Here is a 57,671-nt window from a genome sequence, read left to right on the forward strand (position 1 = left end):
GCGGCCACCAGCGCGTCAGCGAGTGCGCCGCGGCGCGCCGGCTCCAGCAAGCCAGCCGGCAGCCAGGTGGACGCGTACGCGTGCAGCACCTGGCCGGCCTGGCCTTCGTCCCCCGGCCAGAACACGTTGCCCTCCGGTGCACCGGGGCGGTCGTCCTGCTTCATGAAGCCGAGCGTGCGCTTCAGCAGCGTGGGCGACCAGAAGGTGCGCGCCGAGGTGGAGACGATCTTCAGGGGCGCGAAGTCGATCGAGAAGTCCTGCGGCGCGCGCGCGATGGCGTCCAGGAAAGGCTCCCACGTCGCGACGGCCTGGCTGCGCTCCATGCCCTGGAAGACCATGGCGACGGAGAGCACGTGGCCGGGGCGGAAGCGCATCTGCTCGCCCCAGTGCGGGTTCATCAGCGAGCCGGCGTAGAAGTCCAGCGCCAGGCCGACGAGGCGGCGGTACGCCGCGGGCGAAGTGCGTCGGCGGTCACGACCTCGGCTTCCAGCAGGTTGCCCGCCGCCGTGCCGAAACGCTTGGAGAAGCTGCCGAAGCCGCCGCTCTGCACCAGGCCCGCGACGCCCACCGTCATGCAGCCGCCGCCCTGCACGTAGCGGCCGCCGCGCGTGGCGACGGCGTCGTAGGCGTGCACCCAGAGCGCACCGGCGGCCATGCTCGCCGCCGCCGTGGGGGCGACCTTGCCGGCGCAGCCCTGGGGCACGAAGGCGTCGTGCAACTGGATGTCGCGCATGCGGCGGGTCCACACGAGCAGCGAATCGGGTGCGTTGGACGTGCCCTGGTAGCTGTGGCCGCCGCCCCGGACCGCGAGGCGCAGGCGGTGCTGGCGCGCGAAGTTCACCGCCGCCGCGACGTCGGCGGCATTGCGTGCTTCGACGACATACGCACTCGGCGACGAGGTCCAGGCGTCCACGTAGCCGAGCGTCTGCGTGAGCGCCGCGTCGTCACCGAGGAAGTACGGGTTCTTCGCCTGCCGGAAGAGGCGCGAGCATTCTTCGCTGGCGGGCGAGGCGATGCAGGCGGGCCAGGGATTCCGCACCGGGACCAGCGCGCCGCGGGTCTGGGCGGCGAGCTGCTTCCAGGCGTCTTCCGTCGGCCCGGCGGCGGCGTTGCCGGCGAGCGGCGACGCGAGGGCGGCCTGCAGGAGGGTTCTGCGCTTCATGGCGCGGATGATGCCCGTGCCGGATGCGGCGACGCCAGCGGCATGCGACGAAACGACGGTGGCGCGGAGCGAAACGGCGTCCGGTGGGGTTCGCTGACGCTCACCTGCCCGCGGCGCGCCGCGGCCACCCTACAACCATTGGTTGCGCCCCGTAGGCTGGGTTGCGCGCAGCGCACCCCAGCAACCCCCTCAGTGGTTTTCCTTCGCGTGGTTGATGGAGTACTTCGGGATCTCCACCACCACGTCCTTGTGGTCCAGGATGGCCTGGCAGGACAGGCGCGAGTTGGGCTCCAGGCCCCAGGCGCGGTCCAGCATGTCTTCCTCGTTCTCGTCCATCTCGTTGAGCGAGGCGAAGCCCTCGCGCACGACCACGTGGCAGGTCGTGCAGGCGCAGCTCATGTCGCAGGCATGCTCGATGGCGATGCCGTTGTCCAGCAGCGCTTCGCAGATGGACGTGCCCGCGGGCGCCTCCACCTGCGCGCCCTGCGGCGCGTACTCGGGATGGGGAAGGATCTTGATGACGGGCATGGGGTTAGATGGCTTCCAGGTTCTTGCCCGCGAGCGCCTTGCGGATGCCTTCGTTCATGCGGCGGGCGGCGAAGGCTTCCGTGCCCTTGGCGACGGCCTGCACCGCGGCTTCGACGACGGAAGCGTCCTCGCTGGATTTCATCGTCTCGCGCAGCGTGGCGACCAAGGCGTCGATCTCCTGGCGCTCGCCGGCTTCCAGCAGGTCGCCGTCGGCCTCCAGCGCGCTCTGCGTCGCGAGGATCATGCGCTCGGCGTCCACGCGCGCTTCCGTGAGCGCGCGGGCCTTCATGTCCGCCTCGGCGGTGGTGAAGCTCTCCTGCAGCATCTTCGCGATCTGCTCGTCGGAGAGGCCGTAGGACGGCTTCACGTCGACGTGCGCCTCGACACCGGAGCCCTGCTCCCGCGCCGACACGTGCAGCAGCCCGTCGGCATCGACGGTGAAGGTCACGCGGATGCGCGCCGCCCCGGCGGCCATCGGCGGGATGCCGCGCAGCTCGAAGCGCGCGAGGCTGCGGCAGTCCGCCACGAGGTCGCGCTCGCCTTGCACCACGTGGATCGCCATCGCCGTCTGGCCGTCCTTGAAGGTCGTGAAATCCTGGGCCTTGGCCGTGGGGATGGTCTCGTTGCGCGGCACGATGCGCTCGACGAGCCCGCCCATGGTCTCGATGCCCAGCGACAGAGGAATGACGTCCAGCAGCAGCAGGTCGCCGGCCGGGTTGTTGCCGGCGAGCTGGTTCGCCTGGATCGCGGCGCCCAGCGCCACGACTTCGTCGGGATTCAGGTTCGTGAGCGGCTCGTGCCCGAAGAAGTCGGCCACGGCACGGCGCACCTGCGGCATGCGGGTGGATCCGCCCACCAGCACGACACCCTTCACTTCGTCCTTGGTGAGCTTCGCGTCGCGCAGCGCCTTGCGCACGGCGCCCATGGTGCGCGCCGTCAGGTCGCCGGTTTCCAGGTCGAAGTCCTTGCGCGAGACGCGCACGTCGACCGCGCGGCCGCCGAGCGCCACGTTCACGGTCACCGTGTCCGCGTCGGACAGCTGTTCCTTCACCTGGCGCGCGAGCATCTTGATGTGCGCCTTCTCGGACGGGGTCTCCGCCTCCAGCTTCGCCTGGCGCGACAGCCAGTCGGCGAGCGCCCGGTCGTAGTCGTCGCCGCCCAGCGCCGAATCGCCGCCCGTGGACACGACCTCGAACACGCCTTGCGACAGGCGCAGGATGGAGATGTCGAAGGTGCCGCCGCCGAGGTCGTAGACCGCGTAGAGGCCTTCGCTGCCGTTGTCCAGGCCGTAGGCGATGGCGGCCGCCGTGGGCTCGTTGATCAGGCGCAGCACGTGGATGCCGGCCAGCTGCGCGGCGTCCTTGGTGGCCTGGCGCTGCGCCTCGTCGAAGTACGCCGGCACGGTGATCACGGCGCCGTAGAGGTCGTCGTTGAAGGTGTCCTCGGCGCGGAAGCGCAGCGTGGCCAGGATCTCGGCGCTGACCTCCACCGGCGACTTCTCGCCCTCGCGCGTGTGCAGCGTCACCATGCCGGGACGGTCGGCGAAGCGGTACGGCAGCTTCTCGCGGTTGACGATGTCCGCGATGCCGCGGCCCATGAAGCGCTTCGCGGACGCGATGGTGTTCTCGGGATCCTCGGACTGCGCAGCCTGCGCATCGAAGCCGATCTGGCGGCGGCCGTTGCCGAGGTAGCGCACGACCGAAGGCAGGATCACCCGGCCTTCGGCATCGGGCAGGCATTCGGCCACGCCGTTGCGCACGGCGGCCACGAGGGAATGGGTCGTGCCGAGGTCGATGCCGACGGCGATGCGGCGCTGGTGCGGGTCGGGCGAGGCGCCGGGTTCGGAGATCTGCAGGAGGGACATGGTGAGCCCGCTATTGTCCCAGTTGCGCGAGCCGCGAATCGACGTCGTGCGCAAAGCGCTCGATGAACATGAGGGCTCTCACCTGCCGTGCCGCGGCCGGCGCGTCGGCTTCGAGGTCCAGCAGCTGCTGGATGGAAGCCAGGACCTCGCGGCGGCGCGTGAGGACGCGCTCGGAAAGTCCTTCGAGCTCCTCTTCGCCCCCCGCTTCGTCGAGCGCCTCGCGCCACTCCATCTGTTCCATCAGGAACTCGGGCGGCATCGCGGTGTTGTTCTCGGCGTTGATCGGCGCGCCCAGCAGCTCGCACAGGTAGGCTGCGCGCTTGAGCGGATCCTTCAGGCGCTGGTAGGCCTCGTTGATGCGCACGGACCACTGCAGCGCGGCGCGCTGGGCGGTGTGGCCCTGCGCCGCGAAGCGGTCGGGATGCGCCTCGCGCTGGAGCTCCTTCCAGCGCGCATCGATCTCGGAGCGCTCCTGCGCGAACCGTTGCGGCAGGCCGAAGAGTTCGAAATCGGTGTAATGCAGGTTCACCGTCGTCAGACGCGGAAGGACTCTCCGCAGCCGCAGCGGTCGCGCTCGTTCGGGTTGTTGAAGCGGAAGCCCTCGTTCAGGCCCTCGCGCACGAAGTCCAGCTCCGTGCCGTCGATGTAGGCCAGCGACTTGGGGTCCACCAGGAGCTTCACGCCGTGGTTCTCGAACACGACGTCCTCCGGCGCCACCTCGTCGACGTACTCGAGCTTGTAGGCCAGGCCCGAGCAGCCCGTGGTCTTGACGCCGAGGCGCACGCCCACGCCCTTGCCGCGTTTGGCAAGGTAGCGCGTCACGTGCCGGGCCGCGGCTTCGGTCAGTGTCACGGACATCGCCTCAGTTCGCTCCCGTGTGCTTCTTCTTGTAGTCGGCGACGGCCGCCTTGATCGCGTCCTCGGCGAGGATCGAGCAGTGGATCTTCACCGGCGGCAGCGCCAGTTCCTCGGCGATCTGCGCGTTCTTGATGGACGCGGCCTCGTCCAGCGTCTTGCCCTTCACCCACTCGGTGACGAGCGAGCTCGACGCGATGGCCGAGCCGCAGCCGTAGGTCTTGAAGCGGGCGTCCTCGATCACGCCGGTGGACGGGTTCACCTTGATCTGCAGCTTCATCACGTCGCCGCAGGCGGGCGCGCCGACCATGCCGGTGCCGACGGACTCGTCACCCTTTTCGAAGGAGCCGACGTTGCGCGGGTTCTCGTAATGCTCGACGACTTTCTGCGAATAAGCCATTTCGTACTCCTGATTCCTGTTTTCTTAGTGAGCGGTCCACTGGATGGTGTTCAGGTCGATGCCGTCCTGGTACATCTCCCACAGCGGGCTCAGCTCGCGCAGCTTGGCGACGTTCTGCTTGATCGTCGAAACCGCGTAGTCGATCTCTTCCTCGGTCGTGAAGCGGCCGATGGTCATGCGCAGGCTGCTGTGCGCCAGTTCGTCGCTGCGGCCCAGGGCCCGCAGCACGTAGCTTGGCTCGAGCGACGCGGACGTGCAGGCGGAGCCCGAAGAAACCGCGAGGCCCTTGATGCCCATGATCAGCGACTCGCCCTCGACGAAGTTGAAGCTCATGTTCAGGTTCTGCGGCACGCGGTGTTCCATGTTGCCGTTGATGAACACCTGCTCCACGTCCTTGAGGCCGTCCAGCAGCCGCTTCTGCAGCCGGCGGGCGTGCTCCAGGTCCTTGTGCATCTCTTCCTTCGCGATGCGGAAGGCTTCGCCCATGCCCACGATCTGGTGCGTGGGCAGCGTGCCCGAGCGCATGCCGCGCTCGTGGCCGCCGCCGTGCATCTGCGCCTCGAGGCGGATGCGGGGCTTGCGGCGAACGTACAGCGCGCCGATGCCCTTGGGGCCGTAGGTCTTGTGCGAGGCCAGCGCCATCAGGTCGACGGGCAGCTTCTTCACGTCGATGTCGACCTTGCCCGTGGCCTGCGCGGCATCGACGTGGAAGATCACGCCCTTCTCGCGGCAGATCGCGCCGATGGCGGCGATGTCCTGGATGACGCCGATCTCGTTGTTCACGTACATGACGGAAGCGAGGATGGTGTCCGGGCGGATGGCCGCCCTGAACTTCTCCAGGTCCAGCATGCCGTCTTCCTGCACCTCGAGGTAGGTCACCTCGAAGCCGTCGCGCTCCAGCGCCCGCATCGTGTCCAGCACCGCCTTGTGCTCGGTCTTCACCGTGATCAGGTGCTTGCCCTTGGTCTTGTAGAACTGGGCGGCGCCCTTGATCGCCAGGTTGTCCGATTCGGTGGCGCCGGAGGTCCACACGATCTCGCGCGGGTCGGCGCCGATCAGGTCGGCGACGTTCTGGCGCGCCTTCTCGACGGCCTCTTCCGCTTCCCAGCCCCAGGCGTGGGAGCGCGAGGCCGGGTTGCCGAAGTGCTCGCGCAACCAGGGGATCATGGCGTCGACCACGCGCGGGTCGACCGGCGTCGTCGCGCCGTAGTCCATGTAGATCGGGAAATGCGGGGTCATGTCCATTGCTGGCGTTCTTCTGCTGGCAAAGAGGAAGAGGTTGTTACTGCTTGACGAGCTGGTTGCCCAGCGCGAACACCGAGTTCGGCGCGTTCACGCGGATGGGCTTCACCACGGGCGCGCTGGAGATCGCGCGCTTGGGGGTGGGCTTGTCCTCGATCTGCATGCCCTTGGCGAGCTGGTCGTCGACGAGCTTCTGCAGGGTGACGGAATCCAGGAACTCCACCATGCGCTGGTTGAGCGCGGACCACAGCTCGTGCGTCATGCACTGGCCGCCGTCGTTGCAGTTTTCCTTGCCGCCGCACTGGGTGGCGTCGATCGGCTCGTCCACCGACACGATGATGTCGGCCACGGTGATCTCGCTGGCCTTGCGGCCCAGCGTGTAGCCGCCACCCGGACCACGGGTGGATTCCACGAGCTCGTGACGGCGCAACTTGCCGAACAGCTGCTCGAGGTAGGACAGCGAGATGTGCTGGCGCTGGCTGATCGCCGCCAGGGTGACGGGACCATTGTTCTGGCGCAGTGCCAAATCGATCATCGCGGTGACCGCAAAGCGGCCTTTGGTCGTGAGACGCATCGCTAGCTCCTTGTTCGCTTGCTTGCTTTGCCTGCGCGGTACCCCCGCGCCAGGCCGTCTCCACCCATGCTCCGGCTTGGTGCCGGCCCTCGTGGCCGGGCTGCTGCTGCCGGCCGTGTTTGACTCTCTCTTGGGTTTCCTGACTGTTTCGGTCAAGTATACCAGAAAACCCGCCGCCGCTCTCGGGTAATCCGGTCTTTCTGCAGTGCAGCAGGACCGGTCAGGCGGCGAGTTCGCGCTGGATGTGCTGCACGAGGCCGTCGCAGGCGGCCTCGATCTCGTCGAGCACCCGTTCGAAGCCCTGCCGGCCGCCGTAGTACGGGTCCGCGACCTCCTGCGGGAAGCCATGCGGCGCGAACTCCATCAGGAGCCGCACCTTGTGCTGCTGGGGCGGCGGGCAGTCGTCCAGCAGCAGCTCGAGATGGCCCCGGTCCAGGGCCAGGATGAGGTCGAAGCGCGCGAAATCCAGCGCATGCACCTGGCGCGCCTGGTGGCTCGACAAGTCGTAGCCGCGGCGCCGCGCATGGTCCGTGCTGCGCTCGTCCGCCGGGCAGCCGAGGTGGTAGTCGCTCGTCCCGGCGGAGGCGATGCGCACCCGCTCCTCCAGACCGGCCTCGCGGACCTTGTGGCGCAGCACCACCTCGCCGGTGGGGCTGCGGCAGATGTTGCCGGTGCAGACGAAGAGGACGGCGTAGCCCATGGGCCTACTTCTTCTTCGCAGCGTCGATCGGCACCACGTTGTCGTGGGTCGCCGCGCCGAAGGCCTGCTCCTTCAGCACCGCGAGCTGGTCGCGCACCCGCGCCGCCTTCTCGAACTCGAGGTTGCGGGCGTGCTCGAGCATCTGCTTTTCCAGCTGCTTGATCCGCTTGGAGATGTCCTTCTCGGACATGTCCTCGACCATCGCGCGCTGCAGTTCCTGCTTCTCCTGCTCCTTGCTGGCCTTCTCGCTGTACACGCCGTCGATGAGGTCGCGCACCTGCTTCTGGATGCTGCGCGGGGTGATGCCGTGCGCCTCGTTGTGGGCGATCTGCTTGGCGCGGCGGCGCTCGGTCTCGTCGATCGCCTTCTTCATCGAGTCGGTCATCTTGTCCGCGTACAGGATGGCCTTGCCGTTCAGGTTGCGGGCGGCGCGGCCGATGGTCTGGATCAACGAACGCTCGGCACGCAGGAAGCCTTCCTTGTCCGCGTCCAGGATCGCGACCAGCGACACCTCCGGGATGTCCAGGCCTTCGCGCAGCAGGTTGATGCCCACCAGCACGTCGAACTGGCCCAGGCGCAGGTCGCGGATGATCTCCACGCGCTCCACCGTGTCCACGTCGCTGTGCAGGTAGCGCACCTTGACGCCGTTCTCGCTCAGGTAGTCGGTGAGCTGCTCCGCCATCCGCTTGGTCAGCGTGGTGACGAGCACGCGCTCGTTCTTCTCCACGCGGATGCGGATCTCCTGCAGCACGTCGTCGACCTGGTGCGTCGCGGGACGCACTTCCACGAGCGGATCGATCAGGCCCGTCGGACGCACCAGCTGCTCCACCACGTTGCCCGCGTTCTGCTTCTCGTAGTCGGCCGGCGTGGCGGACACGAAGATCACCTGGCGCATGCGCGCCTCGAACTCCGCGAACTTCAGCGGCCGGTTGTCCATCGCCGAGGGCAGGCGGAAGCCGTACGCCACCAGCGTCTCCTTGCGCGCCCGGTCGCCGGCGTACATGCCATTGAGCTGGCCGATCATCTGGTGGCTCTCGTCCAGGAACATCAGCGCGTCCTTCGGCAGGTAGTCCGTCAGCGTGGACGGCGGCGCACCGGGAGGCGCACCCGAGAGGTGGCGCGTGTAGTTCTCGATGCCCTTGCAGTGCCCCAGCTCCGCGAGCATCTCCAGGTCGAAGCGCGTGCGCTGCTCCAGGCGCTGGGCTTCCACCAGCTTGCCTTCCTTGACGAAGAAGTCCAGGCGCTCCTTGAGCTCCTGCTTGATCGATTCGACGGCGGAGACGACTTTCTCGCGCGGCGTCACGTAGTGGCTCGACGGATACACCGTGAAGCGCGGCACCTTCTGGCGGATGCGCCCAGTGAGCGGGTCGAACAGCTGCAGCGACTCGATCTCGTCGTCGAACAGCTCGATGCGGATCGCGAGTTCCGAGTGTTCCGCCGGGAAGATGTCGATGGTGTCGCCGCGCACGCGGAAGGTGCCGCGGGCGAAGTCCTGCTCGTTGCGGTTGTACTGCATCCGAATGAGCTGGCCGATGATGTCCCGCTGGCCGATCTTGTCGCCGATGCGCATGATGAAGCGCATCTGCGTGTAGTCCTCGGGGGCGCCGATGCCGTAGATGGCCGAAACCGTCGCGACGATGACCGTGTCCCGCCGCTCCAGCACGCTCTTGGTCGCCGACAGCCGCATCTGCTCGATGTGCTCGTTGATCGACGAGTCCTTCTCGATGAACAGGTCGCGCTGCGGGACGTACGCTTCCGGCTGGTAGTAGTCGTAGTAGCTCACGAAGTACTCCACCGCGTTCTTCGGGAAGAACTCGCGGAACTCGGAGTACAGCTGCGCGGCCAGCGTCTTGTTCGGCGCGAACACGATCGCGGGGCGCCCGAGGCGCGCGATCACGTTGGCCATGGTGTAGGTCTTGCCGGAGCCCGTGACGCCCAGGAGCGTCTGGAACACCTCGCCGTCCTGCACGCCTTCGACGAGTTTCTCGATCGCCTGCGGCTGGTCGCCTGCGGGCGGGTAAGGCTGGAACAGCTCGAAGGGCGAGTCCGGGAAGGTGACGAACTGGCCCTTTTTCTCGGTCGGCTGGGCCTCTGCGGCCTCGGGAATTGCGCTCATGCGGGTAACTACGGAGTCGACGGTCTAAAATTGCGGGCAGCCGGCCAGCGTACAACAGGCCGGGCGTTCTTGCCACCGCATCCAAGGAACCCCATGTCTCTCTTCACCGCCGTCGAAATGGCGCCCCGCGACCCGATCCTGGGCCTCACCGAGCAATACGTCGCCGACACCAACCCGAAGAAGGTGAACCTGGGCGTGGGGGTCTACTACGACGACAACGGCAAGCTGCCCCTGCTCGAATGCGTGCAGAAGGCGGAAGAGAAGATGATGGCGGCGCACGCGGCCCGCGGCTACCTGCCCATCGACGGTATCGCGGCCTATGACGCTGCGGTCAAGAGCCTCGTATTTGGGGCCGAATCCGAGCCGGTCAAGAGCGGCCGCGTGGCCACCGTGCAGGCCCTGGGCGGCACCGGCGGCCTGCGCGTCGGCGCGGACTTCCTGAAGAAGCTGAACCCGCAAGCCAAGGTCCTGATCAGCGACCCGAGCTGGGAGAACCACCGCGCCCTGTTCACGCAGGCCGGCTTCACCGTCGAGACCTACCCCTACTACGATGCGGCGAAGCGCGGCATCAACTTCGACGGCATGCTGACCGCGCTGAACACCGTGCCGGCCGGCACCGTGGTCGTCCTGCACGCCTGCTGCCACAACCCCACCGGCTACGACCTCACCGCCGCCCAGTGGGACCAGGTCGTCGTCGCCGTGAAGGGCCGCAAGCTGGTCGCCTTCCTGGACATGGCCTACCAGGGCTTCGGCCAGGGCATCACGGAAGACGGCGTGGCCGTGCAGAAATTCCTGGCCTCGGGCGAGAACTTCTTCGTCTCCACCTCCTTCTCCAAGAGCCTGAGCCTGTACGGCGAGCGCGTGGGCGCCCTGTCGGTGCTGTGCCAGGACAAGGAGGAAGCCGCGCGCGTGCTGTCGCAGCTGAAGATCGTGATCCGCACGAACTACAGCAACCCGCCGACGCACGGCGGCCAGATCGCCGCGACCATCCTGAACACGCCCGAACTCCGCGCCCTGTGGGAGCAGGAACTCGCCGGCATGCGCAGCCGCATCAAGGCGATGCGCTCGGCGCTCGTGGAGAAGCTCAAGTCCAAGGGCGTCAAGGGCGACTTCGGCTTCATCACCCAGCAGGTCGGCATGTTCAGCTACTCCGGCCTGAGCAAGGACCAGATGGTCCGCCTGCGCAACGAGTTCGGCGTCTACGGCATCGAGAGCGGCCGCATCTGCGTGGCGGCGCTGAACAGCAAGAACATCGACTATGTCGCCGAGTCCATTGCCGCGGTGGTGCAGTAAGCACCCCGTCATCCCCGCGCAGGCGGGGACCCGGAGAAAAGCGGCCGCCAGGCCGCTTTTTTTCGCTCGCTGTCGCACACCAGACACCTTTCCCCACCCTTGCAGAGGGGGTGTTGCTCATCCGTAGTTCTACCTCGTGCAGCCTCGGTTTCCCGCTGGTATATTGCACTGCAACAACGGAACCCAACATGCTCTACCAGATCTACGAAGCGCAGCGCTCCCTCATGGAGCCGTTTGCCGATTTCGCGCAGGCCGCTTCCAAGCTGTACAGCAATCCCCTCACGCCCTTCGGCCAGGGGCCGCTCGCGCAGCGGCTCTCCGCCGCGTACGACCTTTTCTACCGCCTCGGCAAGGACTACGAGAAGCCGGAGTTCGGCATCAAGACGGTCGACGTCGGCGGCGTGGAGGTCGCGATCCACGAGCGCGTGGAGATGGACAAGCCGTTCTGCGAGTTGCGCCGCTTCAAGCGCTTTTCCGACGAACCCGAGACGCTGAAGAACCTGAAGGCGCAACCCGCGGTGCTGATCGTCGCGCCTCTTTCGGGCCACTACGCCACGCTGCTGCGCGACACCGTGCGCACCATGCTGCGGGACCACAAGGTCTTCATCACGGACTGGAAGAACGCCCGCAACGTGCCGCTGGAGCAAGGCGCCTTCCACCTCGACGACTACGTCGGCTACGTGCAGGAGTTCATCCGCCACCTGCAGGCGGAGTACGGCAACTGCCACGTGATGAGCGTCTGCCAGCCGACGGTGCCCGTGCTCGCGGCCGTCTCGCTGATGGCCAGCCGCGGCGAGCCCACGCCGCTCACGATGACCATGATGGGCGGCCCCATCGACGCCCGCAAGTCGCCCACGGCGGTGAACAACCTGGCGATGAACAAGAGCTACCAATGGTTCGAGAACAACGTGATCTACCGCGTTCCGACCAGCTTCCCGGGCGCGGGCCGCCGCGTGTACCCCGGCTTCCTGCAGTACACGGGCTTCGTGGCGATGAACCCGGACCGCCACCTCTCGAGCCATTACGACTACTTCAAGCACCTGATCGCTGGCGACGACGCATCGGCCGAGGCGCACCGCCAGTTCTACGACGAGTACAACGCCGTCCTCGACATGGACGCCGACTACTACCTCGAGACCATCCGCGTCGTGTTCCAGGAATTCAACCTGGTCAACGGCAACTGGGACGTGCGCAATGCCGAGGGCGAGCTCGAGCGGGTGCGTCCGGAGGACATCCGGACCACGGCCCACCTGACGATCGAGGGCGAGCTCGACGACATCTCCGGCGCCGGCCAGACCGAAGCGGCGCACGAGCTCTGCTACCACGTGCCGAAGGCACGGCAGAAGCACATCGAGGTCAAGGGTGCCGGCCACTACGGCATCTTCAGCGGCCGCCGCTGGCGCGAGAACGTGTACCCGCAGGTGCGCGACTTCATCAAGCAGTTCGACCAGCCCGCGCCGGCCGAAGGCAAGCGGACCGCGCGCAAGGCCGTGGCCGCCGCCCGCCGCGCTCCCGAGGCGGCGCGCGCCTCCAGCCCGGCGCGCGCCCGGCGCAAGTGAACCCGCAGGCGGCGCGCCTGCACGCCGCCCTGCCCCAGACGCAGTGCACGCGCTGCGGCTACCCGGACTGCGCCGGCTACGCCGAGGCGGTCGCCGCCGGCGACGCCGACATCAACCGCTGCCCGCCGGGCGGTGCGCAAGGCATCGTGCGCCTCGCGGAGATCACCGGCCGCCCCCCGCTGCCGCTGGACCCCGACGTGGGCGTCGAGGGCCCGCGCACGGTCGCCGTGATCGACGAGGACTGGTGCATCGGCTGCACGCTGTGCCTGGACGCCTGCCCGACGGACGCCATCGTCGGCGGCAACAAGGCCATGCACACGGTGATCGAGCCGTACTGCACCGGTTGCGAGCTGTGCGTGCCCGTGTGCCCGGTCGACTGCATCTCGCTGGAGAACGTGACCGGCGAGCGCACCGGCTGGCGCGCCTGGTCCCAGCCCGAAGCGGACCTCGCCCTCGCCCGCTACGAGGCGCGCAAGGTGCGCAAGGCGCGCGAGGACGTGGAGCACGCCCAGCGTCTCGAGCAGAAGGCGCTGGCCAAGCTCGCGGACCTGCCCACGCTGACGAAAGGCGCCGAGGGCGATGAACTCGCCCGCAAGAAGTCGGTGATCGAGGCGGCGCTCGCCCGCGCGCGGGCGAAGCGCGAAACCTCCTAGCGTCCTCCCGCCGGCGGCAGGCCGAAGCCGCCCAGCGCGCGCGCCGACGCCGGCGACGCCGCCCACTGCTCGTACTGCTTGCCCGTCAGCGACTGCAGGAAGGCCGCGATGTCCTGGCGGTCCCCGGCCGGGATCTCGCGACCGAGCTGGAAGCGGCCCATCAACTGGATCGCCTCGTCCAGCGTCGGCACCGCGCCGTCGTGGAAGTAAGGCGCCGTCAGCGCCACGTTGCGCAGCGACGGCACGCGGAAGACGTGCAGGTCCTCGGGCTTCTTCGTGACCAGCAACCGGCCCTTGTCCAGCTCCACCGCCGCGCCGCGGCCCATCTTCTCGCGCTCGGCGAAGTAGTCGCCGGCGATGCCGAGCTTCATGAAGCCGTTGCCGCCCACGTTGATGCCGTTGTGGCAGCCCACGCAGCCATAGGCTTTGAACCGGTCGTAGCCCCGCTGCTCCTGCGCGGTGAGGGCGCGGTCGTCGCCCTTGAGCCAGTCGTCGAAGCGCGAGGGCGTGACCAGCGACTTCTCGAAGCTCACGATCGCGTGCATCGCGTTCTTCTGGCTGACCGCATCGTCGCCGCCGTAGGCTGCCTTGAACTCGGCCACCACCTGCGGATCCGCGGCGAGGATCTGCATCACCTTGCCCCAGTCGTGCGCCATGGTGTCGGCATTGCCGATCGAGCCCGCGATCTGCGCGTCGAGGTCCCTGGTGCGGCCGGTCCAGTTGAGGCCCGAGGTGTTGTAGCGCACGTTGAGGATGGTCGGCGAGTTCAGCTCGCGCACCTTGCCGAAGGCGCTCACCGAATGCCGACGCGGGTCCGCGCCGCCGTGCTCCGGCAGGTGGCAGGACTGGCAGGACACGGTGTTGTCCGCGGAGAAGCGCTTGTCGGCGAACAGGCGCGCGCCCAGCTTCACCTTCGCGGCGTCCACGTCCGTGGCCTGGTCCGGCAGCGGCTGGATGGGTTCGTTGCGGTGGGTGCCCTGCGCGACGACCAGCACCGCGGCGGTCGCGAGAACGATGGAAAGCGCGCCACGCGCGCGGCGAATGGTCTTCATCGACTCCTCCCCTTCAACAACTCAGCCCAGCGCGTCGTTCACCTGCTCGTTGAATTCCGCCTGGCTCAATGCGGCGCCGATCTCCAGCGGCAGCGCATCACGGATGGAAAACACGCCCAGGACCTTGCGGTCGGCGCCCACGATGGGCAGGTGGCGGAAGCCGCGCTCCAGCATGATCACCACCGCGTCGGAGACGGCCGTCTCGGGTGGCACGCACTGCGGGTGCGGCGTCATGATGTGCGCCAGCGTGGTGTTCTTCGGCTCCAGTGCCCGGGCGAGCACGCGCGTCATCAGGTCGCGTTCGGTGACGATGCCCAGCAGCCGGTCGGGCGGCTCCATCACCAGGATGCTGCCGCAGTTGGCGCGGGTCATGGCGCACGCTGCTTCCCACACGTTGGCATGCGGGCCCAGGCTGAGCACGTGCCGCTGGGTGATGGACTGGAAGACGGTGCGTTCGGCCATGGCAAGCTCCTTCGAAGCTCTACTGCAGGCCGGCCTCCCTTTTTGCCGGTGCGCGGTGCGCTACCTCAATGATGCGTTGATCCTGGCAAGGACGCCAGTACCGGGGCACAGCTCGGGGGCATCCAGCGTGTTGAGCGGCCGCGCCGTGGTGTTCAGCGCGGTGTGCAGGTCGGTCGCCAGCGGATCGACATAGAGGAGCCCCGTCAGCACCTCGCCGCGTGCCTGGTGCTCCTGCATGAAGGCCATGGCGGCGTAGCGGTCGGTGGGATCGTATTCCGGGTGCAGGCTGCGCAGGCGCAGCAGCGTGCCGTCGTGCTGGCGCACGTCCACCGCCTGCCCCGGCGCCGCATCGGCGGTGATCTCCTCGCGCGGCGTGATGAAGTCGATGCGGCTCACCGCCTCGTTGTGCTCCCGCACGTAGTCGTAGCTCTTGGTGCTGCCCGGGTGGTTGTTGAACGCCACGCAGGGGCTGATCACGTCGATGAAGGCGGCGCCGCCATGCGTCATGGCCCCCTTGATCAGCGGCACCAGTTGCGCCTTGTTGCCGGAGAAACCGCGCGCCACGTACGTCGCGCCCAGCTGCAGGGCCATGCCCACCAGGTCCACGGGGCTGTCGCTGTTGACGACGCCTTTCTTGCTCTTGCTGCCGCTGTCCGCGGTGGCGGAGAACTGCCCCTTGGTGAGGCCGTAGACGCCGTTGTTTTCCACGATGTAGGCCATGCGCACGCCGCGCCGCATGGCGTGCGCGAACTGCCCGAGGCCGATGGACGCGGAGTCGCCGTCGCCCGAGACGCCCAGGTACAGCAGGTCGCGGTTGGCGAGGTTGGCGCCGGTCAGCACCGAAGGCATGCGGCCGTGCACGGTGTTGAAGCCGTGGGACGCGCCCAGGAAGTAGTCCGGCGTCTTGGAGCTGCACCCGATGCCGCTCAGCTTGGCCACCCGGTGCGGCTCGATGTCCAGCTCCCAGCAGGCCTGGATGATCGCGGCGGAGATGGAGTCGTGGCCGCAGCCCGCGCACAGCGTGGAGATCTTGCCTTCGTAGTCGCGCCGTGTGTACCCGACCTTGTTCTTCTCCAGCGTCGGGTGGTGCAGCGGCGGCTTGGCGATATAGGTCATTCCACGTCCTCCGGGACGGCCTGCACTTGCGAGGTGATGGCGTTGGTGATGAAACGCGCGGTGATGGGCGTGCCGTCGTAGTGCAGCACCTTCACCAGCCGGGCGGGGTCGATCTCGAGTTCGTTGACCAGCAGCGTGCGCATCTGCGCATCGCGGTTCTGCTCCACGACGAACACGCGCTCGTGGCGCGCGATGAACTCCGCCACGCCGTCGCCGAAGGGGAAGGCGCGCAGCCGCAGCGCGTCGACGTGCACGCCCTGCGCGGCGAGCACGGCCAGCGCCTCCTGCATGGCCGGGCCGGTGGAGCCGAAGTAGATGACGCCGAGGCTCGTCTCCGCCCCGGCGCGGTGCAGCACCGGCTGCGGCACGAGGCCGGCCGCGGTGCGGAACTTCCGCAGCAGCCGCTCCATGTTGTACACGTAGTCGGGGCCGCGCTCCGAATAGCGCGCGTACGGGTCGCGCGTGGTGCCGCGCGTGAAGTAGGCGCCCTTGGTGGGATGCGTCCCGGGCAGCGTGCGCCAGGGGATGCCGTCGCCGTCCACGTCCTTGTAGCGGCCGAAGTCGCGGCCCGCCTCCAGCTCCTCCGCGCTCATCACCTTGCCGCGGTCGTAGGCACCGCCCTCTTCCCAGGCGAAGGGCTTGCACAGGCGCTGGTTCATGCCGATGTCGAGGTCGGTCATGACGAACACGGGCGTCTGCAGGCGGTCGGCGAGGTCCAGCGCCTTCGCCGCATGCTCGAAGCACTCGTGCGGGTCCTCCGGGAACAGCAGCACGTGCTTGGTGTCTCCGTGCGACGCATAGGCGCACGCGAGGATGTCCGCCTGCTGCGTGCGCGTCGGCATGCCGGTGGACGGGCCGCCGCGCTGCACGTCGATGATCGTGACGGGGATCTCGGCGAAGTGCGCGAGGCCGATGAACTCCGTCATCAGCGAGACGCCCGGGCCCGACGTGGCGGTGAAGGCCCGCGCGCCGTTCCAGCCCGCGCCCACCACCATGCCGATGGAGGCGATCTCGTCTTCCGCCTGCACGATCGCGTAGCGGTTCTGGCCCGTGTCGGCGTCGACGCGCAGCTTGCTGCAGTAGCGCTGGAACGCCTCGGCCACCGAGGACGACGGCGTGATCGGGTACCAGGCGGCGACCGTGGCCCCGCCGTACACGCAGCCCAGGGCCGCGGCGCTGTTGCCATCCACGAAGATGCGGTCGCCCACGCTGTCCGCCCGGCGCACCCGGATGCCCAGCGGCCACTTCAGGTGCTCCTGCGCGAACTCGCGCCCGAGTTGCAGCGCCTGCACGTTGGAGGCCAGCAGCTTCTCCTTGCCCTTGTACTGCTCGCCGAACAGCTTCTCGATCTCCGCGGGGTCGATTTCCAGCAGCACGGACAGCGCGCCCACGTACACGATGTTCTTGAACAGCTGCCGCTGCCGCGGGTCGCTGTAGACCGCGTTGCAGATCTCCGTGAGCGGCATGCCGATCACGTGCACGTCCTCGCGGAAGGCCGCGGGCGGCAGCGGCCGGGTGTTGTCGTAGAAGAGGTAGCCGCCGGGCGAGAGCTCCGCCACGTCGGCGTCCCAGGTCTGCGGGTTCATCGCGACCATCATGTCCACGCCGCCGCGCCGCCCGAGCCAGCCCTGCTCGTTGACGCGCACCTCGTACCAGGTGGGCAGGCCCTGGATGTTGCTCGGGAAGATGTTGCGCGGGCTGACCGGTACGCCCATGCGCAGGATGGATTTCGCGAACAACTCGTTGGCCGACGCCGAGCCGGACCCGTTCACGTTGGCGAACTTCACCACGAAGTCGTTGACCGCCTCGAGCGCCTTCATGCGTGCACCTCCGGGGCGTGCGGCTGCACCCGCATGCCGGCCACCGCGTTCTTGAACAGGAACTTCTGCATGTCCCAGGCCCCGGTGGGACAGCGTTCGGCGCAGAGGCCGCAGTGCAGGCAGACGTCCTCGTCCTTCACCATCACGCGGCCGGTCTTGAGCGCACCGGACACGTAGAGGTCCTGCGCCAGGTTCAGCGCCGGCGCCTTGAGCCGCTGCCGCAGTTCGGGCTCCTCGCCGTCGGGCGTGAAGGTGATGCAGTCCATGGGGCAGATGTCCATGCAGGCGTCGCACTCGATGCAGGCGGTCTGGTTGAACACCGTCTGCACGTCGCAGTTCAGGCAGCGCTGCGCCTCGCGGAACGCAGTCGGTGCGTCGAAGCCCAGTTCCACCTCCACGCGGATGCTGGCCAGCGCCTTCTCCGCCTGCGCCCACGGCACGCGGAAGCGCGCGTCGAGCGAAGTCTCGTTGTGGTAGCTCCACTCGTGGATGCCCATCTTCTGGGACATCAGGTTCACGGTGGGGGCCGGACGCGAGCGCGTGTCCTCGCCGTGCAGCAGGCGGTCGATGGAGATCGCCGCCTCGTGCCCGTGCGCGACCGCGGTGATGATGTTCTTCGGCCCGAGCGCCGCGTCGCCGCCGAAGAACACGTTGGGCACCGTCGACTGGAAGGTGCCCTGGAACAGTTCCGGCAGCCCCCAGCGGTCGAAGACGATGCCGCAATCGCGCTCGATCCAGGGGAAGGCGTTCTCCTGGCCCACGGCGATCAGCACCTCGTCGCAGGGGAAGAAGGGGTCGGGCTCGCCGGTGGGCACCAGCGAGCGGCGGCCCTGCGCGTCGTACTCGGCGCGGACGACTTCGAAGCGCATGCCCACGAGCCGCCCGCCCTCGTGCACGAAGGCCTTGGGCACGTGGTAGTTGAGGATGGGGATGCCTTCGTGCATGGCATCCTCCTTCTCCCAGGGCGAGGCCTTCATCTCCTCGAAGCCGCTGCGCACGATGACCTTCACGTCCTCGCCGCCCAGCCGCCGCGCCGAGCGGCAGCAGTCCATCGCGGTGTTGCCGCCGCCGAGGACGATCACGCGCTTGCCGACCTGCGTCACGTGCCCGAAGGACACGGACGCGAGCCAGTCGATGCCGATGTGGATCTGCGCCGCCGCCTCGCGCCGGCCCGGGATCTCCAGGTCGCGGCCGCGCGGTGCGCCGCAGCCCACGAAGATCGCGTCGTAGCCCTCGGCCATCAGCGCCTTCATCGAATCGATGCGACGGCCGGGGACGAACTCCACGCCGAGGTCCAGGATGTAGCCGCACTCCTCGTCGATCACTTCCTCCGGCAGGCGGAAGCGCGGGACCTGCGTGCGCATGAAGCCGCCCGGACGGACCTCGCCGTCGAAGACCGTCACTTCGTAGCCCAGCGGCGCGAGGTCGCGCGCCACCGTCAGCGAAGACGGCCCCGCGCCCACGCACGCCACGCGCAGGCCGTTGGACGGCGCCCGCTGCGGCATGCGCTGGCGCACGTCCTCCTTCAGGTCGGCGGCGACGCGCTTCAGCCGGCAGATCGCCACCGGTTCGGGATCGCCCGTGTTGCTGTGCTCCACGCGTCCCCGCCTGCAGGCCGGCTCGCACGGCCGGTCGCAGGTGCGCCCGAGGATGCCGGGAAAGACGTTGGACACCCAGTTCACCATGTAGGCGTCGCCGTAGCGGCGCTGGGCGATCAGGCGGATGTATTCGGGGACCGGCGTGTGGGCGGGGCACGCCCACTGGCAATCCACGACCTTGTGGAAATACGCCGGGTTCGCGATGTTCGTCGGCTGCAAACAGGCCTCCTCACGCGGATGGCCCGGGGGTCCCCGGGGCCGGCGGCCAGTCTACGCCGCCGCGCGCGCGGGCGCCTCTCCGTGGATTCCACTAGGATGGACGGCGGGCCGGGCGCCCGCCACGGCCCGTTACGCGCCTTCGCCGGGCAGCGGCACGCGCTGCGGCTTGCCGCTGCGCGTGAGCCACTTCGCCGCGAACGCGAGGCCGCCGGTGGGCTCGCCGAACAGCTTGCCCTGCCCCAGGTCCCAGCCGTTCTTGCGCAGGAAGGCGAGCTGCGCCGGCGTGTCCACGCCGCAGGCCACGCAGTCCAGCCGCAGGCGGCGCGCCATGTCGCCCATCCCGAGCAGCATCGCCTGCACGGCGCCGTCCTGCTCCAGGTCGCGGACGAAGGACGAATCGACCTTGATCTCGTCGCACATGAGCTTGCGCAGGTGCGCCACCGAGGCGACGCTGCCGAAGCGGTCCATCGCCAGGCGCACGCCCTTCTTGCGCAGGGCGGCGAAGGCCGCGGCTTCCTTGGCGGGCAGGCTGTCCAGCGCGCCGACCTGCTGCAGTTCCAGCGAAATGGTGCGCGGCTCCATGCCGCCGGCGACCGCCGCGTTCACCAGGTAGCTCACGTCCGTGGGCCGCATGTTCGCCAGCGAGACCTTGATGCCCGTGGGCACCGGCTGCAGGCCCGCGGCGCGCCAGTTCTTCATGTGGGCGCGCATCTGCTCGAAGGTCCACTCCGTCAGCGCGACGTCCATCTCGGAGCTGCCCGCCAGGTCCAGGAGTTCGTCGCCCTCGATCACGCGGCCGGAGCGGTGCTTCCAGCGCACGAGCGACTGCGCCGCCACCACGCGGCCGGTGGCGAGCTCCACGCGCGGCTCGTACATCAGCTCGATCTCGTCGCGGCTGATCGCATGGCGCAATTCCGCGCTCAGGTCGAGGCGGCTCTGCGCCATCTCGTTGAAGCGGGGCGAGAAGAACTCGTAGCGATGCGGGCCCGCCTGCTTGGCATGGCGCAGCGCGAGGCCCGCGTTGCGCATCAGCAGGTCCGGTTCGAGGCCGTCGCTGGGGAACACCGACACGCCGACGCTGCAGGTGACGAACACCTCCGGGCCGCCGGGACGCTGGAAGCTCACGGTGGCGTCTTCCAGCAGCTTGCTGATGAACGCCGCGGCGCTGTGCACGCCTTCCATGTAGGGGACGACGATGGCGAACTCGTCGCCGTCGAAGCGGTACAGCGTGGGGTTGTGGTGCTCCGAGCTGAGCTCGCCGCCCGCTTCGGTCTGCACGCAGCTAGCGAGGCGCTTGGCGATGCGCTGCAGCAGCTGGTCGCCGACCGGCCGCCCCAGGGCATCGTTGATCCGCCCCAGTTCGTCGACGCCCACGTGCAGCAGCGCGCCGCTGTTGCCTTCGGAGCGGGCGGCCGCCAGCACCGCGGCCACCTGCTTGCGGTAACCCTGCTTGTTCGGCAGCCCGGTGAGGCTGTCGTGCTGGCTCAGGTACTCGCGGTACGCGCTCGCCGCGAGCGTGTTGCGGATGCGCAGTCCCAGCTCGCTCGGATCCACCGGCTTGGACAGGAAGTCCATCGCCCCCATCGCCAGGGCCTTCAGCTTCACCTGCGGGTCGGTGCTGATGGTCAGCACGATCACCGGCACGTGGCGCAGCACCGGGTCGTCGCGCATGGCGGCGAGGATGTCGAGGCCGCTCACCTTGGGCATGCTCAGGTCGAGCAGCAGCACCCCCGGGAGCTCCTTGCGCATCATGGCCACCGCGTACTCGGGTTCGTCGGTGTAGACGAACTGGCGGTAGCCGGCGTCCTGCAGGAAGGCCTGCGTCATCTCGATGTTCAGCATCTCGTCGTCGACCATCATGATCAACGCGTCCGAGAGGCCGTTCACGGCGCGGTTGCGCCACACGCCATCCTGCGGGGACAAGGCCTTGAGCGCCTGCTCGGTCAGCCGCTCCTCGCCCGGGGCGAAGATCGTCGGCTGCGTGGCGGGCGCGTCCCGCTCGGAGTCCCCGCCGCTGTTGCGGTACCCCGCTCCCCCGTAATGCTTTTCCATCATGTCCATTGTGCCTCTTGCTCAGCCGACTTCGACTTCCGGGACTTCGAGTTGCCCCGCCATTCGCGCAAGGCGTTGCAGCAGCACCTCAACCGCCGCTGCATCGCGCGCCTTCGCCGCCGACTCCATCTCGCGCGCGGGGGCAGTGAAGGCGTCGTAGCCCACGGTGCCGGCAGCACCCGCGAGCCAGTGGGCGAGGCGCTCCACCTCCGCGAGGTCGCCCGCGTCGTGCGCTTCGCGCGTGTGCTCGAGCTGCTCGCGCAGGCGCGCGGCGAACTTGCGCACGATGGGGACCAGCCGCGCCTGCTTCGCGAAGCGCGAACGGATCGGCCCGTCGGCGGCCGCCTCCGGCAACGGGAGGTCGCCGAAGATGGACGCCGGCCGCGTGACCGGCGCATCCTCCGGCACGCCGCCCAGGAGCTGCGCGATCTGCTGCAGCAGGGCGTCGATGTCCACCGGCTTCGTGAGGTAGGCGGTGCAGCCGGCCTGCAGCACCTCCTCCTCGTAGCCCTTCATGGCGTGCGCGGTGAGCGCCACCACCGGCAGGTCCTGCCCGCGCTGCCGCAGCGCGCGCGTGGCGGCATAGCCGTCCAGTACCGGCATCTGCATGTCCATCAGCACGAGGTCGTAGCTGCCGGCCGCCAGCCGGTCCAGCGCCACCTGGCCGTTCTCCGCCTCGTCCACCCACAGGCCCTGCTCCGTGAGTACCAGCGAGATCAGCTCGCGGTTTTCGGCGCCGTCGTCGACGACCAGCACGCGCGCCGAGGGGATGCGCCAGCGGCGGCGCGGCGCCGGCCCGGCCGCCGCCGCCTCTGACAGCGCCGTGGCATCGAGCAGCGGCACGCCTTCCAGCGCGCCGGTCGCGAACGTGAACATCATCGTGGTGCCCACGCCCGGCTGGCTGGTCGCCACGAGGTCGCCGCCCAGCGCGCGCGCCAGCCGGCGGCTGATGGCGAGCCCCAGGCCCGTGCCGCCGAAGCGGCGGGCGATGGAGCTGTCCGCCTGCGTGAACGGGTCGAACATCGATTCGACCTTCGCCGGGTCCATGCCGATGCCGGTGTCGTTGACCTCCACGGTGTAGGTCGTGCCGTGGCAGGCGAGCACGACCTCCACGCCGCCCTGCTGCGTGAACTTCACGGCGTTGGACAGCAGGTTCAGCACCACCTGGCGGATGCGCGCGGGATCCGACTGCACCTGCTCGGGCACCGGCGTGAGCAGGCGCAGCGACAGGTCGACGCCCTTCTCCCTCGCCTTCAGGTCCAGCTCCGCGAGCGCACCCTGCACCACCTGGTGCGGCGCGCAGGCGATCTTCTCCACCGTGAGCTGGCCGGCCTCCACCTTGGACAGGTCCAGGATGTCGTTGATCAGGCCGAGGAGGTGCCTGCCGCTGTGGTGGATGGTGTCCAGGTAGCGCGAGGACTCGCGCTCGCTCTTGCCGAAGCCGCGCCGCAGCAGCTCCGTGAAGCCGAGGATGGCGTTCATCGGGGTGCGGATCTCGTGGCTCATGTTCGCGAGGAACTCGCTCTTGGCCCGGTTGGCGGCCTCGGCCTCGTCCTTCGCCTCCCGCAGTTCCTCGCGGCTGCGCTCCAGCAGCGTGATGTCTTCCAGGCTGATGAGGACGCCGGAGGCCTTGCCGCCGCTGGCCATCACCGGCGAGGCGTTGACGACGAAGCTGCGCAGCAGCCCTTGCGCGTCCCGCAGCTTCAGGTGCAGTTCGCGCTGCACGGTGCCCTGCGCGAGCGCCGCCGTCCACGGGTACGCGTCGGGGGCCAGCGGCGCGCCCGCCGCATCGAGCCACGGGATCGCCGCCACCGGGGTCCCCATGAACTGCTCGTGGCGGCGCCCCAGGAGGTTGCTGAAAGCCTCGTTCACCAGCACCACGTCCTGGCGCTGGTCGACGACCACCAGGCCTTCGGTGAGGGAATCCAGCGCGGAGCGGACCCGCCCCGGAATCGCCTTGGCCGGATCGAGGTGCCGCAGCACGCGCGACAGGTAGACCTGGAACCCGAGGAAGCAGAGCACGCCGCAGCACGCCAGCAAGGCCACGAGGGGCAGGTGCAGGAATCCTTCCAGCCCGTGCGCCGCCAGCGGCGCGAACCGCAGTTCGAGCTGGCCCCAGGGCTGGCCGCCGGACTGCAGGTTCACCTGGATCTGCGCATCGCGCGCGGCCTCGCTTTCCATGGGCAGCCACTGGCGCGCATGGTCGCCCACCGCGATCACCAGGCGCCCGTCGCGCGCGCGCAGGCCGGCCGAGCGCAGGTCGGCGTTGCGGCGCTGGACGAAGCGCAGGACTTCCTCCAGCGGCCGCGGATCGGCGCTGGCGAGGATGGCGGTGCTGGAAGCCGCCAGCGATTCCGCCAGTGCCAGGCGGCCTTCCCGCACGGCGGCCTGGCGGTCGGGCACGAGCCCCAGGAAGGACGCGGCGAGCAAGGCGGTGCTCACGATGGAGACGAGGCCGAGCGAGATGTAGGTACGGGTGCCGAGCAGCTTCATGCAGCGCCTCCGAAGCCGCGCAGGGTATCGCGGCCGTCGCCGCGCAGGTCCGTTATGCCGTCCTCCTCCTCCTCGGCCTCCTCGTCCACGCGCGAGAGGACCGGCAAGGGGTCCAGCAGGCGCCAGGCCGGGAGGGCGGAGAGGTAGCTTCCGAGGAGCACGCCCCCGCGGATCAGCCACAGGATGTAGAGGATGGACAGGCTCAGCGAGACGCCGGCCACGGAGATCGTGATCGACCGCTCCAGCTCCAGCGCCTCCTGCACGCCTTCGCGCAGGCGGTCGAGCTCGCCGCCGAACTGGGTGGATCGCAGCGAGCGCTGCAGCTCCTCGTCGCGGCCGCCTTCGCCGCGGGCGTCGAGGCCGAAGTGCGACAGCACCAGGTCGGCCTGCGCCTGGGTGGCGATCAGCTGCAGCGCTGTTCGCTCCGGCGCCGCGAGTTGCAGGAGGCGCGCACCTTCCGGCCCGCTGCCGGGCGATAGCAGCGAAACGGGGGCGAAGGTCAGCGACGCCCCGGTGCCGAGCGGCTGCGTGTCCGCGGTGGGGCCGAAGCCTGCCGCCTGGTCCATGGGGGTCGCGCTGCCGGCGGGGCGCTGCGTAGCGTCCGGCCGTGCCGGCGCGGGGGCGGCCGCGGCAGGCGCCTGTGCGGGCGCGGGCGGCTGCGCCGACGGCGTCGCAGCTGCGGGCACTGGCGCCGGCGCCGGCGATGGCGCGGGCATGCCGACCTCGTCCACGTCGCGGACCGACACCGCCAGCGTCCAGGTCGCCGCCAGCGCCCCATCGCTCACCTGCACCACCACCTGGTAGACGTTGTCGGCGTTGCGGTCGGCCGGCTGGTCGAAGTGGGGAGCGGCCATGAAGGACAGGACGCCCGTGCGCGGATCGATCGAAAAGTGCCCGGCGTCGTCGCCGCCCGCCAGCGACCAGGTGAGCCGCTGTGCCGGCCGGTCCGGATCCTCCGCCGTCATCGTCGCGACGGTGCGCGTGCTCTCGGCGACGCTCACGGCTGCAGGCCCGGCGATCACCGGCGCATCGTTCACCGGCGTGAACGTCACCGTGGCGGCGGCCGTGTTGCCCGTGGACGTGCCGTCGCTCACGCGCACGGTGAAGGCGGGAGCCAGCTCGCCGCCGTCGTGCACGAAGCGCACGGCGCCCGCCATCAGCTGGGCGGAAGTGAAGTGCGAAGCGGCGTTCCAGCGCGCCCCGTCGAAGGTCTGGAAAGAGCCCGCCGAGACGTCGCTCACTTCGAAATCGAAGGTGCTGCTGTCGGTATCCAGCACCGTGAAGTTGCCGGGTGCGAGCACCACGGCAGCGCCTTCGGTGACCGCCAGCGTGGCCTGCGTGAGGAAGGGGGCGTCATTCGCCGGAGTGAAGCGGATCGCGGCCGCCACCGTGTTGCTGCCGGCCAGCCCGTCGTGCAGCGAAAGCGAGAAGGCCGGCGCGAACTCGTCGCCGTCGTCCACGAAGCGCACGGCCCCGGCTGCGAGCTGCGCGGAGGTGAAGCTCGCAACTGCGTTCCACGCGGTGCCGTCGAACACCTGGAAGGAGCCGCCGGCCACGCCGGAGACGAAGAACGTGAAGGAGCCGCTGTCCGGATCCGCCGCGGAGAAGGAGAAGTTGCCGGGGCCGAGCACGACGGCCGCGCCCTCGCCCACCGCCAGCTGCACGGCATCGAGCACCGGCGCATCGTTGACGGGAACGAACCCGATGGTCGCGACCAGCGTGTTGCCGGTGGACAGGCCGTCGCTGGCGGCCACCGCGAAGGACGGCGCGACCTCGTCACCGTCGTCGAGGAAACGGACGGCGCCCGCGGCGAGCTGGGCCGACGTGAAGCTGGCCGCCACGTTCCAGGTGGTGCCGTCGAAGACCTGGAACACCCCGCCCCGTACGGCGGACACCGTCAAGGTGAATGCCGTGCTGTCCGGATCGGTGACGCCGAAGTTGGCCGGGCCCAGCACCACCGTGCCGCCTTCCGTCGCTACCATGGATGCGGTGTGCAGCACCGGCGCGTCGTTCGTCGCCATGAAGGTGATCGCCGCGGCGAGCGTGTTGCCGGTGGCGGCGCCGTCGCCGACGGTGACGTCGAAGGACGGCGGCACCTCGTCGCCGTCGTCCAAGAAGCGCACGGAGCCGGCCGCCAGCTGTGCCGAGGTGAAGCTCGTCGCCGCGTTCCAGCCGCTGCCGTCGAACACCTGGAACGTGCCGCCGCTGACGGCCGACACCGTGAAGGTGAACGCGGCGCTGTCCGTGTCCGCCACCACGAAACCGGCCGGCGACAACACCACGGTGGCGCCTTCGGCAACGCTCAGGGAAGCGGAGGTGAGCACCGGCGCATCGTTCACCGGCAGGAACGTGATGGCCGCGGCGACCGTGTTGCTGCCCAGTGCGCCGTCGCTGGCGGCCACGCTGAACGAAGGCGGGGTCTCGTCGCCGTCGTCGACGAAGCGAACCGCGCCTGCCGCGAGCTGCGCGGAGGTGAAGCTGGAGGCCATGTTCCACGCCGTGCCGTCGAACACCTGCAAGACCCCTCCCGCGACGGCCGAGACGGTCAAGGTGAAGCTGCTGCTGTCCGGGTCGACCAGGCTGAAGTTCGCTGCCGACAGCACCACGGTGCCGCCTTCCGGCACCGCGACCTGGGCGGAGATGAGCACCGGCGCGTCGTTGGCCGCCGTGAAGGTGATCGCCGCGGCCAGCGTGTTGCCCGTCGCCGTGCCGTCGCCGACGGTCACGGCGAAGGAAGGTTCAGTCTCGTCGCCATCGTCCACGAAGCGCACGGCTCCGGCCGCCAGCTCTGCCGAGGTGAAGCTCGTCGCCGCGTTCCAGCTGCTGCCGTCGAACACCTGGAAGACGCCGCCGCTGACCGCCGACACCGTGAAGGTGAACGCGGTGCTGTCCGGATCGGTGACGGAGAAGTTCGCCGTCGAGAGCACGACCGTTCCGCCCTCCGCGACGGCGAGCGAGGCGCCCGTGAGCACCGGCGCATCGTTCGCCGGCGTGAAGGTGATGCCTGCGGCCACGGTGTTGCTGCCCAGTGCGCCGTCGCTCGCGGCCACGCTGAAGGACGGCGGCACCTCGTCGCCGTCGTCCACGAAGCGCACGGCTCCGGCCGCCAGCTGTGCCGAGGTGAAGCTCGTCGCCGCGTTCCAGCTGCTGCCGTCGAACACCTGGAAGACGCCGCCGCTGACCGCCGACACCGTGAAGGTGAACGCGGTGCTGTCCGGATCGCCGACGGCGAAGTTGGCGGTCGACAGCACGACCGTGCCCCCTTCCGCGACGGCGAGCGAGGCGCCCGTGAGCACCGGCGCATCGTTCGCCGGCACGAAGGTGATCGCCGCCGCCACGGTGTTGCCCGTCGCGACCCCGTCGCCCACCGCGACGTCGAAGGACGGCGCGACCTCGTCGCCGTCGTCGAGGAAGCGCACGGCGCCCGATGCGAGCTGGGCCGAAGTGAAGCTCGTCGCCGCGTTCCAGGCCGCGCCGTCGAAGACCTGGAAGGCGCCACCGCTCACGGCCGATACCGTGAACGTGAAGGCGGCGCTGTCCGGATCGGTCACGCCGAAATTGGCGGGGGACAGCACCGTCGTGCCACCCTCCGTGACGGCCAGTGTCGCGGAACCCAGCACCGGCGCGTCGTTGGCCGCCGTGAAGGAAACGGCGGCGGCCAGTGTGTTGCCGGTCGCCGCCCCGTCGCTGACGGACACGTCGAACGCGGGAGGCAGCTCGTCGCCGTCGTCGACGAAACGCACGGCGCCTGCGGCGAGCTGCGCGGAGCTGAAGGCCGTCGCCGTGTTCCAGGCGGTGCCGTCGAACACCTGGAACGTGCCGCCGCCGACTGCCGATACCGTGAAGGTGAACGCGCTGCCGTCCGGGTCCGCCACGCCGAAGTTCGCCGGCGACAGCATCGTGGCCCCGCCTTCGGTCACGCTCAACGATGCCGCCGTCAGGACCGGCGCGTCGTTCACCGGCACGAAGGTGATGGCCGCTGCCACCGTGTTGCTGCCCAGGGCGCCGTCGCTCGCGCCCACGCTGAAGGACGGCGGCACCTCGTCGCCGTCGTCCACGAAGCGCACCGCACCGGCTGCGAGCTGCGCGGTCGTGAAGCTCGCGGCGACGTTCCACGCGCTGCCGGCCAAGACCTGGAAAGTGCCGCCCACCACCGCGGAGACGCTGAAGGTGAAGCTGCTGTCGTCCGGATCGTCCACGTCGAAGTTCGCCGGCGACAGCACCACGGTGCCGCCTTCGCTGATGGCCAGCCGGGCGGAGGTCACGACCGGGGCGTCGTTGACCCGCGTGAAGCTGACCGCCGCCGCCACGGTGTTGCCGGTGTACGTGCCATCGCTCACGGCCAGGTCGAACGAAGGCGCCGTCTCGTCGCCATCATCCACGAAGCGCACCGCGCCGGCGGCGACCTGTGCCGACGTGAAGCCGGCGGCCACGTTCCAGCCGCTGCCGTCGAACACCTCGAAGCGGCCGCCGCCGAGCGCCGAGACCGTGTACGTGAACGCGCCACTGTCCGGATCGGAGACGGAGAAGTCACCGGGGGCGAGCACCGTGGTGCTGCCTTCCGTGATGCCCAAGGTGACTGCCGCGAGCACCGGCGCATCGTTCACGGGCAGGAAGGTGATGGAGGCCGCGAGCGTGTTGCCGTCCAGCGCGCCGTCGCTCGCGGTCACACTGAAGGACGGGGGAACCTCGTCGCCGTCGTCCACGAAGCGCACGGCGGCCGAAGCGAGCTGCGCCGAACTGAAGCTGGTGGCGGTGTTCCAGCCGGTCCCGTCGAACACCTGGAAGCTGCCTCCCGTGACCGCGGACACGACAAACGTGAACGCACTGCTGTCGGAGTCGGACAGGCCGAAGTTGCCCGGCGCCAGCACCACCGCGCCACCCTCCGTCACCCTGAGCGATGCCGACGCGAGCACCGGTGCATCGTTTGCCGGAACGAAGGTGATCGCCGCCGCCACGGTGTTGCCAGTCGAGATGCCGTCGCCCACCGTCACGTCGAAGGACGGAGCGGCTTCGTCGCCGTCGTCGACGAAGCGCACGGCGCCCGCTGCCAGCTGCGCCGAGGTGAAGCCGCTGGCCGCGCTCCACGCCGTGCCGTCGAACACCTGGAACGTGCCGCCGGTGACTGCCGAGACGGCGTAGGTGAAGTTGGTGCTGTCCGGATCGGTGACGCCGAAGTTGGTTGCCGACAGCACCACCGTGCCGCCTTCGGTGATCGTCAGGCTCGCCGTATCCAGCACCGGCGCGTCGTTGGCCGCCGTGAAGGTGATCGCCGCGGCCAGCGTGTTGCTCGTGGCCGCGCCGTCGCCGACGGTCACGGCGAAGGAAGGTGCCGTCTCGTCCCCGTCGTCGACGAAGCGCACGGACCCGGCCGCCAGCTGGGCCGAGGTGAAGCTCGTCGCTGCGTTCCAGCTGCTGCCGTCGAACACCTGGAACACGCCGCCGCTGACCGCCGACACCGTGAAGGTGAAGTCGCCGCTGTCCGGATCGGTGACGGCGAAGTTGGCGGTCGAGACCACGACCGTGCCGCCTTCCACGACGGCGAGGGAGGCCCCCGTGAGTACCGGCGCATCGTTGCCCGGCGTGAAGGTGATGCCCGCGGCCACGGTGTTGCTGCCCAGCGCGCCCTCGCTCGCGCTTACGCTGAAGGACGGCGGCACTTCGTCGCCGTCGTCCACGAATCGCACGGCGCCGGCCGAGAGCTGCGCGGTCGTGAAGCTCGTGGCCGCGTTCCAGGCAGCACCGTCGAAGACTTCGAAGCTGCCGCCCGTGACGGCGGAAACGGTGAAGGTGAAGGCGGTGCTGTCCGGATCGGCCACGCCGAAGCTCGCCGTCGAAAGCACGACGGTGGCCCCTTCGCCCACCGCCAGCTGCGCCGACGTCATCGTCGGCGCGTCGTTGACCGGCGTGAACGCGATGTCCACGGCCCGCGTGTTGCCCGTCGCCGTCCCGTCGCCCACCGACAGCGACAGGGTCGGCCCCGTCTCGTCGCCATCGTCGACGAAGCGCACCGCGCCGGCCGCCACTTGCGCCAATGTGAAACTCGTGGCTGCATTCCAGCTGCTGCCATCGAACACCTCGACGCCGCCACCCGACAGCGCGGCGACGGTGAAGACGAAGGCGCTGCTATCCGGATCGGCGACACCCAAGTCTGCCGCGGACAGCACCACGGTGCCGCCTTCCGCCACGGCGAAGGAAGCTGCCGTGAGCGCCGGCGCGTCGTTCACCGGCACGAAGGTGATGGACGCCGCCACCGTGCCGCTGGCCAGCGCGCCGTCGCTGGCGGTCACGCTGAAGCTCGGCGGCACCTCGTCGCCGTCGTCCACGAAGCGCACCGCGCCAGCCGCGAGCTGCGCGGACGTGAAGCTCGTGGCCGTGTTCCAGCTCGCCCCGACCAGGACCTGGAACGTGCCGCCGGTGACCCCCGAGACGGTGAAGGTGAAGGCGCTGCTGTCCGGATCGCCGACGCTGAAGTTCGCCGCCGACAGCACGACGCTGCCGCCCTCCGCGACCGTGAGCGAAGCCGACGAGAGCACCGGCGCATCGTTCGCCGCAACAAAGGTGATCGCCGCCGCCACGATGTTGCCGGTCGCGAGCCCGTCGTCCACCGTCACGTCGAAGGACGGGGCGGTCTCGTCGCCGTCGTCGACGAAACGCACGGCGCCCGCTGCGAGCTGCGCGGAAGTGAAGTTCGCCGCGAGGGTCCAGCTCGTGCCGTCGAAGACCTGGAAGGTGCCGCCGCTGACGGCGGAAACGGTGAACGTGAACGCCGTGCTGTCCGGATCGGCCACCGCGAAGTCGGCGGTCGACAGCACCGTCGTGCCGCCTTCCGTGACCACCAGGTTCGCCGAATCCAGCACCGGCGCGTCGTTGGTTCCCGTGAAGGTGATCGCCGCGGCCAGCGTGTTGCCCGTCGCCGTGCCATCGCCGACGGTCACGGCGAAGGAAGGTGCGGTCTCGTCGCCGTCGTCGGCGAAGCGCACGGCTCCGGCCGCCAGCTGTGCCGAGGTGAAGCTCGTCGCCGCGTTCCAGCTGCTGCCGTCGAACACCTGGAACACGCCGCCGCTGACCGCCGATACCGTGAAGGTGAACGCGGTGCTGTCCGGATCGGTGACGGCGAAGCTGGCGGTCGAGAGCACGACCGTGCCCCCTTCGGCGACGGCGAGCGAGGCGCCCGTGAGCACCGGCGCATCGTTCGCCGGCGTGAAGGTGATGCCTGCATCGACCGTGTTGCTGCCCAGCGCGCCGTCGCTCGCGCTCACGCTGAAGGACGGCGGCACCTCGTCGCCGTCGTCCACGAAGCGCACCGCGCCGGCGGCGAGCTGCGCGGACGTGAAGCTCGTGGCCGTGTTCCAGGCAGCACCGTCGAAGACCTCGAAGCTGCCGCCCATGATGGCGGAAACGTTGAAGGTGAAGGAGCTGCTGTCCGGATCGGCCACGCCGAAGTTCGCCGTCGACAGCACGACGGTAGCGCCTTCGCCCACCGCGAGCTGGGCCGACGTCATCGCCGGCGCATCGTTCGCCGGCACGAAGGTGATCGCCGCCGCCACCGTGTTGCCCGTCGCGACCCCGTCGCCCACTGTGACGTCGAAGGACGGCGCGGCTTCGTCGCCGTCGTCGAGGAAACGCACGGCGCCCGCTGCGAGCTGCGCGGACGTGAAGCTCGTCGCCGCGTTCCAGGCCGCGCCATCGAACACCTGGAAGGCGCCACCGCTCACGGCCGATACCGTGAACGTGAAGGCGGTGCTGTCCGGATCGGTCACGCCGAAATTGGCAGGCGACAGCACCGTCGTGCCACCCTCCGTGACGGCCAGTGTCGCGGAACCCAGCACCGGCGCGTCGTTGGCCGCCGTGAAGGAAACGGCGGCGGCCAGCGTGTTGCCGGTCGCCGCCCCGTCGCTGACGGACACGTCGAACGCGGGAGGCAGCTCGTCGCCGTCGTCGACGAAACGCACCGAAGCGGTCGCCAGTTGCGCCGACGTGAAGCTCGTCGCCACGGTCCATGCCGTTCCGTCGAAGACCTCGAAGCTGCCGCCGCTGACGGCCGACACGGTGAACGTGAACGTCGTGCTGTCCGGATCGGACGCCGCGAAGTCGGCGGTCGACAGCACCACCGTGCCGCCTTCGGCGACGGTGAGGCTCGCCGCATCCAGAACCGGCGCGTCGTTGGCCGCCGTGAAGGTGATCGCCGCGGCCAGCGTGTTGCCCGTGGCAGCGCCATCGCCGACGGTCGCGGCGAAGGAAGGTGCCGTCTCGTCGCCATCGTCCACGAAGCGCACGGCTCCGGCCGCCAGCTGGGCCGAGGTGAAGCTCGTCGCCGCGTTCCAGCTGCTGCCGTCGAACACCTGGAACACGCCGCCGCTGACCGCCGACACCGTGAAGGTGAAGTCGCCGCTGTCCGGATCGGTGACGGCGAAGTTGGCGGTCGAGAGCACGACCGCGCCGCCTTCCACGACTGCGAGGGAAGCTCCCGTGAGCACCGGCGCATCGTTCGCCGGCGTGAAGGTGATGCCCGCGGCCACGGTGTTGCTGCCCAGCGCGCCGTCGCTCGCGGTCACGCTGAAGGACGGCGGCACTTCGTCGCCGTCGTCCACGAATCGCACGGCGCCGGCCGAGAGCTGCGCGGTCGTGAAGCTCGTGGCCGCGTTCCAGGCAGCACCGTCGAAGACTTCGAAGCTGCCGCCCGTGACGGCGGAAACGGTGAAGGTGAAGGAGCTGCTGTCCGGATCGGCCACGCCGAAGTTCGCCGTCGACAACAGGACGGTGGCGCCTTCGCCCACCGCGAGCTGGGCCGACGTCATCGCCGGCGCGTCGTTCGCCGGCACGAAGGTGATCGCCGCCGCCACGGTGTTGCCCGTCGCGACCCCGTCGCCCACCGTGACGTCGAAGGACGGAGCGAGTTCGTCGCCGTCGTCGACGAAGCGCACGGTGCCCGCTGCGAGCTGCGCGGACGTGAAGCTCGCCGCCGCGTTCCAGGTGGTGCCGTCGAAGACCTGGAACACCCCGCCCAGCACGGCGGAGACGGTGTAGGTGAATGCCGTGCTGTCCGGATCGGTCGCGCCGAAATTGGCAGGCGACAGCACCGTCGTGCCACCCTCCGTGACGGCCAGTGTCGCGGAACCCAGCACCGGCGCGTCGTTGGCCGCCGTGAAGGAAACGGCGGCGGCCAGCGTGTTGCCGGTCGCCGCCCCGTCGCTGACGGACACGTCGAACGCGGGAGGCAGCTCGTCGCCGTCGTCGACGAAACGCACGACGCCTGCGGCGAGCTGCGCGGAGCTGAAGGCCGTCGCCGTGTTCCAGGCGGCGCCGTCGAACACCTGGAACGTGCCGCCGCTGACTGCCGACACCGTGAAGGTGAACGCGCTGCCGTCCGGGTCCGCCACGCCGAAGTTCGCCGGCGACAGCATCGTGGCCCCGCCTTCGGTCACGCTCAACGATGCCCCCGTCAGGACCGGCGCGTCGTTCACCGGCACGAAGGTGACGGCCGCTGCCACGGTGTTGCTGCCCAGGGCGCCGTCGCTCGCGGTCACGCTGAAGGACGGCGGCACCTCGTCGCCGTCGTCCACGAAGCGCACCGCACCGGCCGCGAGCTGCGCGGTCGTGAAGCTCGCTGCCGTGTTCCAGGCCGCGCCGGCTAAGACCTGGAACGTGCCACCGGTGACCGCCGACACCGTGAAGGTGAAGTCGCTGCTGTCCGGATCGCTGACGCTGAAGTCCGCTTCCGACAGCACGACGGTGCCGCCCTCGGCCACCGTGACCTGGACCGCACCCAGCACCGGCGCGTCGTTCACCCGCGTGAAGGCGACGTCCACGGCACGCGTGTTCCCCGTCGCCGATCCGTCACCCACCGACAGCGACAGGGCGGGCGCGATCTCGTCGCCGTCGTCCACGAAGCGCACCGCGCCTGCGGCCAGCTGGGCGGAGGTGAAGCTCGTCGCCGCACTCCAGCCGCTGCCGTCGAACACCTCGATGCGCCCGCCATTCAGCAGGGCAACGCCGAAGGTGAAGCTCGCGCTGTCCGGGTCGGAAACGGCGAAGTCCGACGGCGACAGGACCACCGTCCCGCCCTCGCCAACCGCGATGGAAGCCCCGGTGAGCACCGGCGCATCGTTGGCGGCCGTGAAGGCGATGACCGCGGTGACCGTGTTGCCCGTGGCCGTGCCGTCGCCAACGGCCACATCGAAGGAAGGTGCCGTCTCGTCGCCATCGTCGACGAAGCGGACGGCGCCCGCCGCCAGCTGCGCCGAGGTGAAGCTCGTCGCCGCGTTCCAGCTGGCGCCGTCGTACACCTGGAGCACGCCGCCGGTCACGGCCGACACCGTGAAGGTGAAGTCGCCGCTGTCCGGATCGGTGACGGCGAAGTTGGCCGTCGAGAGCACGACCGTGCCGCCTTCCACGACGGCGAGGGAGGCCCCCGTGAGTACCGGCGCATCGTTGCCCGGCGTGAAGGTGATGCCCGCGGCCACGGTGTTGCCGGCCAGCGCGCCGTCGCTGGCGGTCACGCTGAACGACGGCGGCACCTCGTCGCCGTCGTCCACGAACCGCACCGCGCCGCCGGCGAGCTGCGCGGAGCTGAAGCTCGTGGCCGCGTTCCAGGCCACCCCGTCGTAGACCTCGAAGCTGCCACCCGTGAGCGCCGAAACGGTGAAGGTGAACGCCAGGCTGTCCGGGTCGCTCACGGCGAAGTTGGCCGTCGACAGCACCACGGTGCCGCCTTCGCTCACCGCCAGCTGCGCCGACGTGATCGCCGGCGCGTCGTTGCCCCGGGTGAACGCGATGTCCACGGCCCGCGTGTTGCCCGTCGCCGTCCCGTCGCGCACCGACAGCGAGAGCGTCGGCGCCGTCTCGTCGCCGTCGTCGGCGAAGCGCACCGCGCCCGCCGCGAGCTGTGCCGAGGTGAAGCTCGTGGCGGCGTTCCAGGACGCGCCGTCGAAGACCTGGATCGTGCCGCCGGCGACCGCCGCAACGGTGAAGGTGAAGGCGCTGCTGTCCGGATCGTCCACGCCGAAGTCTGCGGTGGACAGCACCACGGTGCCGCCTTCCGCCACGGCGAGAGAGGCTGCCGTGAGCGCCGGCGCGTCGTTCACCGGCACCCACGTGATGGATGCCGCCACGGTGCTGCTGGCGAGCGCGCCATCGCTGGCGGTCACGCTGAAGGCCGGCGGCACCTCGTCGCCGTCGTCCACGAAACGCACCGCGCCGGCCGCGAGCTGCGCGGACGTGAAGCTCGTGGCCGTGTTCCAGCTCGCCCCGACCAGGACCTGGAAGGTGCCGCCGGTGACCGCCGACACGGTGAAGGTGAAGGCGTTGCTGTCCGGATCGCTGAGGCCGAAGTTCGCCGCGGACAGCACCGCGATGCCGCCTTCCGCGACCGTGAGCGATGCCGACGAGAGCACCGGCGCGTCGTTCACCTTCGTGAACGTGATGTTCGCCGCGCGCGTGTTGCTGCTGGCGGCGCCGTCGCTGGCCGTCAGGCTGAAGGCCGGCGGCAGTTCGTCGCCGTCGTCGACGAAGCGCACCTGCCCGGCCGAGAGTTGGACCGACGTGAAGCTGGTCGCGGTGTTCCACGCACTGCCGTCGTGGACCTCGAACGTGCCGCCGCTGAGGCCGCTGACGGTGAAGGTCAGGCTGCTGCTGTCGGGGTCGGTCGCGACGACGGTCCCGGGGCCGAGCACCACCGTCGCCCCTTCCGTCACGTTCAGCCGGACCAGCGCGAGCATCGGCGGATCGTTCACGGCCGTGACGTCGATGGCAACGGTGCCGCTCGCCGACTGCGCCGGCCCGCCGGTGTTGCCGAGGTCGTCCACCGTGACCTGCACCGAGGCCGGCCCCGAATACTCCGCGTCCGGGCGGTAGCGCATGCCCGCCAGTGCCGCGTTCACGTCGGCCACGCTTCCGGTGAAGGTCACCGTGGTGTCCGCGGCCCCGTCGCCCGCGCTGAACGACAGCCCGGGCAGCCGGTCGTAGCGTTGCCCGAAGATGCCGCTGCCGTCGCCGGTGCCGTTGCCGCTCCAGACCACCAGATAGTCCCCGCCGCGCGTCATCGCCAGCGAGGCGTTCTGCTGGTCGTTGGCGACGGTGGTGTTGACCAGCGTCTCGGCGCCCACGGCGCTGCCGTCCGCCGCGAAGCGCTGCATGAACACGCCCTGGCTGTTGCCGTCGTCGATCGACTTGGTGTCCCAGCTCACGACGAAGTTGCCGGCGTCGTCGATGCCCACCGCAGGCGCGAGCTGCGCGTGCTGCTTCGTGGTGTTGACGCGGAACTCGCCGCCCAGCGCATTGCCCGACGCGTCGTAGCGGCGGGCGAAGATGCCGTCGTCGTCGCCGGCGCCCTCGCCTTCCCAGGCCACCACGAAGCTCCCGGCCGCATTCATGGCCACCGTGGCGTGCCACTGGTCGTGGCTGCTCGTCGTGTTCACCACGAACTCGCCGCCAACGGCGTTGCCGGCAGCGTCGTAGCGCTGGCCCACGACCGCGTAGCCGTCGCCATCCTGCCCGCGGCTTTGCCAGACCACCACGAAGTTGCCGGCAGCATCCATCGCGGCGGCGGGCCGCATCTGGCCGTCCGAGGTCGTGGCGTTGACGCGGAACTCGCCGCCCAGCGCATTGCCGGCCGCGTCGAAGCGCCGCGCGTAGACGTCGTAGGTCGGCACGGCGCCGCTCGGGTTGCCGGCGTGCCAGGCGATCACGAAGTTGCCCGCCGCGTCCATGGCGATGGACGGCTGCCGCTCGCTCGCGGACGCCGCCACGTTCACCTGGAACTCGCCGCCCAGCGCATTGCCCGCCGCATCGTAGCGGCGCGCGAACACGCCCCAGCTCGCCCCGTCCTGGTTCTCGCTTTCCCATGCGACGACGAAGTTGCCCGCTGCATCCATCGCGACCACGGCATGGGCCTGGTCGGAACCGGCCGTGGCGTTCACCTGGAACGCGGCCCCCTGCGCCACGCCGGCCGCATTGAAGCGCTGCGCGAACACGCCCGTGCCGCTGCCGTCGCCGGACTGCCAGACCACCACGAAGTTGCCGGCGGCGTCCACGGCCACGGCCTGCCGGCTGTCCGGGTCCAGGAACTGGGCCCCCGCCGTCGTCGCGTTGATGCGGAACTCGCCCCCGGCGGCCACCGTGGTGCCGCCGAGGCTGATCGTGCCGTGCGTGACCGACACCGTCACCTGCACCATTCCGCTGCCGGCATCCACGTCGCCGACCACGACCTGGGTGCCGCCACCGGCGGAGAACACGACTTCCGTATCCTCCGCAACGGTCTGCGCGCCCGGCACCGTCACGGTCGGCGCGTCGTTCACGGCGGCGACGGTGACGGTCGCGGAGCGCGCGACGGCCGGCAGCGCGCCGTCGGAAGCCGTGACCGTGACCGTGCGGCTCGTCGTGGTTGGCCGGTCGCTGGTGTTCGTGTACTGCACGCCCCGCAGGATGGCCTCGTAGGTGGCCACCGACGCGCTTCCGTTCACCGTCAGCACGCCGGTCGCCGGTGCATAGCCGAAGACCAGTCCCGCGGCGCTCGCGGCCGCGGCAGCGGCTGCATCGAGCGAGAGCGACTCCACTGCATTGCCATCGGGGCGCGCGCCCAGCGCGAGGGTCAGCGAGACCAGGTTCGCGGAATCCGCGTCGGCCAGGCGGGCGGTGGGGGCGATGGCCACCGGCGTCCGTTCGGTGAATGCGACGGTGACGTTCACCGCGGGGGAGCCGCCGTCGAGGTCCACGACCGGCGCGTCGTTGACGGCACTGACCGTCACCGTGGCCATGCGCGAGAGGCTCGTTGCCGCGCCATCGCTGGCGGCCACGGTGAGCGAGCGGTTGGCCGTCGTCGGCGCGTCGCTGTCGTTGCGGTACTGCAGGCCGCGCAGCACGGCTTCGTAGGTCGGGACCGAGGCGGTGCCCGTGATCGACAGCACGCCGGTGCCGTGCGTGTAGTCGACCGCCAGTCCCGCGCCGGTGGCGGTCGCGAGCGCAGTGTCTTCGAGCCACAGCCACTCGAGGGCGTCCCCGTCGGGCCGCGCTGCCAGCGTCACCGTCAGCGACTGCAGCGCCGCGGAATCCACGTCCGCCAGGGTGGCCGCCGGAGCGACGAGCACGGGCGTCTGCTCGGTGAAGGCGGCGGTGGCGTCCTGGCCGGGCGCGGCGCCATTCAGGTCCAACACGGGTGCGTCGGGCACGGGCGTGTAGCTCACGATCGCCAGGACGATCGCGCTGGAAGCGAGGCCGTCGCTGACGCTCACGCTGTAGCCGGGTGCCGTCTCGTCGCCGTCGTCCACGAAGCGCACGGCGCCCGCAGCGAGCTGCGCGGACGTGAACGCGCTCGCCGCATTCCAGGCGCTGCCGTCGAAGACCTGGAAACCGCCACCGCTCACCGCGGAGACCGTGAAGGTAAAGGAGCTGCTGTCGACGTCCGTGACGCTGAAGTCGGCGGGCGAGAGCGTGACCGCCTGCCCTTCGGAAACCGCGAGCGTCGCGGCTCCGAGCACGGGCGGCAGGTTGGGCAGCAGCTCCGCGAGCCGCAGCACGAAGGCATCCGCGCCGCCGCCTGGCGCGGACTGCGCCGCGCCGGTGCTGCCCTGACCCGCCGTCGAGGTTGTCGCCACGACGTACGCATCGTTGCCGCGCACGAGCACGCCCCCGGTGGACATGCCTTGCCCGTAGTAGGTCGCGTACTCCAGGTCGGAGGCGCCGCCGCCCACGGGGTGGATCACGGCCACGTACATCGCCTGGCCGTTGTTGCTGGCATCGAGCGCGCCCGTCGTGGCCAGGCCTGCGGTCGACGTGGCGTTGCCGACGACGACCACGCGCCCCTTCGCCACCGTGAGGCCCGTGGGGCGATCCACGTCGTTGCCGCCGAGATACGTGGAGTACACCAGTTGCCCTGCGACCGGCGCCGTGGTGTCGTAGATCCGCAGGAACCCCGTGTCCGCGTTGTTCACCGGCGAGGTCGTGCGCCACGCGCCGGCGGTGGTCGCCAGCGGGTTGGTGTTGCGTCCGCGCGTGACGCCCACCAGGTACGCCTTGCCGCCCGCATCCGTGGCGACGCCGGTCACCGTGTCGTCCTCGGTCGAGCCGACATAGGTGGCGTACTGCACGTCGCCCGTGGCGGTGGAAAGCCGGGCGAGGAAGCCGTCGATGGTGTTGGCCAGGGCCGGCTGGTAGGCGTTCACCATCGGCACGTTGGCGGACTGCGTGTTGCCCACCATGAACAGCTGCGAGCCGTTCAGCGCGAGCCCGGTCGCGCTGTCCAGCGCATTGCCGCCGAACAGCTTGTCGAACAGCAGCGAGCCGGTGGGACTGTATTTCTGGACGAAGGCGTTGTCCGAGCTGCCCAGCAGGTCCGAGAGCAGGCCCGTGAGCAGCCCGCTGTCGCTCATCTGCCCCGCGACGTAGAAGTTGCCCGCGGCATCGACGACCACCGCATTGGCGCTGTCGCTGCCCGCATTGCCGCCGACGTAGGTGCTGAACTGCAGCGCCCCCGAGGCGTCCAGCTTCACCACCACGCCGTCCTGCGCGCCGTTGAGGGTCTTGTCCGGCGCATTCGCGGTCGTGGGGAAGTTGCTGGAGGAGGTCCAGCCGGTCACGACGACGTTGCCGCTGCCGTCCACGGCGATCGCCTTGCCCTGCTCGTCGCCCGCGCCCCCGAGCAGCACGAAGCTGCCGCCGATGCGTGTCGTGTACTGCAGCGTCGTGAGCGTCGGATCGAAGCGGGCGACGTACATGTCCCCGTTGCCGCCGGACCCCATCACGGTGCCGCCCCCCGCTGCCGGGAAATCGCTGCTCGCCGTGCGGCCGGTGATGTAGATCCGGCCGGCCGCATCCACGGCGATCCCCGTGGCGTTCTCGCCCCCCGAGCCGCCCAGGTAGCTGGCGTAGTCCAGAACGGGGTCGATCACCAGCTCGCGCGCGCGGTCGTAGGCACCGAGCTCGAAGCCGATGCTGCCGTCCTCGTGGATCGCATAGCGGCTTGCGACAGCCTCCCGGCCCTGCTCGCCGCGCTGGTAGCTCACGGGCGCCTGGAAGCGCAGCTCGGCCTCGCTGCCCTGCAGGCGCAGCACGAGATCGCCGTCGGCTGCGATCGTGGCACTTTCCACGCCGTCGAAGCGCAGCCGGATCGCGTCCGCATCCGCGCCCGCGGCCACGACGAAGTCGTACTCCAGCTGGCGCTGCGCGCCGTAATAGCGCAGGTCCACGCCCTCGTACACGCCGCGGTACAGCACGCTGCCGTAGTTGGCGATGGCTGTGCGCCACGCGGCGGCGTCGTCGCCGACGTAGACGTTGCTGCGCGCGGCGAGCAGCCCTTCGCCTTCGGCCTGCACGTCTTCGCGGGCGCCCTGCAGGTCCAGGTGCACGATGTTCTGCCCCTGTTCGCCGGCGAGGGACAACCAGGCTTCCCCGCCGCCCAGCCCGATGGCGTAGCCGCTGCCATACGCCGTGAAGTCGATGCCCGCGCGGTGCTGCCCCACGTTCTGCTCGAAGGCGAGCGGCATCGCGGCATACGTCGCCGCCTGGCCCTGCGCCGTGCTGCCGGCGTACTCGCCGGCGGAGGTCAGGGTCCTCTGCTCCACCGCGACGTCGGCAGACGCGGCCAGCGCGAGGCCTGCGGCGATATCGGCCGAGAAGAGCAGGCGCGGCTCCATGGGCTCCGCCACCGGCACCGGCCTTGCGGCCCGGGCGTCAGGGTGGCGGCGGAACCAGCGCACGGCTCAGGCCCTTACCTGCCCGGAGGGCCGGCGTTGACCAGCACGGGCGCCATCTGCAGGTTCAGCGACGAGTCCAGCGCCGGCGGGCGGCCACGCTGCGGAGCGCGCGTGGGAGCCGAGGGCAGCGCGAGGTCCACCTTGCAGCGCACCCCGGCAGGCAGCGACAGGTCCGCATTCGGCAACTCCATGCGCACGCGGAAGGTGTTGCTGGCGCCGTCGATCAGCTTGTCCACCAGCGTGACCCTGGCGCTGCGCGGCGTCGCCCCCGGGAATTCCGGCGTGACGGTGAGGTCCATGCCCTGCCGCACCGACGTGTAGGCGGTGGCGGGCAGCACCACCTCGACCCGCAGCGGATGGACCATGGCGACGCGGTAGATGGCCTTCTCCTCCACCCGCTCGCCGGGGGACAGGTAGCGCTCGACCACGATGCCGGAGATCGGGCTGCGGATCGTGCGCAGCCCCAGCTGCGCCAGGCTCAGCTCGTGCTCGCGCGCGAACACGTTGCGCTGCTCGCGCGCCTGCGCCAGCCGGTTCTCGGCGACGGCAGCCTCGGCACGCGCCTGCTCGAGCGCCTGGCTGGAAATGAACTGCTGGTTGGCGAGGTCGACGGCCCGCGCGAGTTTCTGCCGCGCGAGTTCGGCATTGGCCTCGGTCGCCTTGAGCTCGCCGACGGCCTGCGCCTTGCTGGCCGCCACCGCGACGGACTGGCGCTCCACGTCGGAGCGCAAGGTGGCCAGCGGCTGGCCGGACCGCACGCGGTCACCCCGCTCCACCAGCGTGGACTCGATGACCCCGATGACCGGGCTGCCGACCTCGGAGACCCGCAGCGGCTCGATCAGGCAGCCGAGCGCCTGCGCACCTGCCAGCGCAGGGGCGAGCCAGCCCGCGACCAGCACCCAACGACCTCTTCTCATGCTGCACCTGTTCGGCTGAAGGCCAGGTCGCGCTCTTCTTCCGAGGCGACACGGCTGAGTTTCACACGTTCGTAACGATCGGTAAAGGACTGGCGGAACTGCACCCAGGCGACCGTGATCTTTGCCAGGCCGGCGGGTGCCCCCGGCCGCGCCATCCAGCGCCGCCACCAGGCCGGGCACCAGCGCTGGAGCAGCGCGAAATCGGCCGCCAGCATGCGCTCGGCGCTGCCCGGCTGGCCCTGCCGGCCCGCCCTGCCGAGGAATTGGCGGTCGATGCGCGCCGATCCGTTCAGTTGGCACAGGATGACGTGCAGTCCGCCGCGTTCCAGCACTTCCGGCGCGCAGAGGATGTCGGTGCCGCGCCCGGCCATGCTGGTGGCGACCGTGATGCATCCCGCCTGGCCCGCGCGCGCGATCAGTTCGCTCTCTTCCCGGTCCTGGCGGGCGTTCAGCACGCGGTGCGGGAGCCCCTGCGCTGCGAGGACGGCGGAAAGCGCCTCGGATTGCGCCACCGTCTCGGTGCCGACCAGCACGGCGCGTCCCTGCAGCGCCAGGGCTCGCGCGCGCGCCGCGACCTGCGGCCAGAGCGCGGCGCTGTCCGGCCACAAGGCCAGCGGCGGCGATGCGACGCGCGAAGGCGTACGGCGCGGCACGAGCACCAGCCGCAGCCCGTACACCTGCCGCAGCTCCCGCGCCGCCTCCCGAACGGTGCCGCTGGCACCCGCCAGGCGGAGGTAGCGCGGAAAGAAGCGCTGGAAGGTGGTCTGGCTGTGGGGGCTGTTGCGGCGCGTGGCGGCCACGCCCTCCTTCAGCTCCACGAGCTGGTGCAGCCCGGCGGACCAGGCGCGACCGGCGGCGGCCCGGCCGGTGGTCTCGTCCACCAGGGCGACGGCGCCCTCGCGCACGACGTAGTCGCGGTCCCGCTGCAACCCGTGCAGCGCGAGCAGCGCGAGTTCCACGGCGTTCTCGCGGTGGACGCGATGGCCGAGGAGCGGGTGGTTCGCGACGGGCCAGCGGGCGAGGCGCTGGCGGCCCGCGGGCGTGAGCACGAAGCGGCGGCCTTCCGCGCCGCTCTCGTAATGCGTGCCGGCTTCGAGCTCGCGAGCCTGCGCCAGTGCGCCGGCGTGGAAAGCCTCCTCCAGCGCCGAGCCTTCCGCACGCGCGAGGACCAGCGGCACCCGCGCCTCGTCCACCAGCACCGTGTCCGCTTCGTCGAGGATGGCCATGCACAGGCCACGCAGCACGGGCTGGCTGCGGCCCGGCGCAGGCGCCGCCAGCCGGCGCGCGCGCCGCTCCAGCGGCGAGAGGTCGGTGGTGCGCAGCATCGCGTCGCGCAGGTAGTCGAACGCGAGTTCCTTCGCCGTGCAGTAGGTGACGTGCGCCGCGTAGGCCTGCCGGCGGCGGGCCGCATCCATGGACTGGGTGACGCAGTCCACGTGCAGGCCGAGCAGGCTGTAGAAGGGGCGCAGCCGCACGGCGTCCCGCTCGGCGAGGTAGTCGTTGGCGGTGACCACGTGCACCGGCGTGGAGGCCAGCGCGGCGACGGCCGCGGCCATCGCGATGGCCGCGGTCTTGCCCTCGCCCGTCGCCATCTCCGCCAGGCGGTCGTCCAGCAGCACGCGCGCGGCGAAGAGCTGCTGCCGGTGCGGCGCATGTCCGAGCGCTGCGGCGAGCGCGCTCGCGGCGAGCACCGTCGCTTCGAGCAGCCACGCTTCGGGCTCGCCCGCGAGCGAGGACAGGGCCGCGAGGCGGCGCGGCAACTCGTCCGCGGGCACCGTCCCCGCCACGGCGGCGGCATCGGCGAAGCGGTGCAAGGCGCGGATGCCCGCGCGGCGCGGACGCCGCGGCGCACCGGCGCGGACATCCTGCTCGGGGTACTCGCCCCAGGCGAGGCCGGGAAAGGGCCAGCGGGCCGCGAGCGTCATGCCTGCCCGGTGGGGTTGAACTGCCGCAGCAGCAGCTGGCGCAGCGCACGCACGGCCTGCCACCCCACGGGTTGCGGTTCCAGCTGCAGCTTGACCCAGGCGCGCCCGCCGACGTGGCCGGCGGGGACGTCGGGGACCACGACATCCAGCAGGAAGACCGGCTTCTGCGTGCGCAGCGCGTCGCGGTCCGCGGGGTCGACCGGCACCGGACCGCCGTGGCGGTCGGCGAGCGCCGCGCTCGGCAGCTGCTGCGTGGCCGCCGGCGTTTCGCTCGCCAGGGTCGCCGCGTGCGCGGTGAAGGGCGCGCCGGCCAGGCGCACCTCGATGGCACGCACCTGGCCGCGCACCCGCAGCATGTCTTCGTCCTGCAGCACCACGCGCACCTGCGCAGGTTCGGGCGCCAGGACGTAGCCGAGCATGGCGCCCCGCTTCGCGTAGCTGCCGGGGAGGTCCGCCTCGCGGGCCCACACGGTGCGGCCGCTGGCGTGCGCGCGCAGGTCCAGTTCCGCCAGCTGCTGCTCGGCGCGTTCGAGTTCCGCGGTGTTGCGCTCGATCTGCACCTGCGCGTCGCCGGCACGCGCGGGATCGTTCAGGAGCGCCGTGTATTGCTGCGCGAGCAGCCCGGTCCGCTCGCCCCATGCCTTCTCGCGTGCGGCGACCAGCGCGGGATCGGACAGTTGCATCACGACCTCGCCGGCGCGCACCGACGCGCCACCGGCGACCAGCGTCGCTTCGACGAAGCCGCCGGCCTGCGGACGCAGCTGCGCGTGCTCCGGCGGCCAGACGACGCCGCGCGCCACCACGCTCGCCGGTGCAGGCACCACGAAAAGGAGGACGGCTGCTGCGGCCAGCGTGCCCGCCGCGAGCTGCAGCGCCCGCCGCCGCGCAGCCGCGTCCGGAGCGCTGGCAGCCGTGCGCAGGAAGCCGCGGACCATGCCGGCGAGGAGCCAGCCCGCGAGGCCGAGCGCCACCAGCCAGCCCAGGAGCCACGAGTGCTGGCCCACCCAGAACACCAGCGCGAGCAGCAGGCCGAGGCGGTACGCCCAGGACGCAGGCGCGTAGAAGGCGAGCCACTTCGCTTCGCCCGCCGCGAGTGCGGAAGCCGGCAAGGGAGCCTCCGCGCCCAGCAGGCGGCGCCACCGCGAGGCCCACCATGCCTGGCTGCGCAGCGCCAGGTTCGGCAACTGCAGCAGGTCGCACAGGAGGTGGTAGCCGTCCAGCCGCACCAGCGGGTTGGCATTGAAGGCGAGCGTGGAGACCGAGCAGATCAGCAGCACGACGAGCGCGGCGTCGCGCGCGATGCCGGGCGTGAACGCCAGCCAGGCAAACGCCGCCAGCGCCGCCAGCGCGAGTTCCACGACGACGCCGGCCGCGCTGACGGCCGCGCGCTGGCGCGCGGAGCCGAAGGCGTTGGCGGCACTCGCGTCGACGTACGGCGCGGGGGTGAGGAACATCAGCGAAACGCCCACTTCGTGGACGGCGCCGCCGAAGCGGCGCACGGCCAGCGCGTGGCCCAGCTCGTGCAGGGACTTGACCAGCGGGTATGCGACCCATGCGAGCGCGTAGCTCGATGGCGTCGCCAGCACCCGCAGCGCTTCGGCCTGCAGGGCGGGGAAATGGGCCGCGCAGGCCAGTGCGGCGGCGACCACGGCGACGGCCCAGAGCACGAACACCGGCCAGTGCGCGAGCGCCTCCGCCAGCGGCGCGAGCCGATCGAGCAGGCGCGAAGGGTCGAACAGGCGCGTGCGCAGCATCAGCGGATTGACGAAGGCGCGGCGGCGCTGCTGCTCGTCCTCGGCGCGGCGCGCGAACAGCAGCGACAGGTGCGGCGCGGCGTCGAAGTGCAGCATGCCCGCCCGGAACAGCTGCGCGAGCAGGCGCAGCACGTCGTCCTGGGTGGGTGCGTCGTCGCCGCCTCGCGCGAGCAGCAGCTGCCAGATCTCGCCCACGGTCTGCCGCCCGTCGCAGCGGCCGGCGAAGGCATAGGCGGCGGGGTTCAGGCGCAGCTGGCGGCCCGAGCCGGGTTCGACCAGCACGTGCCACAACTGGTCGCGCACGCGGTGGCGCACGATCCGCAGGCCCGCGACCAGGCTGGGCTTGAGGGCCTCCACCCGGTACCAGGAACCGCTGACCAGCGGCTGCGCCATCAGAGCGCGACGGACCAGAGCGCCAGCCGCATCCACGCGGCGGCGCGGTGGAACAGCAGCCAGCCGAGCGAACGCCGGCCGACCTCGATCTTGGCGACCCCGCTCAGGCCCGGACGCAGCCCCGCCTCGCGCTCGGCCAGCACCGCCTCCACCTCGAAGTAATTGCGGCCATCCGCCGCGGTGGCGACCGGCACGATGCGACGCGTGGTGAACGCCAGCGGACGCTCCGGGCGTGCCGCCAGCGCGAGTTGCCCCCGCTGCCCGGGCGCCACGGCGCCGATGTCGCCTTCGTCCACTTCGACGATCAGCCGGAAGCTGTCGCTGGGCGACAGCACCAGCAGGGTCTCGCCCTTCTGCACGGGCGCGCCGAGGTTCTGCCGCAGGTCGCCCTTGATCACGACGCCGTCGAACGGCGCGACCAGCTGGCTGCGCTCCAGCTGCGTCTCGGCCAGTTCCAGCAGCGCCTGGGCCTCCGCCGCGCGCGACTGGCTGATGACCATCTGCGTGCGATCGTTGCGCGCCTGGGCCGCACGGTACGCGTTCTCGTGCTGGCGCAGCTCGCTCTCGCGCCGCTTGCGTTCGAGTTCCAGGTCCTGCGAGGACAGCTGGGCGAGCGGCTGGCCGGCGGTCACGCGATCGCCCGGGCGCACGTTCGCCTGCTGGAGGAAGCCGTCGGTGGCCGCCACCACGGCGCGCTGGACCGATCCCTCCAGCCGCGCCGGCGCGCTGACGCGCCAGGGCCAGGGCAATGCGAGCGCGCCCACGACCAGCAGCACCGCGCTGCCGGCGAGCACCTGGCGGCGCGTGGGCGATCCGAGGTGCGCGCGGATCCAGCCGGCCGCGCGCCGGCGCCAGGGCGCCTCCGCGGCCGCCTTGAGCTCCAGCACGGGACCCGCGAAAGCCGCGACGTCTTCGCAGACCGCGAGTTGCGCGGGAGTGAAGGCCATGCCCGCGTCCCGTTCCAGCGTGAGGGCGCCGACGATCCGTTGGCCCGCCACCAGCGGCACGCTGCAGGCCTGGCCCGTGCCCGCCAGCTGGCGCTGTGCGAGGCTGATGGGGGCATCGGCGGTGGCGGGGGGCCACGCGATCGACAGTCGCTGGTCGAGCGCCTCGTGCATCGCGGCGAGCACGGCAGCCGCCGCGTCGTGGCGGGGGTCGAGTTCCACCTGCTGCGAGCTGCCGGCGATGCGCAGGTCCTCGCCTTCCAGCAGGCCGACGCTCACGCGGCGGCACCGCAGCAGGTCGCCCAGTTCCGCGGCGAGCGCAGTCGCGGCCTCGGCGAGCGGGCGGCGCGCGAGCACCGCCGCCTGGCAGCGCAGGACGGCGTCGGCCGCCGCTGGCGCCGGGTCGGGCGCCGCGGCTTGCAGCAGGTGGGCGGGGGCCTTGTCCATGGAAACGCAGGTGGGCCGCCGGATTCTCCCGGACTGTCGAGGGCGTTACAAGATGAAACTGCGCCCTGGCGCCTTGCGGGCCCCACGCGCCGCCCTGCGGACCCATTCGGTCCGCAAACCGCGGCGCGCTTACAACAGGTGGTGCGTCAGGAAGCGGACTGCGCCAACGCGCGGAAGGCCTTCACCACCTCCGGCGGCGCCTGCACCAGCTCGATCAGCACGCCTTCGCCGCCCACGGGGAATTCCTCGTTGCCCTTGGGATGCACGAAGCAGATGTCGAAGCCGGCGCCGCCGCGGCGGACACCGCCCGGCGCGAAGCGCACGCCCTGCCCCTGGAGCCACTCCACCGCCCTGGGCAGGTCGTCGATCCACAGTCCCACGTGGTTCAAGGGCGTGGAATGCACGGCGGGCTTCTTCTCGGGGTCGAGCGGCTGCATCAGGTCGACTTCGACCTTCAGCGGGCCGACGCCCAGCGCGCAGATGTCCTCGTCGACGTTCTCGCGTTCGCTCTTGAAGGTGCCGGTGACCTCGAGGCCGAACAGGTCGACCCAGAGCTTCTGCAGCTTCAGCTTGTCGGGACCGCCGATGGCGATCTGCTGGATGCCCAGCACCTGGAACGGGCGGTTCATCGCTCGAACTCCACGATCGGCTGGTCGACGGTCAGCGACTCGCCCTTGGAGGCGAGCACCTTGCCCACGACGCCGTCGGCCGAGGCAAAGAGCACGTTCTCCATCTTCATCGCTTCGATCACGGCGAGGCGCTCGCCGGCCTGCACCTTCTGTCCCGGTTGCACCGCCACGTCGACCAGCAGGCCCGGCATCGGCGAGAGCAGGAACTTGCTCATGTCGGGCGGCGCCTTGTAGGGCATCAGCTTGTACATCTGTGCCGTGCGCGGGGTGAGCACCAGAGCGTCGAGCCGCGTGCCGTTGTGGACGATGCGGAACGCCAGCGGGTTCCGTGCCACGCCGCGCTCCACCTGCGCCGTGAACTCCTTGCCGTTGGCGGTGCCGCGGATGCGGGCGCCGCCCAGGTGCCACTTGCTGGAGATGTCGTAGCGCTTGCCGTTCACCTCGATGGAACAGGCGCCGACGCCGCCGTCGAAGCCGGTGACCTTCACGGGCAGGTGCTCGTGCCTGCCTTCGGCGTCGAGGCGGACCACGACGAACTCGCCGTTGACCTTGAACTCGTGGCCGCGCATCTGGCCGCTGATGCCGGACGCGCGCTCCAGCGCACGGCGGTTCGCGAAGGCGGCCAGCGCGGCGAGGAAGTCCTCGTCGTCGTGCGGCACGTCCTCGGCGCGGAAGCCCTTGCCGTAGTGCTCCGCGATGAAGCCGGTGTTGAAGTCACCCGCCACGAACTTCGGGTGCGCCAGCAGCGCCGCCTGGAAGGGGATGTTGCTCGAGATGCCGCGGATCACGAAGCCGTTGAGGGCCTCGCGCATCTTCGCGATCGCGTCGTTGCGGTCCGTGCCGTGCACGATCAGCTTGGCGATCATCGAGTCGTAGTACATCGGGATCTCGCCGCCCTCGGCGACGCCCGTGTCCACGCGCACGCCCAGCAGGTGCTCGCGGTCCGAGGCCCACATGCTGGTGCGCGGCGGCTGGAAGCGCACGAGGCGGCCGGTGGACGGCAGGAAGTTGCGGAAGGGATCCTCCGCGTTGATGCGGCACTCGATCGCCCAGCCGTCACGCTTCACGTCCGCCTGCGTGACCGGCAGCTTCTCGCCGGCGGCCACGCGGATCATCAGTTCCACCAGGTCCAGCCCGGTGATGCATTCGGTGACCGGGTGCTCCACCTGCAGGCGGGTGTTCATCTCCAGGAAATAGAAGGACTGGTCCTTGCCGACCACGAACTCCACGGTGCCCGCGCTCTGGTACTTCACGGCCTTCGCCAGCGCCACGGCCTGCTCGCCCATCGCCTTGCGCGTCGTTTCGCTGATGAAGGGCGACGGCGCCTCCTCGATCACCTTCTGGTGGCGGCGCTGGATGGAGCACTCGCGCTCGTTGAGGTACACCACGTTGCCGTGAGCGTCGCCCAGCACCTGGATCTCGATGTGGCGCGGCTCCTCGACGAACTTCTCGATGAAGACGCGGTCGTCGCCGAAGCTGTTGCGCGCCTCGTTGCGGCAGGAGGTGAAACCCTCGAAGGCTTCCTTGTCGTTGAAGGCGACCCGCAGGCCCTTGCCGCCGCCGCCGGCGGAGGCCTTGATCATCACCGGGTAGCCGATGTCCTTCGCGATGGACACGGCCTGCTCCGCGGTCTCGATCGCGTCGTTGTAGCCGGGGATCGTGTTGACCCTGGCTTCCTTCGCCAGCTTCTTGGAGGCGATCTTGTCGCCCATGGCCGCGATGGAGTAGTGCTTGGGGCCGATGAACGTGATGCCCTCCTCCTCCACGCGCTTGGCGAAGTCCTCGTTCTCCGACAGGAAGCCGTAGCCGGGGTGGATGGCCTGCGCGCCGGTCTTCTTGCAGGCGGCGATGATCTTGTCGGCGACCAGGTAGCTCTCGCGGCTGGGCGGCGCACCGATGTACACGGCCTCGTCGGCGAGGCTCACGTGGCGCGCATCGCGGTCGGCATCCGAGTAGACGGCGACGGTGGCGATGCCCATCTTCTTCGCGGTGGCAATGACGCGGCAGGCGATTTCGCCGCGGTTGGCGATGAGGATCTTGGTGAACATGTTGGCTCGATCGAAGAATCTAGAACGCAGAGGTCGCAGAGGAGGCGCAGAAGTCGCAGAGGAACATCCGAACATCCACTCCTGGTTTTCTCTGCGACCTCTGCGAAACCTTTGCGACCTCTGCGTTCGAAAGGGCTCGCGACGGCGCGGCGACAATCATCACAGCGGGATGTTCCCGTGCTTGCGCCACGGGTTCTCGAGTTTCTTGTCGCGCAGCATGACCAGCGAGCGGCAGATGCGCTTGCGGGTTTCGTGGGGCAGGATCACGTCGTCGATGAAGCCGCGGGCGCCGGCGACGAAGGGGTTGGCGAAGCGGGCCTTGTATTCGGCTTCGCGGGCGGCCAGCTTGGCCGGGTCGCCCTTGTCCTCGCGGAAGATGATCTCCACCGCGCCCTTGGCGCCCATCACCGCGATCTCCGCATTCGGCCAGGCGAAGTTGACGTCGCCGCGCAGGTGCTTGGAGCTCATCACGTCGTAGGCGCCGCCGTAGGCCTTGCGCGTGATCACGGTGACCTTGGGCACGGTGCACTCGGCATACGCGTACAGCAGCTTGGCGCCGTGCTTGATGATGCCGCCGTACTCCTGCGAGGTGCCGGGCATGAAGCCGGGCACGTCGACGAAGGTGATCACCGGGATGTTGAACGCATCGCAGAAGCGCACGAAGCGCGCCGCCTTGATCGAGCTCTTGATGTCCAGGCAGCCCGCCAGCACCAGCGGGTTGTTCGCCACGATGCCCACCGTCTGGCCTTCCATGCGGGCGAAGCCGATCACGATGTTCTTGGCGTAGTCCGGCTGCAGCTCGAAGAAGTCGCCGTCGTCGACCGTCTTCACGATCAGCTCCTTCATGTCGTAGGGCTTGTTCGCGTTGTCCGGCACCAGCGTGTCGAGCGAGAAGTCCATGCGGTCGGCCGGGTCGTTGCTCGGGCGGATCGGCGGCTTCTCGCGGTTGTTCAGGGGCAGGTAGTTGTAGAGGCGGCGCAGCATGATCAGCGCCTCCACGTCGTTCTCGAACGCCAGGTCCGCCACGCCGCTGCGGCAGGTGTGCGTGGTCGCGCCGCCCAGTTCCTCGGCGGTCACCTCCTCGTGCGTCACCGTCTTCACCACCTCGGGGCCGGTCACGAACATGTAGGAGCTGTCCTTGACCATGAAGATGAAGTCCGTCATGGCCGGCGAGTACACGGCGCCGCCGGCGCACGGCCCCATGATCATGGAGATCTGCGGCACGACGCCGGACGCCATCACGTTGCGCTGGAAGACGTCGGCATAGCCGCCGAGGGACGCCACGCCTTCCTGGATGCGCGCGCCGCCGGAGTCGTTCAGGCCGATCACGGGCGCGCCGACCTTCATCGCCTGGTCCATCACCTTGCAGATCTTCTCGGCGTGGGCTTCCGACAGCGCGCCGCCGAAGACGGTGAAGTCCTGGCTGAAGACGAACACGAGGCGGCCGTTGATCATGCCGTAGCCGGTCACGACGCCGTCGCCCGGGATCTTGTTGTCGGCCATGCCGAAGTCCGTGCAGCGGTGCTCCACGAACATGTCCCATTCCTCGAAGGTGCCTTCGTCGAGCAGCAGCTCGATGCGCTCGCGCGCGGTCAGCTTGCCCTTCCTGTGCTGCGCTTCGATGCGCCGTTCGCCGCCGCCGAGCCGCGCCGCGTCGCGCTTCTTCTCGAGCTGCTCGAGGATGTCATGCATGTCGTTCTCCGTTGGTCTTGAGTGCATCGAGCAGGCGCCGGGCCGCGGTGGAGGCCGCGAGCGTGCCCTGCTCGACTTCGTTGGTCATCTGCGGCAGCAGCGCCCGCACCGCGGGGTCCTGCCGGAAGGCCTGCTTCAGGCCGCTTTCGATGCGCTCCCACATCCAGGCGAGCGCCTGGTGCCTGCGCCGCGACGCCAGGCGCCCGTCCGCTTCCTGCAGCGAGCGGAAGCGCGTGACGGCCTGCCAGAAGGCGTCCACCCCCTCGCCCTTCAGGGCGCTGAGCTGCAGCACCTGCGGATGCCAGTGGCTCGCGTCGTGGTGCGCGTGCTCGGGGTTGCCGTGCTGGCCCAGGATGCGCAGCGCGCTGGTGATCTGCGCCTGCGCGCGCGTGGCGGCGTCGCGGTCGATGTCCGCCTTGTTGATCACCACCAGGTCGGCGAGCTCCATCACGCCCTTCTTGATCGCCTGCAGGTCGTCGCCGGCGTTGGGCAGCTGCAGCAGGACGAACATGTCCGTCATGCCCGCGACCGCCGTCTCGCTCTGGCCGACGCCCACGGTTTCGACGATCACGACGTCGTGGCCGGCGGCCTCGCACACCAGCATCGCCTCGCGCGTCTTCGCCGCCACGCCGCCGAGGGTGCCGCTGGAGGGGCTCGGGCGGATGTAGGCCTGCGGGTGCACCGACAGGTGCTCCATGCGCGTCTTGTCGCCGAGGATGGAGCCGCCGGAGACCGTCGACGACGGGTCGATCGCGAGCACCGCCACCCGGTGACCCTGCGCGATGAGGTGCAGCCCCAGCGCCTCGATGAACGTGCTCTTGCCCACGCCGGGCACGCCGCTGATGCCGAGGCGGAACGCGTGGCCGGTGTGCGGGAGCAGCTCGGTCAGCAAGGCATCCCCCTGCGCGCGGTGGTCCGCGCGGGTGGATTCCAGGAGCGTGATGGCTTTCGCCATCGCGCGGCGCTGGGCTGCGCCCGGGCCCGAGAGGATGGCCGTGGAGAGGTTCACGCCGGAGCGCCCTCACCCCAGCCCTCTCCCGGAGGGAGAGGGAGCAACAGCCGGGTCGCAGCCGCCATCACGATTGCGCGACGGCCTTCTTGATCTGCTCCAGCACGTCCTTCGCGCTGGCGGGGATGGGCGTGCCGGGGCCGTAGATGCCCTTCACGCCGGCGTTGTACAGGTACTCGTAGTCCTGCTGCGGGATCACGCCGCCCACGAACACGATGATGTCGTCGGCGCCCTGCTTCTCCAGCTCCGCGATGATGGCCGGCACCAGCGTCTTGTGGCCGGCGGCCAGCGTGCTGATGCCCACCGCGTGCACGTCGTTCTCGATCGCCTGGCGCGCGCACTCCTCGGGTGTCTGGAACAGCGGGCCCATGTCGACGTCGAAGCCGAGGTCGGCATAGGCCGTGGCCACCACCTTGGCGCCGCGGTCGTGCCCGTCCTGGCCCAGCTTGGCGATCATCACGCGCGGGCGGCGGCCCTCGGCCTCCGCGAACGCGGCGATTTCCTTCTTCAGGCTCTCCCAGCCCTCGGCCGAGTCATAGGCAGCTGCATACACGCCGGTCACCTTTTGCGTATCGGCGCGGTGGCGCCCGTAGATCTTCTCCAGGGCCTCGCTCACCTCGCCCACCGTCGCGCGCAGGCGGATCGCCTGGATGCTCAGGTCCAGCAGGTTGCCCTTGCCTGTGCGCGCGGCCGCCGTGAGGGCCTCCAGCGCAGCGTGCACCTTCGCGCCGTCGCGCGAGGCCTTGATCTTCGCCAGGCGCGTGATCTGCTGTTCGCGCACCCTGACGTTGTCCACCTCCAGGATCTCGATCGCCTCTTCCTGGGCGAGCTTGTACTTGTTGACGCCGACGATGACGTCCTTGCCCGAGTCGATGCGCGCCTGCTTCTCCGCCGCCGCCGCCTCGATCTTCAGCTTGGCCCAGCCCGAGTCCACCGCGCGGGTCATGCCGCCCATGGCCTCGACCTCCTCGATGATCTTCCAGGCCGCGTCGGCCATGTCCTGGGTCAGCTTCTCCATCATGTAGCTGCCGGCCCAGGGATCGATCACGTTGGGGATGTGGGTCTCTTCCTGCAGGATCAGCTGGGTGTTGCGGGCGATGCGCGCGCTGAACTCGGTGGGCAGCGCGATCGCCTCGTCGAAGCTGTTCGTGTGCAGCGACTGCGTGCCGCCGAACACCGCGGCCATCGCCTCGATGGTCGTGCGCACGATGTTGTTGTACGGGTCCTGCTCGGTCAGCGACCAGCCCGAGGTCTGGCAGTGCGTGCGCAGCATCAGGCTCTTGGGGTTCTTCGCGCCGAAGCCGCTCATGATGCGGTGCCACAGCACGCGGGCCGCGCGCATCTTGGCGATCTCCAGGTAGAAGTTCATCCCGATCGCCCAGAAGAAGGACAGGCGGCCGGCGAACTCGTCGACGTCCAGGCCCTTGCCGAGCGCGGTCTTCACGTACTCCTTGCCGTCCGCCAGCGTGAAGGCCAGCTCCAGCGCCTGGTTCGCCCCCGCTTCCTGCATGTGGTAGCCGGAGATCGAGATCGAGTTGAACTTCGGCATGTTCCGCGCCGTGTACTCGATGATGTCGCCCACGATCCGCATCGAGGGCTCCGGCGGGTAGATGTAGGTGTTGCGGACCATGAACTCCTTGAGGATGTCGTTCTGGATGGTCCCGGACAGCTGGTCCTGCTGCACGCCCTGTTCCTCCGCCGCGACCACGTAGCCCGCCAGCACCGGCAGCACGGCGCCGTTCATGGTCATGGAGACGGAGACCTTGTCCAGCGGGATGCCGTCGAACAGGATCTTCATGTCCTCCACGGAATCGACGGCGACGCCCGCCTTGCCCACGTCGCCCACGACGCGCGGATGGTCGCTGTCGTAGCCGCGGTGCGTGGCGAGGTCGAAGGCGACGCTCACGCCCTGGCCGCCGGCCGCCAGGCCCTTGCGGTAGAAGGCGTTGGACTCCTCCGCGGTGGAGAAGCCCGCGTACTGGCGGATGGTCCAGGGGCGCGCCGCGTACATCGTGGCCTGCGGGCCGCGCAGGAAGGGCGCGAAGCCGGGAATGGTGTTCGTGTACGGCAGGCCTTCCAGGTCGGCGGCCGTGTACAGCGGCTTCACCGCGATGCCGTCGGGGGTGACCCAGTTCAGGGCGTCGACGTTGCCGCCGGGAGCGGACCTGGCGGCGGCTTTCTTCCACTCCTCGAGGGAGACGGGCTTGGGGGGCGTCGGGGTCATGGTGTGCCTAGTCTACCGCATTCATAATTATTGATAAAGAATTCCGCCCACCCTAGAATGGGGGGCATGTCCGCCATCTCGCTAGCCCCCCGCGCCCTCTACGAGGAAGTCGCCGAGCTGATCCGCCAGCGCATCTTCCGCCGCGAGCTGGAGCCCGGCAGCTGGATCGACGAAGTGAAGCTCGCGCAGGAATACGGGATCAGCCGCACCCCGCTGCGCGAAGCCCTCAAGGTGCTGGCCGCCGAAGGCCTGGTGACCATGAAGGTCCGGCGCGGTGCCTACGTGACCGAGGTGTCCGAGCGCGATCTGGCGGAGGTGTACCACCTCCTCGCCCTGCTGGAAAGCGACGCCGCCGCCGTGGTGGCGGAGCGGGCTTCGGACGCGGAGGTGAAGGAACTGCAGGCGCTGCACGCGGAGCTGGCGGGCGCCGTGGCGGACCGCGACCGCTTCTTCGCGGTCAACGAGCGCTTCCACATGCGTCTGCTGGAGATCGCCGGCAACCGCTGGCGCAACCAGATGGTCGCGGACCTGCGCAAGGTGATGAAGCTCAATCGCCAGCATTCCTTGCTGAAGTCGGGCCGCGTCGAGGAGTCGCTCGCGGAACACGCGGCGGTGATGCAGGCGCTGGCCGCGCGGGACGCCGAGGGCACGCGGGCGCGCATGCAGGAGCACTTCCGCAACGGGCTGGAAGCGGCGGCGTAGCTAGGGCGTGGCCGTGGCCGTCACCGCGTCGCCCCGGCGGTGGCGGACCAGCACCGGCACGAGCAGGACGGAGAAGAACAAGGGCCAGTCCTGCGGCACCTGCAGCAGGAAGGCGGCGGAACCGCCGACGAGGGCCCACGCCGACGGCACCACCACCAGCCACCACGGCAGGCGCGCCGTCGCGAGCAGCAGCACGCCGAACGTGAACAGCGTGAGCGGGCACGGCGTGATGCCGAACATGGGAAGCTGCGCTGCCGGCATGCCGGCGGCGAGCCCGATCAGCGGATACACGACGCCGGAATAGGCGAAGAGCGCCCACGCGAGCACGCGCCTGGGCCCGCCCGCCGCCCCGAACTCCAGCCGCCCCTGCCAGCCTGCGAGCAGGAACAAGGCCGATTGCAGGAGGAACAGTGCCCCGAACGCGTAGGCAGCAGGGTTGATGTGCGTGAACTGCAGCAGGTGGTAGGCGACGCCGGTCCAGGCCCAGCCCACCGCCAGCGTGGTCGCGACGAAGCGGCCGCTTCCCGGCCCGCGGCGCACCAGCGCGAAGCAGGCCGCCAGCCCCGCCAGGTAGGCGAGCACCTGGGCCGGCCAGGCCGCCGCGTTGTAGGCGGACAGCACATCGAGGAACTGCTGGTGCGTGAAGGGCAGCATGGCGTGCTCCGGAGACGCGGTCATCCCACGTTAGCCGGCAGCGCCGCGTGGGAATTGAGCAGGGTCAAGGGAGCGGACGCGCGCCCACCGCCTCTCACTGCCGCTGGAACGCGCTCGCCTGTTCCACGTGCAGGGCGACGATGCAGCCCCGGTGCAGTTCGATGCCGACGTTGACCCACTGCACGTGCTCGGCGGACGCGTCGAGCGTGACGGAGCCCGTGGCGCCGGCCTGGGCACGCCAGCCGCGTCCGGGCGCCACGAACGGCAGGCAGGCCTGCTCCGCGAACTCCAGGCTCTGGGCCACCAGCCAGCGGTAGGGGCCGCTCCCGGGCGCCATGGCGTCCAGCGTCGCAGGCGCGAGCACGAAGCGGTGCCCCGCGATGCGCACCACCCGCGTGCGCGGCCCCGCCTTCAAGGCTTCGCGCAGCAGCGGCCGCACGTCGTCGCCGCTGGACGCCGTGCCGAGCGCGATGCCCGAAAGGCGCACCAGCTCCCCGCTCACGCGCTCGGCGTCCGTGCGCGAGGGAGCGGAGGCGCATCCCGCCGCGAGGGCGGCGACGAGCAGGGTCCAGGCCGGAAGCAGCGAACGCATGGCATTCATCCCGCCGCCGGACGCGCCACCGGACGCGCCTGCGCCAGCATGTCGCTCAGCGCCGTGCAGCGCGCCTGCAGCACGGCCAGGTCCTCCGTCGCGGCGGCCTCTTCCAGGTCGCGGCTGGCGCTGCTCGCGTCCTTGAACCCGTACATCGCGAGGCTGCCCGCGAGCTTGTGCGCCGTGGTGCGGATCGCGTCGCGGCGCCCGTCCGCCACGGCGGCGGCGAGTTCCTCGGCGATCTGCCGGCGGGAGGACAGGAACTCCGGCATCAGCGCCATCAGGCCCGGTTCGACCAGGACCGGCGCGCCCTTGCCCGGATGGGCGAGCGCCGACGGGTCCTGTCCGCACAGGACCGCGAACACCTCCTCGCGCGAGGAAGGCTTGGCGAGGTAGAGGTCGAAGCCCTCTTCCAGGCAGCGCTTGCGGGTCGCCTCGTCGTCATGGGCCGAAAAGGCGGCGATGAGGCTGGGCGCCTCGCCGCGCTCCTTCTGCAGCGCACGGATCCGGTGCACGGCATCCATGCCGCCCAGCACGGGCATTTCCAGGTCCATGAAGATCACGTCCGGGCGGGCTTCGCGGGCGAGCTCCAGCGCGATGCGGCCGTTGACCGCCGTGCGCACCGTCAGCGGCGGGCTGGGCAGCAGGCTCTTGAGGACCACGATGTTGTATTCGTCGTCGTCGACGACCAGCACCGACAGCGCCGGCAGCGCGTTCGCGGGCACGATCGCCTGCGGCGAGGCCCGCCCGTTGCGCGTGCGCACCGGCGGCGCCGCGTGCCAGAGCGGCAGGCGCAGCGCGAGCGTCGTGCCCGCCGCGTCCGACGTCATGCGCAGCGATCCGCGCTGCACCCGCGCCATGAGCCGCGCCGAATAGGCGCCGAGGCCGTTGCCGTCCCGCTTGCCGTGGCTCGCGTACTTCTCGAAGAAGCGGTCACGCACCTCGGCGGGCACTTCGCCCAGGTTGTGGATGTCCAGGGCGACGGCGTCGCCGTTCTCGTCGCTCACCCGGCGCAGGGTCACCCGCACCTCGGCGCCGTCGGGCGACGCCTCCAGCGCGTTCTTCAGCAGGTTGGCGATGGTGGAATAGCAAAGCAGCTCCTCGCCCTGCGCGTACACCGGCTGCAGGGGCAGGTCGTGGACGATGCGCAGCTGCTTGGAGCGCGCATGCGCATCCAGCTCGCGCGTCACCGTCTGCACCAGCGCCGCGAGGTCCACGGCCTGCGCCCGCAGGCGGTAGGTGCCCTCCTCCATGCGGAACAGGTCCAGGGAGAGGTTCACCATGCTCAGGAC

General features: G+C 70.2%; 35 protein-coding genes (2 of these 35 only partly in view). 4 read left to right on the forward strand and 31 right to left on the reverse strand.

Features of this window, described 5'->3' with window-relative positions; all coding sequences use genetic code 11:
• The 11 genes from H8N03_RS26325 to uvrB all read right to left on the reverse strand — a co-directional run.
• Positions 1-398 carry the start of a BBE domain-containing protein gene (locus H8N03_RS26325; RefSeq protein WP_255428178.1) on the reverse strand. Its footprint begins 406 nt before the window's first position, so only the first 398 of its 804 coding nucleotides appear in the window; its start codon is at positions 396-398; its stop codon lies beyond the left edge, outside the window.
• Positions 398-1,162 (reverse strand): FAD-binding protein, encoded by a 765-nt coding sequence (locus H8N03_RS26330; protein ID WP_255428179.1) that lies wholly within the window; start codon positions 1,160-1,162, stop codon positions 398-400. Before H8N03_RS26330 ends, H8N03_RS26325 begins: the two co-directional genes overlap by 1 nt.
• Positions 1,163-1,351: 189 nt before the next feature.
• Positions 1,352-1,690, reverse strand: coding sequence for an ISC system 2Fe-2S type ferredoxin (gene fdx, locus H8N03_RS12240; RefSeq protein ID WP_187076457.1), 339 nt, complete (start codon positions 1,688-1,690; stop codon positions 1,352-1,354).
• 4 nt (positions 1,691-1,694) lie between these two features.
• Positions 1,695-3,554 (reverse strand): Fe-S protein assembly chaperone HscA, encoded by a 1,860-nt coding sequence (gene hscA, locus H8N03_RS12245; RefSeq protein ID WP_187076458.1) that lies wholly within the window; start codon positions 3,552-3,554, stop codon positions 1,695-1,697.
• A gap of 10 nt (positions 3,555-3,564) precedes the next feature.
• Complete coding sequence (gene hscB, locus H8N03_RS12250) at positions 3,565-4,083, reverse strand: Fe-S protein assembly co-chaperone HscB (RefSeq protein WP_187076459.1); 519 nt, start codon at positions 4,081-4,083, stop codon at positions 3,565-3,567.
• Between the two features lie 5 nt (positions 4,084-4,088).
• Positions 4,089-4,412, reverse strand: a complete 324-nt coding sequence (gene iscA / locus H8N03_RS12255) for an iron-sulfur cluster assembly protein IscA (protein ID WP_187076460.1) — start codon at positions 4,410-4,412, stop codon at positions 4,089-4,091.
• Between the two features lie 4 nt (positions 4,413-4,416).
• Complete coding sequence (iscU, locus tag H8N03_RS12260) at positions 4,417-4,809, reverse strand: Fe-S cluster assembly scaffold IscU (protein ID WP_187076461.1); 393 nt, start codon at positions 4,807-4,809, stop codon at positions 4,417-4,419.
• Between the two features lie 24 nt (positions 4,810-4,833).
• Positions 4,834-6,054, reverse strand: a complete 1,221-nt coding sequence (locus tag H8N03_RS12265) for an IscS subfamily cysteine desulfurase (RefSeq protein ID WP_187076462.1) — start codon at positions 6,052-6,054, stop codon at positions 4,834-4,836.
• 37 nt (positions 6,055-6,091) lie between these two features.
• Positions 6,092-6,625, reverse strand: a complete 534-nt coding sequence (gene iscR / locus H8N03_RS12270; RefSeq protein ID WP_187076463.1) for a Fe-S cluster assembly transcriptional regulator IscR — start codon at positions 6,623-6,625, stop codon at positions 6,092-6,094.
• Positions 6,626-6,845: 220 nt separating this feature from the next.
• Positions 6,846-7,325: a low molecular weight protein-tyrosine-phosphatase gene (locus H8N03_RS12275; RefSeq protein ID WP_187076464.1), complete on the reverse strand. Its 480-nt coding sequence runs from the start codon at positions 7,323-7,325 to the stop codon at positions 6,846-6,848.
• A gap of 4 nt (positions 7,326-7,329) precedes the next feature.
• Positions 7,330-9,441, reverse strand: a complete 2,112-nt coding sequence (gene uvrB, locus H8N03_RS12280) for an excinuclease ABC subunit UvrB (protein WP_187076465.1) — start codon at positions 9,439-9,441, stop codon at positions 7,330-7,332.
• A gap of 93 nt (positions 9,442-9,534) precedes the next feature.
• On the opposite strand from uvrB, the gene H8N03_RS12285 reads away from it, so the two are divergent.
• The 3 genes from H8N03_RS12285 (at position 9,535) to rsxB (ending at position 12,946) form a co-directional block, all read left to right on the forward strand.
• The gene (locus tag H8N03_RS12285) at positions 9,535-10,734 is read left to right on the forward strand and encodes an amino acid aminotransferase (protein ID WP_187076466.1); all 1,200 of its coding nucleotides are present in this window, start codon (positions 9,535-9,537) and stop codon (positions 10,732-10,734) included.
• Between the two features lie 188 nt (positions 10,735-10,922).
• Positions 10,923-12,293, forward strand: coding sequence for a polyhydroxyalkanoate depolymerase (locus tag H8N03_RS26335; RefSeq protein WP_255428180.1), 1,371 nt, complete (start codon positions 10,923-10,925; stop codon positions 12,291-12,293).
• Positions 12,290-12,946, forward strand: coding sequence for an electron transport complex subunit RsxB (gene rsxB, locus H8N03_RS26340; RefSeq protein ID WP_354005111.1), 657 nt, complete (start codon positions 12,290-12,292; stop codon positions 12,944-12,946). The genes H8N03_RS26335 and rsxB overlap by 4 nt, the downstream gene beginning before the upstream one ends.
• Here rsxB and H8N03_RS12295 read toward each other — a convergent pair.
• The 17 genes from H8N03_RS12295 to scpA form a co-directional block, all read right to left on the reverse strand.
• Positions 12,943-13,998 (reverse strand): cytochrome-c peroxidase, encoded by a 1,056-nt coding sequence (locus H8N03_RS12295; protein ID WP_187076467.1) that lies wholly within the window; start codon positions 13,996-13,998, stop codon positions 12,943-12,945. The genes rsxB and H8N03_RS12295 overlap by 4 nt on opposite strands.
• 21 nt (positions 13,999-14,019) lie before the next feature.
• Positions 14,020-14,460 carry a CBS domain-containing protein gene (locus tag H8N03_RS12300; RefSeq protein WP_187076468.1) on the reverse strand — a complete coding sequence of 147 codons (441 nt, stop codon included), beginning with the start codon at positions 14,458-14,460 and terminating at the stop codon, positions 14,020-14,022.
• Between the two features lie 60 nt (positions 14,461-14,520).
• A complete protein-coding gene (locus H8N03_RS12305; protein ID WP_187076469.1) occupies positions 14,521-15,576 on the reverse strand; it encodes a 2-oxoacid:ferredoxin oxidoreductase subunit beta in 1,056 nt (351 codons plus the stop codon).
• Positions 15,573-17,396 carry a 2-oxoacid:acceptor oxidoreductase subunit alpha gene (locus tag H8N03_RS12310; protein ID WP_187076470.1) on the reverse strand — a complete coding sequence of 608 codons (1,824 nt, stop codon included), beginning with the start codon at positions 17,394-17,396 and terminating at the stop codon, positions 15,573-15,575. Before H8N03_RS12310 ends, H8N03_RS12305 begins: the two co-directional genes overlap by 4 nt.
• Entirely contained in the window at positions 17,393-19,213 is a 1,821-nt protein-coding gene (locus H8N03_RS12315) for an FAD-dependent oxidoreductase (protein WP_187076471.1), read from the reverse strand. The genes H8N03_RS12310 and H8N03_RS12315 overlap by 4 nt, the downstream gene beginning before the upstream one ends.
• 129 nt (positions 19,214-19,342) lie before the next feature.
• Positions 19,343-21,265, reverse strand: a complete 1,923-nt coding sequence (locus H8N03_RS12320; protein WP_187076472.1) for a putative bifunctional diguanylate cyclase/phosphodiesterase — start codon at positions 21,263-21,265, stop codon at positions 19,343-19,345.
• A 21-nt stretch (positions 21,266-21,286) separates the two neighbouring features.
• On the reverse strand, positions 21,287-23,758 hold the full coding sequence (locus H8N03_RS12325; RefSeq protein WP_187076473.1) for a hybrid sensor histidine kinase/response regulator: 2,472 nt from the start codon (positions 23,756-23,758) through the stop codon (positions 21,287-21,289).
• Complete coding sequence (locus H8N03_RS12330) at positions 23,755-40,389, reverse strand: cadherin-like domain-containing protein (RefSeq protein ID WP_187076474.1); 16,635 nt, start codon at positions 40,387-40,389, stop codon at positions 23,755-23,757. The genes H8N03_RS12325 and H8N03_RS12330 overlap by 4 nt, the downstream gene beginning before the upstream one ends.
• A gap of 74 nt (positions 40,390-40,463) precedes the next feature.
• Entirely contained in the window at positions 40,464-41,366 is a 903-nt protein-coding gene (locus H8N03_RS12335; protein ID WP_187076475.1) for an efflux RND transporter periplasmic adaptor subunit, read from the reverse strand.
• A complete protein-coding gene (locus H8N03_RS12340) occupies positions 41,363-43,291 on the reverse strand; it encodes a preprotein translocase subunit SecA (protein ID WP_187076476.1) in 1,929 nt (642 codons plus the stop codon). The genes H8N03_RS12335 and H8N03_RS12340 overlap by 4 nt, the downstream gene beginning before the upstream one ends.
• Positions 43,288-45,438, reverse strand: coding sequence for a PqqD family peptide modification chaperone (locus H8N03_RS12345; RefSeq protein WP_187076477.1), 2,151 nt, complete (start codon positions 45,436-45,438; stop codon positions 43,288-43,290). The genes H8N03_RS12340 and H8N03_RS12345 overlap by 4 nt, the downstream gene beginning before the upstream one ends.
• Positions 45,438-46,829, reverse strand: coding sequence for a GAF domain-containing protein (locus tag H8N03_RS12350; RefSeq protein WP_187076478.1), 1,392 nt, complete (start codon positions 46,827-46,829; stop codon positions 45,438-45,440). Before H8N03_RS12350 ends, H8N03_RS12345 begins: the two co-directional genes overlap by 1 nt.
• Positions 46,830-46,975: 146 nt before the next feature.
• On the reverse strand, positions 46,976-47,458 hold the full coding sequence (locus tag H8N03_RS12355; RefSeq protein WP_187076479.1) for a VOC family protein: 483 nt from the start codon (positions 47,456-47,458) through the stop codon (positions 46,976-46,978).
• Complete coding sequence (locus H8N03_RS12360; protein WP_187076480.1) at positions 47,455-49,506, reverse strand: acetyl-CoA carboxylase biotin carboxylase subunit; 2,052 nt, start codon at positions 49,504-49,506, stop codon at positions 47,455-47,457. Before H8N03_RS12360 ends, H8N03_RS12355 begins: the two co-directional genes overlap by 4 nt.
• Positions 49,507-49,665: 159 nt before the next feature.
• Positions 49,666-51,198: an acyl-CoA carboxylase subunit beta gene (locus H8N03_RS12365; RefSeq protein WP_187076481.1), complete on the reverse strand. Its 1,533-nt coding sequence runs from the start codon at positions 51,196-51,198 to the stop codon at positions 49,666-49,668.
• The gene (gene meaB / locus H8N03_RS12370; protein WP_354005112.1) at positions 51,191-52,207 is read right to left on the reverse strand and encodes a methylmalonyl Co-A mutase-associated GTPase MeaB; all 1,017 of its coding nucleotides are present in this window, start codon (positions 52,205-52,207) and stop codon (positions 51,191-51,193) included. Before meaB ends, H8N03_RS12365 begins: the two co-directional genes overlap by 8 nt.
• A 67-nt stretch (positions 52,208-52,274) precedes the next feature.
• Positions 52,275-54,431: a methylmalonyl-CoA mutase gene (gene scpA / locus H8N03_RS12375; RefSeq protein WP_187076482.1), complete on the reverse strand. Its 2,157-nt coding sequence runs from the start codon at positions 54,429-54,431 to the stop codon at positions 52,275-52,277.
• Between the two features lie 66 nt (positions 54,432-54,497).
• Between scpA and H8N03_RS12380 the strand changes: the two genes are divergently transcribed.
• Positions 54,498-55,133 carry a GntR family transcriptional regulator gene (locus H8N03_RS12380; RefSeq protein ID WP_187076483.1) on the forward strand — a complete coding sequence of 212 codons (636 nt, stop codon included), beginning with the start codon at positions 54,498-54,500 and terminating at the stop codon, positions 55,131-55,133.
• Here H8N03_RS12380 and H8N03_RS12385 read toward each other — a convergent pair whose 3' ends face one another.
• The 3 genes from H8N03_RS12385 to H8N03_RS12395 form a co-directional block, all read right to left on the reverse strand.
• A complete protein-coding gene (locus H8N03_RS12385; protein ID WP_187076551.1) occupies positions 55,134-55,787 on the reverse strand; it encodes a DUF6064 family protein in 654 nt (217 codons plus the stop codon).
• A gap of 94 nt (positions 55,788-55,881) precedes the next feature.
• Positions 55,882-56,379, reverse strand: a complete 498-nt coding sequence (locus H8N03_RS12390; RefSeq protein WP_187076484.1) for a hypothetical protein — start codon at positions 56,377-56,379, stop codon at positions 55,882-55,884.
• A 5-nt stretch (positions 56,380-56,384) separates the two neighbouring features.
• On the reverse strand, positions 56,385-57,671 hold the 3' portion of the coding sequence (locus H8N03_RS12395) for a response regulator (protein WP_187076485.1). The gene runs 777 nt beyond the window's last position; 1,287 of the gene's 2,064 nt are visible here — the last part of the coding sequence; its start codon lies off the right edge, out of view; the stop codon is at positions 56,385-56,387.

This window comes from Ramlibacter cellulosilyticus (assembly GCF_014297465.1).
Taxonomy (GTDB): domain Bacteria; phylum Pseudomonadota; class Gammaproteobacteria; order Burkholderiales; family Burkholderiaceae_C; genus Ramlibacter; species Ramlibacter cellulosilyticus.

What these genes read in the sequence shown, in the direction of transcription:
- iscA (WP_187076460.1), bottom strand. Translation starts at nt 4,412, where the DNA reads ATGTCCGTGACACTGACCGAAGCCGCGGCCCGGCACGTGACGCGCTAC.
- H8N03_RS26330 (WP_255428179.1), bottom strand. Translation starts at nt 1,162, where the DNA reads ATGAAGCGCAGAACCCTCCTGCAGGCCGCCCTCGCGTCGCCGCTCGCC.
- H8N03_RS12365 (WP_187076481.1), bottom strand. Translation starts at nt 51,198, where the DNA reads ATGCATGACATCCTCGAGCAGCTCGAGAAGAAGCGCGACGCGGCGCGG.
- H8N03_RS12385 (WP_187076551.1), bottom strand. Translation starts at nt 55,787, where the DNA reads ATGCTGCCCTTCACGCACCAGCAGTTCCTCGATGTGCTGTCCGCCTAC.
- H8N03_RS12330 (WP_187076474.1), bottom strand. Translation starts at nt 40,389, where the DNA reads ATGGAGCCGCGCCTGCTCTTCTCGGCCGATATCGCCGCAGGCCTCGCG.
- uvrB (WP_187076465.1), bottom strand. Translation starts at nt 9,441, where the DNA reads ATGAGCGCAATTCCCGAGGCCGCAGAGGCCCAGCCGACCGAGAAAAAG.
- iscR (WP_187076463.1), bottom strand. Translation starts at nt 6,625, where the DNA reads ATGCGTCTCACGACCAAAGGCCGCTTTGCGGTCACCGCGATGATCGAT.
- scpA (WP_187076482.1), bottom strand. Translation starts at nt 54,431, where the DNA reads ATGACCCCGACGCCCCCCAAGCCCGTCTCCCTCGAGGAGTGGAAGAAA.
- H8N03_RS12390 (WP_187076484.1), bottom strand. Translation starts at nt 56,379, where the DNA reads ATGCGTTCGCTGCTTCCGGCCTGGACCCTGCTCGTCGCCGCCCTCGCG.
- H8N03_RS12340 (WP_187076476.1), bottom strand. Translation starts at nt 43,291, where the DNA reads ATGACGCTCGCGGCCCGCTGGCCCTTTCCCGGCCTCGCCTGGGGCGAG.
- H8N03_RS12345 (WP_187076477.1), bottom strand. Translation starts at nt 45,438, where the DNA reads ATGGCGCAGCCGCTGGTCAGCGGTTCCTGGTACCGGGTGGAGGCCCTC.
- H8N03_RS12335 (WP_187076475.1), bottom strand. Translation starts at nt 41,366, where the DNA reads ATGAGAAGAGGTCGTTGGGTGCTGGTCGCGGGCTGGCTCGCCCCTGCG.
- H8N03_RS12265 (WP_187076462.1), bottom strand. Translation starts at nt 6,054, where the DNA reads ATGGACATGACCCCGCATTTCCCGATCTACATGGACTACGGCGCGACG.
- iscU (WP_187076461.1), bottom strand. Translation starts at nt 4,809, where the DNA reads ATGGCTTATTCGCAGAAAGTCGTCGAGCATTACGAGAACCCGCGCAAC.
- H8N03_RS12275 (WP_187076464.1), bottom strand. Translation starts at nt 7,325, where the DNA reads ATGGGCTACGCCGTCCTCTTCGTCTGCACCGGCAACATCTGCCGCAGC.
- H8N03_RS12300 (WP_187076468.1), bottom strand. Translation starts at nt 14,460, where the DNA reads ATGGCCGAACGCACCGTCTTCCAGTCCATCACCCAGCGGCACGTGCTC.
- H8N03_RS12285 (WP_187076466.1), top strand. Translation starts at nt 9,535, where the DNA reads ATGTCTCTCTTCACCGCCGTCGAAATGGCGCCCCGCGACCCGATCCTG.
- hscA (WP_187076458.1), bottom strand. Translation starts at nt 3,554, where the DNA reads ATGTCCCTCCTGCAGATCTCCGAACCCGGCGCCTCGCCCGACCCGCAC.
- H8N03_RS12350 (WP_187076478.1), bottom strand. Translation starts at nt 46,829, where the DNA reads ATGGACAAGGCCCCCGCCCACCTGCTGCAAGCCGCGGCGCCCGACCCG.
- H8N03_RS12380 (WP_187076483.1), top strand. Translation starts at nt 54,498, where the DNA reads ATGTCCGCCATCTCGCTAGCCCCCCGCGCCCTCTACGAGGAAGTCGCC.
- H8N03_RS12360 (WP_187076480.1), bottom strand. Translation starts at nt 49,506, where the DNA reads ATGTTCACCAAGATCCTCATCGCCAACCGCGGCGAAATCGCCTGCCGC.
- H8N03_RS12325 (WP_187076473.1), bottom strand. Translation starts at nt 23,758, where the DNA reads ATGAAGCTGCTCGGCACCCGTACCTACATCTCGCTCGGCCTCGTCTCC.
- H8N03_RS26335 (WP_255428180.1), top strand. Translation starts at nt 10,923, where the DNA reads ATGCTCTACCAGATCTACGAAGCGCAGCGCTCCCTCATGGAGCCGTTT.
- H8N03_RS12355 (WP_187076479.1), bottom strand. Translation starts at nt 47,458, where the DNA reads ATGAACCGCCCGTTCCAGGTGCTGGGCATCCAGCAGATCGCCATCGGC.
- H8N03_RS12320 (WP_187076472.1), bottom strand. Translation starts at nt 21,265, where the DNA reads ATGGAAAAGCATTACGGGGGAGCGGGGTACCGCAACAGCGGCGGGGAC.
- H8N03_RS12305 (WP_187076469.1), bottom strand. Translation starts at nt 15,576, where the DNA reads ATGACCTATATCGCCAAGCCGCCGCTGCACCACCCGACGCTGGAGAAG.
- H8N03_RS12310 (WP_187076470.1), bottom strand. Translation starts at nt 17,396, where the DNA reads ATGAAGGCGCTCGAGGCGGTCAACGACTTCGTGGTGAAGTTCGCCAAC.
- fdx (WP_187076457.1), bottom strand. Translation starts at nt 1,690, where the DNA reads ATGCCCGTCATCAAGATCCTTCCCCATCCCGAGTACGCGCCGCAGGGC.
- H8N03_RS12295 (WP_187076467.1), bottom strand. Translation starts at nt 13,998, where the DNA reads ATGAAGACCATTCGCCGCGCGCGTGGCGCGCTTTCCATCGTTCTCGCG.